The organism is Proteus myxofaciens ATCC 19692 (genome assembly GCF_001654855.1).
Taxonomy (GTDB): Bacteria; Pseudomonadota; Gammaproteobacteria; order Enterobacterales; family Enterobacteriaceae; genus Proteus; species Proteus myxofaciens.
The window spans coordinates 1-48,328 of record NZ_LXEN01000098.1; the positions used below are offsets into that span (position 1 = coordinate 1).

The 48,328-nt window shown below is 37.1% G+C and carries 40 protein-coding genes and 1 pseudogene; 22 read left to right on the top strand and 19 right to left on the bottom strand.

Features of this window, described 5'->3' with window-relative positions:
* Nucleotides 1-208: 208 nt before the first annotated feature.
* Nucleotides 209-397: pseudogene (locus M983_RS18070) on the bottom strand (GntR family transcriptional regulator); the annotation flags it as partial.
* Nucleotides 398-560: 163 nt separating this feature from the next.
* Here M983_RS18070 and M983_RS10455 point away from each other — a divergent pair.
* Entirely contained in the window at nt 561-1,040 is a 480-nt protein-coding gene (locus M983_RS10455) for an acyl-CoA carboxylase biotin carboxyl carrier protein subunit (protein WP_066750118.1), read from the top strand.
* Nucleotides 1,041-1,117: 77 nt separating this feature from the next.
* On the opposite strand, the gene M983_RS10460 is transcribed toward M983_RS10455, so the two are convergent.
* Nucleotides 1,118-1,558, bottom strand: coding sequence for a PACE efflux transporter (locus tag M983_RS10460; protein ID WP_066750120.1), 441 nt, complete (start codon nt 1,556-1,558; stop codon nt 1,118-1,120).
* A gap of 109 nt (nt 1,559-1,667) precedes the next feature.
* Between M983_RS10460 and M983_RS10465 the strand changes: the two genes are divergently transcribed.
* Nucleotides 1,668-2,570, top strand: coding sequence for a LysR family transcriptional regulator (locus M983_RS10465; protein WP_066750122.1), 903 nt, complete (start codon nt 1,668-1,670; stop codon nt 2,568-2,570).
* Here M983_RS10465 and narL read toward each other — a convergent pair.
* Both narL and narX read right to left on the bottom strand, forming a co-directional pair.
* Complete coding sequence (gene narL, locus M983_RS10470) at nt 2,567-3,220, bottom strand: two-component system response regulator NarL (protein WP_425415195.1); 654 nt, start codon at nt 3,218-3,220, stop codon at nt 2,567-2,569. The genes M983_RS10465 and narL overlap by 4 nt on opposite strands.
* A 1-nt stretch (nt 3,221) precedes the next feature.
* Nucleotides 3,222-5,051, bottom strand: coding sequence for a nitrate/nitrite two-component system sensor histidine kinase NarX (gene narX, locus M983_RS10475; protein ID WP_066750126.1), 1,830 nt, complete (start codon nt 5,049-5,051; stop codon nt 3,222-3,224).
* A 296-nt stretch (nt 5,052-5,347) separates the two neighbouring features.
* Between narX and M983_RS10480 the strand changes: the two genes are divergently transcribed.
* From M983_RS10480 to M983_RS10510, 7 genes are all read left to right on the top strand, one after another.
* Complete coding sequence (locus M983_RS10480; RefSeq protein WP_066750128.1) at nt 5,348-6,742, top strand: NarK family nitrate/nitrite MFS transporter; 1,395 nt, start codon at nt 5,348-5,350, stop codon at nt 6,740-6,742.
* A gap of 58 nt (nt 6,743-6,800) precedes the next feature.
* Nucleotides 6,801-10,562 carry a nitrate reductase subunit alpha gene (locus M983_RS10485; protein ID WP_066750129.1) on the top strand — a complete coding sequence of 1,254 codons (3,762 nt, stop codon included), beginning with the start codon at nt 6,801-6,803 and terminating at the stop codon, nt 10,560-10,562.
* On the top strand, nt 10,562-12,115 hold the full coding sequence (narH, locus tag M983_RS10490) for a nitrate reductase subunit beta (RefSeq protein WP_066750131.1): 1,554 nt from the start codon (nt 10,562-10,564) through the stop codon (nt 12,113-12,115). The genes M983_RS10485 and narH overlap by 1 nt, the downstream gene beginning before the upstream one ends.
* Nucleotides 12,115-12,840 carry a nitrate reductase molybdenum cofactor assembly chaperone gene (narJ, locus tag M983_RS10495; RefSeq protein ID WP_066750134.1) on the top strand — a complete coding sequence of 242 codons (726 nt, stop codon included), beginning with the start codon at nt 12,115-12,117 and terminating at the stop codon, nt 12,838-12,840. The genes narH and narJ overlap by 1 nt, the downstream gene beginning before the upstream one ends.
* Nucleotides 12,837-13,514, top strand: a complete 678-nt coding sequence (narI, locus tag M983_RS10500) for a respiratory nitrate reductase subunit gamma (RefSeq protein ID WP_066750136.1) — start codon at nt 12,837-12,839, stop codon at nt 13,512-13,514. Before narJ ends, narI begins: the two co-directional genes overlap by 4 nt.
* Before the next feature lie 104 nt (nt 13,515-13,618).
* Nucleotides 13,619-14,725, top strand: coding sequence for a hypothetical protein (locus M983_RS10505; protein WP_066750138.1), 1,107 nt, complete (start codon nt 13,619-13,621; stop codon nt 14,723-14,725).
* Entirely contained in the window at nt 14,722-15,303 is a 582-nt protein-coding gene (locus tag M983_RS10510; protein ID WP_167348682.1) for a tetratricopeptide repeat protein, read from the top strand. The genes M983_RS10505 and M983_RS10510 overlap by 4 nt, the downstream gene beginning before the upstream one ends.
* An 80-nt stretch (nt 15,304-15,383) precedes the next feature.
* Here the strand turns inward: M983_RS10510 and eptB are convergent, their stop codons facing one another.
* A complete protein-coding gene (eptB, locus tag M983_RS10515; protein WP_066750142.1) occupies nt 15,384-17,078 on the bottom strand; it encodes a kdo(2)-lipid A phosphoethanolamine 7''-transferase in 1,695 nt (564 codons plus the stop codon).
* A 391-nt stretch (nt 17,079-17,469) separates the two neighbouring features.
* Between eptB and fdhF the strand changes: the two genes are divergently transcribed.
* The 4 genes from fdhF to M983_RS10540 all read left to right on the top strand — a co-directional run bounded on the left by fdhF (nt 17,470) and on the right by M983_RS10540 (nt 23,747).
* Complete coding sequence (gene fdhF, locus M983_RS10525; protein WP_083954587.1) at nt 17,470-19,614, top strand: formate dehydrogenase subunit alpha; 2,145 nt, start codon at nt 17,470-17,472, stop codon at nt 19,612-19,614.
* Nucleotides 19,615-19,913: 299 nt separating this feature from the next.
* A complete protein-coding gene (locus tag M983_RS10530) occupies nt 19,914-21,488 on the top strand; it encodes a PTS transporter subunit EIIC (RefSeq protein WP_066750147.1) in 1,575 nt (524 codons plus the stop codon).
* Nucleotides 21,489-21,502: 14 nt separating this feature from the next.
* Nucleotides 21,503-22,864, top strand: a complete 1,362-nt coding sequence (locus tag M983_RS10535; protein WP_066750149.1) for a 6-phospho-alpha-glucosidase — start codon at nt 21,503-21,505, stop codon at nt 22,862-22,864.
* A gap of 106 nt (nt 22,865-22,970) precedes the next feature.
* Nucleotides 22,971-23,747: a MurR/RpiR family transcriptional regulator gene (locus M983_RS10540; RefSeq protein ID WP_066750150.1), complete on the top strand. Its 777-nt coding sequence runs from the start codon at nt 22,971-22,973 to the stop codon at nt 23,745-23,747.
* Nucleotides 23,748-23,764: 17 nt separating this feature from the next.
* Here the strand turns inward: M983_RS10540 and M983_RS10545 are convergent, their stop codons facing one another.
* Both M983_RS10545 and M983_RS10550 read right to left on the bottom strand, forming a co-directional pair.
* Nucleotides 23,765-24,655, bottom strand: coding sequence for a 2OG-Fe dioxygenase family protein (locus tag M983_RS10545; protein WP_066750151.1), 891 nt, complete (start codon nt 24,653-24,655; stop codon nt 23,765-23,767).
* 172 nt (nt 24,656-24,827) lie between these two features.
* Nucleotides 24,828-26,441 (bottom strand): sigma 54-interacting transcriptional regulator, encoded by a 1,614-nt coding sequence (locus M983_RS10550; protein WP_066750152.1) that lies wholly within the window; start codon nt 26,439-26,441, stop codon nt 24,828-24,830.
* 389 nt (nt 26,442-26,830) lie between these two features.
* Between M983_RS10550 and hydN the strand changes: the two genes are divergently transcribed.
* From hydN to sugE, 4 genes are all read left to right on the top strand, one after another.
* The gene (gene hydN / locus M983_RS10555) at nt 26,831-27,388 is read left to right on the top strand and encodes an electron transport protein HydN (protein WP_066750154.1); all 558 of its coding nucleotides are present in this window, start codon (nt 26,831-26,833) and stop codon (nt 27,386-27,388) included.
* A 68-nt stretch (nt 27,389-27,456) separates the two neighbouring features.
* Nucleotides 27,457-27,798 carry a hydrogenase maturation nickel metallochaperone HypA gene (gene hypA, locus M983_RS10560; RefSeq protein ID WP_066750156.1) on the top strand — a complete coding sequence of 114 codons (342 nt, stop codon included), beginning with the start codon at nt 27,457-27,459 and terminating at the stop codon, nt 27,796-27,798.
* Between the two features lie 8 nt (nt 27,799-27,806).
* Nucleotides 27,807-28,094: a hydrogenase maturation factor HybG gene (hybG, locus tag M983_RS10565; RefSeq protein ID WP_066750158.1), complete on the top strand. Its 288-nt coding sequence runs from the start codon at nt 27,807-27,809 to the stop codon at nt 28,092-28,094.
* Nucleotides 28,095-28,223: 129 nt separating this feature from the next.
* Nucleotides 28,224-28,538 carry a quaternary ammonium compound efflux SMR transporter SugE gene (gene sugE, locus M983_RS10570; protein ID WP_066750160.1) on the top strand — a complete coding sequence of 105 codons (315 nt, stop codon included), beginning with the start codon at nt 28,224-28,226 and terminating at the stop codon, nt 28,536-28,538.
* A gap of 38 nt (nt 28,539-28,576) precedes the next feature.
* Here sugE and M983_RS10575 read toward each other — a convergent pair whose 3' ends face one another.
* The 6 genes from M983_RS10575 to frdA form a co-directional block, all read right to left on the bottom strand.
* Entirely contained in the window at nt 28,577-29,542 is a 966-nt protein-coding gene (locus M983_RS10575) for a nucleotidyl transferase AbiEii/AbiGii toxin family protein (RefSeq protein WP_066750162.1), read from the bottom strand.
* Entirely contained in the window at nt 29,539-29,949 is a 411-nt protein-coding gene (locus M983_RS10580; RefSeq protein ID WP_066750164.1) for a DUF6088 family protein, read from the bottom strand. The genes M983_RS10575 and M983_RS10580 overlap by 4 nt, the downstream gene beginning before the upstream one ends.
* Before the next feature lie 288 nt (nt 29,950-30,237).
* Nucleotides 30,238-30,597, bottom strand: a complete 360-nt coding sequence (gene frdD, locus M983_RS10585) for a fumarate reductase subunit FrdD (RefSeq protein WP_066750166.1) — start codon at nt 30,595-30,597, stop codon at nt 30,238-30,240.
* Nucleotides 30,598-30,611: 14 nt separating this feature from the next.
* The gene (gene frdC / locus M983_RS10590) at nt 30,612-31,004 is read right to left on the bottom strand and encodes a fumarate reductase subunit FrdC (RefSeq protein ID WP_066750168.1); all 393 of its coding nucleotides are present in this window, start codon (nt 31,002-31,004) and stop codon (nt 30,612-30,614) included.
* Between the two features lie 14 nt (nt 31,005-31,018).
* Complete coding sequence (locus M983_RS10595; RefSeq protein ID WP_066750170.1) at nt 31,019-31,756, bottom strand: succinate dehydrogenase/fumarate reductase iron-sulfur subunit; 738 nt, start codon at nt 31,754-31,756, stop codon at nt 31,019-31,021.
* A complete protein-coding gene (gene frdA / locus M983_RS10600) occupies nt 31,749-33,545 on the bottom strand; it encodes a fumarate reductase (quinol) flavoprotein subunit (protein WP_066750172.1) in 1,797 nt (598 codons plus the stop codon). Before frdA ends, M983_RS10595 begins: the two co-directional genes overlap by 8 nt.
* Before the next feature lie 910 nt (nt 33,546-34,455).
* On the opposite strand from frdA, the gene epmA reads away from it, so the two are divergent.
* Nucleotides 34,456-35,433: an elongation factor P--(R)-beta-lysine ligase gene (gene epmA, locus M983_RS10605; protein WP_066750173.1), complete on the top strand. Its 978-nt coding sequence runs from the start codon at nt 34,456-34,458 to the stop codon at nt 35,431-35,433.
* A 147-nt stretch (nt 35,434-35,580) separates the two neighbouring features.
* Here the strand turns inward: epmA and glpQ are convergent, their stop codons facing one another.
* Together glpQ and glpT are read right to left on the bottom strand one after the other, a co-directional pair.
* Nucleotides 35,581-36,654, bottom strand: a complete 1,074-nt coding sequence (gene glpQ, locus M983_RS10610) for a glycerophosphodiester phosphodiesterase (protein WP_066750174.1) — start codon at nt 36,652-36,654, stop codon at nt 35,581-35,583.
* 133 nt (nt 36,655-36,787) lie between these two features.
* A complete protein-coding gene (gene glpT / locus M983_RS10615) occupies nt 36,788-38,140 on the bottom strand; it encodes a glycerol-3-phosphate transporter (protein ID WP_066750175.1) in 1,353 nt (450 codons plus the stop codon).
* Between the two features lie 378 nt (nt 38,141-38,518).
* On the opposite strand from glpT, the gene glpA reads away from it, so the two are divergent.
* Genes glpA through glpC form a run of 3 tightly spaced genes read left to right on the top strand, consistent with a single transcriptional unit; the run spans nt 38,519 to nt 42,664 of the window.
* Nucleotides 38,519-40,177, top strand: a complete 1,659-nt coding sequence (gene glpA / locus M983_RS10620) for an anaerobic glycerol-3-phosphate dehydrogenase subunit A (protein ID WP_066750177.1) — start codon at nt 38,519-38,521, stop codon at nt 40,175-40,177.
* Nucleotides 40,167-41,474: a glycerol-3-phosphate dehydrogenase subunit GlpB gene (glpB, locus tag M983_RS10625; protein ID WP_066750180.1), complete on the top strand. Its 1,308-nt coding sequence runs from the start codon at nt 40,167-40,169 to the stop codon at nt 41,472-41,474. The genes glpA and glpB overlap by 11 nt, the downstream gene beginning before the upstream one ends.
* Nucleotides 41,471-42,664 (top strand): anaerobic glycerol-3-phosphate dehydrogenase subunit GlpC, encoded by a 1,194-nt coding sequence (gene glpC, locus M983_RS10630; protein ID WP_066750182.1) that lies wholly within the window; start codon nt 41,471-41,473, stop codon nt 42,662-42,664. The genes glpB and glpC overlap by 4 nt, the downstream gene beginning before the upstream one ends.
* A gap of 152 nt (nt 42,665-42,816) precedes the next feature.
* Here glpC and M983_RS10635 read toward each other — a convergent pair whose 3' ends face one another.
* Nucleotides 42,817-43,920 carry a glycerol dehydrogenase gene (locus M983_RS10635; protein WP_066750184.1) on the bottom strand — a complete coding sequence of 368 codons (1,104 nt, stop codon included), beginning with the start codon at nt 43,918-43,920 and terminating at the stop codon, nt 42,817-42,819.
* A 215-nt stretch (nt 43,921-44,135) separates the two neighbouring features.
* Nucleotides 44,136-44,807 carry a 7-cyano-7-deazaguanine/7-aminomethyl-7-deazaguanine transporter gene (locus M983_RS10640; protein ID WP_066750186.1) on the bottom strand — a complete coding sequence of 224 codons (672 nt, stop codon included), beginning with the start codon at nt 44,805-44,807 and terminating at the stop codon, nt 44,136-44,138.
* Nucleotides 44,808-45,024: 217 nt separating this feature from the next.
* On the opposite strand from M983_RS10640, the gene tusA reads away from it, so the two are divergent.
* Nucleotides 45,025-45,279 (top strand): sulfurtransferase TusA, encoded by a 255-nt coding sequence (gene tusA, locus M983_RS10645; RefSeq protein ID WP_066750188.1) that lies wholly within the window; start codon nt 45,025-45,027, stop codon nt 45,277-45,279.
* A gap of 189 nt (nt 45,280-45,468) precedes the next feature.
* On the opposite strand, the gene M983_RS10650 is transcribed toward tusA, so the two are convergent.
* Nucleotides 45,469-47,844, bottom strand: a complete 2,376-nt coding sequence (locus tag M983_RS10650) for a zinc/cadmium/mercury/lead-transporting ATPase (RefSeq protein ID WP_066750190.1) — start codon at nt 47,842-47,844, stop codon at nt 45,469-45,471.
* 181 nt (nt 47,845-48,025) lie between these two features.
* Nucleotides 48,026-48,328, bottom strand: a 303-nt coding sequence (locus M983_RS10655; protein WP_245684040.1) for a lysoplasmalogenase family protein, incomplete at its 5' end; no start/stop codon positions are given.

The following is a 48,328-nucleotide window of genomic DNA, read 5'->3' on the forward strand; positions in this document are numbered from 1 at the left end:
ATGGGTTGGCTTTTTTGCGTTTATAGCTTCTAAAAATTAAGCTAACAAAAATTATGGCGAGTAAAAGCGGCTAAAACAGTACGTTCTGATACATCTAAGTAGCCTTCCATCACAATTACTACTTCTTCTACTTTTTCTTCTATAAGCAACTGCACTATTTGTTCATTTTTTTCAATATAAGGTGCATGTAGAAGTTGTGGATCGTTCGAGTCAAAAGTCCCTCTTGTGTAAGAAGATGAAATACTTCTCTTAATGTATCGCGAGAGATAGCTAATGAATCGCTTAATGCTGTTTCAGAAAGTTTTTCACCAGGAGATAATTCTCCAATAGTAATTTTTTGTCGAATAATATCTGAAATTTTTTGAGAAAGAATTTGTGGTGATGGTTTTACCTGCATTATCTTTCACTACAGGATTAATATAAAATTCTATTCTATCTAAATGTCAATAAAATGTTAAATTCGCGAGCTTGTTTGCACTTTTGATACCTCATATTTAAATCTATTGGCTTATTTATCCATCTATTATTAATGGTTCAACAATCTATTATAGATTGAAGGGGTGGCTAGTGTATTACCTTTTCATCAAGAAATGATGAAAGATGCTGATTTTACAGAAAATTTTAAAGTACATACTCGTTGGATAGAAACTGATTTTAACGCAATAAATAGTGATTTGCCTCGTAGTAAATCATCAAAAAATGAAGATTTAGTTCGTACTTTTATTGAAATTGACGGTCGTCGTCATGAACTCGCATTACCAGCCCACTTACTCTCACTTTCGGCAGTAATCCCAAGTGCTATTAATGCAAATAATGAACTAGAAGAAAACTTAAAAGCGGTTACAGCACCAATCTCAGAGGTATTACATAGCTGGGTATTATCTGACGGCGATAACGTTAGTGAAGGCGATGTGATAGCTATAATGGAAGCAATAAAAATGGAAGTTCAGGTTATTGCTTCTCGTTATGGAGTGTTACAGCAAAAAGCTAAAACAGGTGAATATTTTTCAGCAGAATCGGTCTTAGCTGAAATTAATTAGCTGAAGCCAAAATATCTATTGTTCTATTTATAAATAAAAAGCGGTCTATATAAGATCGCTTTTTATTTTTTGACATATTAAGCGCTAGGCGAGCCTTCAGGTAAAGCGGACTTCGGTAAACCAAACACTTTGTCAAATACCCAGTTATATACAAAAGTATAACAAGGAATAATGATAATTAAGGCAAAATCCATCACCAATGCCTGCCATAACGAAACATTTAACCACCATGCAATCAATGGAATAAGAAACAATACAAGCGTCAGCTGAAACCCAATAGCATGAATTAATCGGCGTCTAAAAGTGCGTACTCTTGAAGTTTGGCGACTTTCCCAAAACTCAAATAAACAGTTATAAATAAAATTCCAGCTAACGGCGATCGTTGTAATCATTAATGCTAAAGGACCCGTTACTGTGGTTGAATTATTTGAGAGTAACGCTAATCCCACTGAAGAAATAATCCAACCAATTATTTCATAAGCCGTCACATAGACTATCTTGCGTTTAATACCTTGCATCTATTTCTCTTTTCTGTGGATAAGAATGATTAAGCATCGTAAGATAAATCAATCAAAATGACAGAGAAAGTCAGCTAGTATCAATTTAACTGAAATATCAGGAGTGAATATGCAGTTTTCAAGCGAACATATTGCGTTATTTTTAGCAGTGATGGATAAAGGCTCTTTCTCTGCTGCAGCTCGTTCACTAAATAGAGTGCCATCAGCCGTGAGTATGGCGATTGGAAATATGGAAGCAGAATTAGGCTATGCTCTTTTTGAGCGTTCATCTCGAGAGCCTAAGCCGACTGAAAAAGCGAAAGCACTTGAACCTCATGCAAGAATGATTGCTGAACAATTAAAGCTTTTACAGGTTCATGCGCAAGAATTATCGATGGATCTAGAAAGTATATTAAATATTGGTGTGGCTGCTGATATTAATCCTGATTATTTATTACCTGCGTTATCTGAGCTTACTCAGCGTTATCCTTTGTTGAATGTGAACATTATAACGGCAGCACAAGACGATATTATCGAAATGCTACATTCTCATAAAATTCAGCTTAGCCTTGTCTATGGTGGGTTATATGTTAATGGCGATGAGCAATTTCAGTATTTAGGCTCAGAATCGTTAGTGGCAACGATTTCAGCAAGCCATATTGCATTAGCGCATCCAGCGGGTGTATTTATTGAAGATTTAGTGAATATTCGTCAAATAATGATTGCTAGCCCAACAAAAAAATTACGAGACGTGCGTTCTTTAGTTGCAACAAATTATTGGCAAACCGATAGTTTTCAAATGGCATTAGGCATGGTTGAAGCAGGCATGGGATGGGGAAATCTACCTTATTCATTGATTTATAATCAGCTTCAAAAAGGCAAATTAAAACGACTTGAATTTAAAAATACGAAAAATGAATTGCGTTTACCGATACATGCTATGTGGTTAAAAGAGGAATCATTACAAAAAGGGGCAAAAGAATTAGTTGAGCTGATGAATATTCATCAGCCCATTGTACCTAATTTTGACTAATCAACGCGTTGTTGATGTACCCAAACTGCCACTTCCACACGTGATTTTAGCTTCATTTTTTTCAGTAAATGTTTTACATGAACTTTAACTGTGCTTTCTGTGATATCAAGCTTACGCGCGATCATTTTATTCGATAACCCTTGAGCTATCAGTTTTAAGATATCGCGTTCACGAGGTGTAAGTTGTTCAATATCTCGATCATTATCAGATCTATCTTCACGTAATGATTCAGCCAAAATAGGTGTTAAGGTTGGGCTTACCACCATTTTACCTGCTGCTGCTTGTTTTAGTGCTGCAAGTAAATCTTCTGGCTCCATATCTTTTAAAAGGTAACCATCTGCACCACGTTTTAATGCTGTGACTAAATCATCGCTATAGTTTGATACACTAAACACGACGATCCTTCCTGATAAGGATTTTAAACGTAATTGATCGAGTGTCTCAAAACCATTCATTCCTGGCATATTGAGATCAAGTAAAATTAAATCAGGATCGAGTTCTTCCGCTAATTTTATCCCTTCAATTCCGTCACCCGCTTCACCGACAACGGTTAATGTAGTATCTAAGCTAAGAAGTTGCTTTACACCATTGCGCAACATTGGGTGATCATCAATTAATAAAATTGTCGCTTTTTCCGCGATTGATCCCATATTATTCATTACGACTTACTCCATTTTCGACAGGATCTTTATGTGTAGTAATTAATGGAAATTTAACAATAACTTGTGTTCCGCCCTGTTCACGAACACTAATAGTATAAGAGCCATTAAGGCTATTTGCGCGTTCACGCATAATAATTAATCCATAATGATTTAATTTTTCGGGATTAGGGCCAATTCCTTCGCCATTATCACTAATTTTTAATTCAATCTTACCATCATCAAGCGCTAAAAAGACTTCAGCCCAGTTCGCATTTGCATGTTGTAAAATATTATTAAGCGCTTCACGAACAATTTGTACAACATGAATACTTTGATGTGAGTTAACGCATTTTGCTGGTAGCTGATAATCAAAATTAATCGTAAAGCCTAAACGTTGATTAAATTCAGATAAAGTACTTTCTAATGCAGCCAATAATCCAGGTTCCGTAAGTTTTAAACGAAACGTCGTTAATAATTCTCTTAATTGGCGATAGGCGACATTAAGTTCTTGCCGCATCTCTTTTAATAATTTTTGGCAGTTATCAGGCAATGTTTCAGATTGAATCTGTAAATAACTGACTTGCATTTTTAAACATGAAAGTGATTGTGCAATAGAATCATGAAGCTCACGAGCAATCGCAGAACGCTCATCCATAAGTAATAGCTGTTGTTGTTGTTCGTTTTGTTGTTCCATTGCTAACATTGCTGAAATTTGTTTTGTTAATAATAACATAAGGTTATTTTGTTCGTCAGTGAGTGTAACACCATCAGGCAGTTGCATTACAAATAGCCCATAACGATGAAGATTATCACTGAGTTCCCAATGTAATAACGTATTACTTAAAGAAGGCTTTATAAATAAATGATCATCACAGCGCTCACATTGCTTATCAGGACAATAGTTAGGACGTGATTGTGGATCTAAACTTATCTCATTAAATAGAGTGTGGTGGTTATCTTCATATAGACGTATTTGTAAATAAGCACTAGGAATAATGTGTTGAAGTTCTAATAAAATTTGTCTTAAGCGTGAGCAAAGCGGTGCTTGTGAATGCAACTGTTGACTTGAATGGTAAAGATAAGAAAGTACTTGGTTTTTTTGTTGCAAATCCTGTGTTTTTTCAACAACTCTTTTTTCTAATTCACTATAAAGGGTTGAAAGTTCTTCAGACATAGTATTGAAAGCAATGCCTAATGTAGAGATTTCGTCGTGATGGATATGATGTTCAAAGCGTGTTGAAAAATTACCATGACCAATCGAATTAGCCATTTTCATCAATTGTTGCCAAGGATGCAATAAGCGCCTGCGAAAATGCCAAACAGATCCAAAAAGTAATAAAAAGGTGAGTGCGGTAAATGTAAATTGAGTATAAGCAACAAGGCGTATTTTTTGTTCAGTGAGTTGATCAATACCTAGTACTAATTCATCAAGTTGAGAAACAAAATTAACAACTTCCTGCTGTGCATCCTGAGATGATTTAGCCTTAATTAATGTCGGTTTTAATATTTGTTGCCAGTATTTATTGAGTTTTTCATATTGATTTTTGAGTGAAGGCGTACTGATTACCTGAAGTAATTCATCACTTTTTAAATCATTTTCTAACTCATTAATATATTTTAAGCTATACTCATCGTTAGGAAAGGATGCCAATAAGCGATAACTCTGCATTCGCAAGGAACCAGACTTATTTATTGCATGTGCATTACCTTGAACACTTAAGATAATATGATTAGAAATAGCCATGCCAACCACGCCTAATAGCGTAAAAAGCAACATTAGAATGGCGATTTGGTTGATTATAGAAAAACGGTAGTTCCAACGAACTTGATTAGTTGTCATGACTTTTTTCTCAGTATTACTTTACACTATCTTGCCTTAAAAACACCCTCAATGTCATATACTACTAAAGTATTACTCCTAAATATCTATCATTAATTATTTCATCTATAAACTATAAGGTTATTTGATTAATTCTTTGATTTATAATCATTAAGTAATAGTACTACTCTTAATACTTAAGTATAAACCCAAGCTTTAGTTCAAAAATCAAACAAATGTTTGCTTGATTCAGATCATGACGAGTAAATAAATCTAATCGTAAAAAGGTGTCAATTTAACCGTTAACCGAGGTTGTTATGGCACTCACTCAACACCAAGAAAAAACCAAAAAAGGTGTTATCGAAGATTGGCATCCTGAAGATAAAGCTTTTTGGGAAAAAACAGGGCAAAAAGTCGCATCACGTAATTTATGGATTTCTATTCCTTGTTTACTTTTATCTTTTTGCGTTTGGATGCTTTTTAGCGCAGTTGCTGTCAATTTGAATAAAGTTGGCTTTAACTTTACCACAGATCAACTCTTTATGTTGACCGCGCTACCTTCTGTTTCTGGCGCGATTTTACGTGTTCCTTATTCATTTGTTATCCCTATTTTCGGCGGTCGTCGTTGGACTGCAATCAGCACAATCTTTCTTATCATTCCTTGCTTATGGCTAGGATTTGCGGTGCAAGATACTACAACGACTTATTCCACTTTCATTATTATTTCACTTCTGTGTGGTTTTGCTGGTGCAAACTTTGCATCTAGTATGGCTAATATTAGCTTTTTCTTTCCTAAAGCTCGTCAAGGTGGTGCGCTAGGCCTTAATGGTGGATTGGGTAACTTGGGTGTCAGTGTGATGCAATTAATTGCCCCCTTTGTTATCGGTATTGGTGTCTTCACTATGTTTAGTGGCCCTGGTGTTGAGCAAGCTGATGGCTCTCACTTATGGCTAGAAAATGCGGCTTGGATTTGGGTACCCTTTTTAATTATTTTCACTTTTGCTGCTTGGTTTGGTATGAATGACTTAGCTGCAAATAAAGCTTCTTTACGCCAGCAACTTCCCGTTCTTAAACGTGGTCACCTTTGGTTACTTAGTATTCTTTACCTGTGTTCTTTTGGTTCATTTATCGGCTTCTCTGCTGGTTTTGCCATGCTTTCTAAAACACAGTTTCCAGATATTGTTATTTTGCACTATGCCTTCTTTGGTCCTTTCTTAGGTGCCTTAGCGCGTCCTGTTGGTGGTGCATTATCCGATAAATTCGGTGGTATTCGCGTCACGCTGATTAACTTCATCATTATGGCTATTTTCTCTGCACTTTTATTCTTAACTTTGCCAGAACAGGGTGCTGGTGGCTCATTTATTGCTTTTTACGGCGTATTTATGGTGCTGTTTTTAACTGCCGGTTTAGGAAGTGGTTCAACATTCCAAATGATTGCGGTGGTCTTTAGAAAAGTCACTATTGATCGTATGAAAGCACAAGGTGCAAGTAATGAAGATGCTCAAAAAGAAGCGGTAACAGAAAGCGCCGCTGCCCTTGGCTTTATCTCTGCTATTGGTGCTATTGGTGGATTTTTTATCCCAAAAGCCTTTGGTACATCACTCGCGATGACTGGGTCACCTGCAGGAGCAATGAAAATCTTTGTTCTCTTTTATGTCGCCTGCGTTCTGATCACTTGGTTGGTCTATGGACGTAAACAAAACAAACAATAATGACAAATTATATTTTTATGCAATGTGAGAGCGCTACTGCGCGTTGGGAGATCATCTAATGAGTAAATTTCTCGATAGATTCCGCTATTTTAAACAACTTGGTGATACCTTTTCAAAAGATCATGGCCAAGAACTCAATGTTAATCGTGATTGGGAAGACGGTTATCGTAGCCGTTGGCAACATGACAAAATTGTTCGCTCTACTCATGGTGTTAACTGTACTGGCTCATGTAGCTGGAAAATCTATGTCAAAAATGGCTTAGTGACTTGGGAAACCCAGCAAACGGATTATCCTCGTACTCGCCCTGATTTACCCGATCATGAACCTCGTGGGTGCCCTCGTGGTGCAAGTTATTCGTGGTATTTATACAGCGCTAATCGTGTCAAATATCCTATGGTACGTAAGCGTTTAATCAAATTATGGCGTGAAGCAAAAGCAGAATATAGCGATCCTGTTGATGCATGGGCTTCGATTATTCGTTCACCCGAAAAAACAAAAAGTTATAAGCAAGCTCGTGGTCGTGGCGGTTTTGTTCGTTCATCATGGTCTGAAGTTAATGAATTAATTGCAGCCGCGAATATTGTTACAGCTAAAGAATTTGGTCCTGATCGTATTATTGGCTTTTCACCAATCCCTGCCATGTCAATGGTGTCATATGCTGCGGGAGCTCGTTACTTATCGCTGATTGGTGGCGCATGCTTAAGTTTCTACGATTGGTATTGCGATTTACCACCAGCATCACCAATGACATGGGGTGAGCAAACAGACGTTCCTGAATCTGCTGACTGGTATAACTCGTCTTACCTTATTGCCTGGGGTTCTAACGTTCCTCAAACACGTACACCTGATGCACATTTCTTCACAGAAGTTCGCTATAAAGGCACAAAAACCGTCGCAGTTACGCCTGACTACGCTGAAATTGCAAAATTATGTGACCAATGGTTAAACCCTAAACAAGGTACTGATAGCGCAATGGCGATGGCGATGGGACACGTTATTCTTAACGAGTTCCACGTAAAACGCCAAGCTGAATATTTCAGTAACTATGTGCGTACTTACACCGATATGCCTATGTTGGTCATGTTAGATAAGCATGATTCAGGTAATTTAGTCGCAGGTCGTATGTTACGTGCTTCTGATCTGGTTAATAATCTTGAACAAGAGAAAAACCCAGAATGGAAAACTATTGCAATTGGTGAACAAACCCAGCAATTAGTTGCTCCTCAAGGCTCAATGGGCTTTAGATGGGAAGGTGCGGCTAAATGGAATCTTGAGCCAAAAGATGGCAAAAGCGGTGAAAATGTCACATTACAGCTTGGTTTATTAGACAACCATGATGATGTTGTTGATGTCGCATTTCCTTATTTCGGTGGTATTAAAAGCGAATACTTTGAAGGTGTTGCGCTAAATGATGTCCTTGTACATAAACTCCCTGTTAAGCGCATTACGCTAGCGAATGGCGAAGAGAAATATGTCACAACTGTTTATGATTTATTGTTAGCAAACTATGGTGTTGATCGCAGTTTAAATGATGAAAATTGCGCATCAAACTATGATGAGATTAAAGCGTATTCACCGGCTTGGGCTGAAAAAGTCACTGGTGTAAATCGCCAAGATATTATCCGTATTGCTCGTGAGTTTGCCGATAATGCAGAAAAAACTCATGGTCGTTCTATGGTTATCGTGGGTGCAGGTATTAACCACTGGTATCACATGGATATGACTTATCGTGGCATTATCAATATGCTGATTTTCTGTGGTTGTGTTGGTCAAAGTGGTGGTGGTTGGGCACACTATGTTGGACAAGAAAAGCTACGTCCACAAACTGGTTGGTTACCATTAGCCTTTGGGCTTGACTGGCAACGTCCTCCTCGCCATATGAATAGCACCTCATTTTTCTATAATCACTCAAGTCAGTGGCGCTATGAAACTGTTTCGCCTACAGAATTATTATCACCTTTAGCGGATAAATCTCGCTTTACGGGGAGTTTGGTTGATATGAATGTGCGTTCAGAGCGCATGGGGTGGTTGCCTTCTGCTCCACAACTTAATCTCAATCCACTTTCTATCGCGAAAAAAGCACAAAAAGCGGGTGTTACACCTGCTGATTATACCGTAAACGCATTGAAATCCGGTGAAATCCGTTTTGCATCAGAACAACCTGATGATCCACAAAACTTCCCTCGTAATTTATTCATTTGGCGTTCTAACTTATTAGGTTCAGCAGGTAAAGGTCATGAATATTTACTGAAGTACTTGCTGGGTACAGAAAATGGGTTACAAGGTAAAGATTTAGGCGAACAAGGCCAAGTAAAACCACAAGAAGTAGAATGGCAAGATAAAGGTGGTGAGGGCAAGGTTGATTTAGTGGTGACATTAGATTTTCGTATGTCTAGCACTTGTTTATTCTCTGATATTGTTTTACCTACTGCGACTTGGTATGAAAAAGATGATATGAATACATCGGATATGCATCCATTTATTCATCCATTAACGGCTGCTGTTGACCCTGCTTGGGAATCAAAAACAGACTGGGAAATTTACAAAGGTATAGCAAAAAACTTCTCTAAACTTTGTGTTGGTCATCTAGGTGTTGAAACAGATTTAGTGACGTTACCTATTCAACATGATTCAGCTGCTGAAATGGCGCAGCCTTTTGATGTGAAAGATTGGAAAAAAGGTGAATGTGATCTTATTCCTGGTAAAACAGCACCACATCTTGTACCTGTAGAGCGTGATTACCCAAATACTTATGCCCGTTTCACTTCATTAGGACCTTTGTTAGATAAGTTAGGCAATGGTGGTAAAGGTATTAGCTGGAATACACAAGACGAAGTCGATTTCTTAAAAAAACTCAATCGTGTTCGCCATGATGGTGTTGCTAAAGACCGTCCTGTTATAGAAACCGCTATAGATGCTGCTGAAGTTATTCTTTCTTTAGCACCAGAAACGAATGGGCAAGTTGCAGTAAAAGCGTGGGATGCATTAAGTAAAGTTACAGGCCGTGATCATACCCATTTAGCAACTGCGAAAGAAGATGAAAAAATACGTTTTCGCGATATCGTTGCACAACCCCGTAAAATTATCTCAAGCCCAACATGGTCAGGGTTAGAAGATGAACATGTCTCTTATAACGCGTGTTATACCAACGTTCATGAAATGATCCCATGGCGTACATTAAGTGGTCGCCAACAGCTATATCAAGATCATGAGTGGATGCGTGCTTATGGCGAAAGTTTAGTCGTTTATCGCCCACCTATTGATACACGAGCTATTGATTCAGTAAAAGGCAAAAAACCGAATGGTTTCCCTGAAAAAGCCCTGAACTTCCTGACACCTCATCAAAAATGGGGAATTCACTCAACTTATAGCGATAACTTATTAATGCTAACACTTGGTCGTGGTGGTCCAGTGGTATGGCTAAGTGAAGATGATGCTAAAGAAATGGGTATTCAAGATAACGATTGGGTTGAAGCTTATAACAGCAATGGCGCATTAACAGCGAGAGCAATTGTGAGTCAGCGTATTCCTGACGGTATGATTTATATGTATCACGCTCAAGAGCGACAAATAAATCTACCCGGCTCAGAAATAACGGGGATGCGAGGTGGTATTCATAACTCCGTCACACGTGTTTGCCCTAAACCAACCCATATGATTGGCGGATATGCGCAACTATCCTATAGCTTTAACTACTATGGCACTGTGGGTTCTAATCGTGATGAGTTCGTTGTGGTACGTAAAATGAAACAGATTGATTGGCTTGATGGTGAAGGTGATGCATATCAACAGACCCTGAATGGACAGGAGAAGGCATAATGAAAATTCGTTCACAAGTCGGCATGGTATTAAATCTCGACAAATGTATCGGTTGCCATACCTGTTCTGTCACCTGTAAAAATGTATGGACTAGCCGCGAAGGTGTTGAATACGCTTGGTTTAATAATGTTGAAACTAAACCAGGAACAGGTTATCCCCAAAATTGGGAAGACCAAGAAAAATGGAAAGGTGGCTGGATAAAGAATATCAAAGGTAAATTAGTCCCAAGAATGGGTAACCGTGTTGGACTATTATCTAAGATTTTTGCTAATCCAGATGTACCTGCACTAGACGATTATTATGAGCCATTTGATTATGACTATGAGCATTTAAAAAATGCACCAGAAGGCTCATTACCGACAGCTCGCCCTCGTTCTTTAATCACAGGGCAACGCATGACTAAAATCGAAAGAGGCCCTAATTGGGAAGACGATTTAGGTGGTGAATTTAGCAAACGTGCTGCTGATAAAAACTTTGCCAATATGCAAAAAGAAATGTATGGACAGTTTGAAAATACATTCATGATGTATTTGCCTCGTTTATGTGAGCATTGTTTAAATCCTGCATGTGTTGCGACATGCCCTAGTGGTGCCATTTATAAACGTGCTGAAGACGGTATTGTGCTTATCGATCAGGATAAATGTCGTGGTTGGCGCATGTGTTTAACGGGTTGTCCATATAAAAAAATCTACTTTAATTGGAAAAGTGGCAAATCAGAAAAATGTATTTTCTGCTATCCACGTATTGAAGCAGGTCAACCGACGCTGTGCTCAGAAACTTGTGTAGGTCGTATTCGTTACTTAGGTGTGATGCTGTATGACGCAGATAAAATCTCACAAGCAGCCAGTGCTGATAACGAAAAAGATTTATATCAAAGTCAGTTAGATATCTTTCTTGATCCCTTTGATCCAGAAGTTATTGCTGCCGCTGAAGAGCAAGGTATTCCATTAAGTGTTATTGATGCTGCTCAGCGCTCACCTGTCTATAAAATGGCGGTTGATTGGAAACTTGCATTACCACTGCACCCTGAATATCGCACCTTACCTATGGTGTGGTATGTGCCACCATTGTCACCTATTCAGTCAGCAGCAGATGCGGGAGTATTACCACATACAGGCGTATTACCTGATGTAGAAAGCCTACGTATTCCTGTTCAGTATTTAGCCAATCTATTGACCGCAGGGGATACTGCTCCAGTACTATTAGCATTAAAACGTATGTTAGCAATGCGTCATTACAAACGTGCTGAAACAGTAGAAGGCAAAGTTGATCTTAGTGCATTAGAGCAAGTTGGACTAACAGAAGCTCAAGCACAAGAGATGTATCGTTATCTTGCTATCGCCAACTATGAAGATCGCTTTGTAATTCCATCAAGTCATCGCGAGTTAGCGAGAGAAGCATTCCCAGAACGTAATGGCTGTGGATTTAGTTTTGGTGATGGTTGCCATGGTAGTGATAGTAAATTTAATCTATTTAACAGCCATCGTATTGATGCGATTGATATCACTGCGAAAACACCTCAAGATCAACGTCGCTCAGAGGAGAAAATATAATGATTTCTCTTAAAGTGATTTCTCATCTCTTAGATTATCCCACAGAAGAGTTGTGGGCACATCGTGATGAAATCATTGATGCATTACAGGAAGCGGATGAGCTTCCTGTTACTCAAGTTGCTAAATTAATGGCTTTTACGCGTTCATTAATGCAATCAACATTATTGGATGCGCAATCTCATTATAGCGAGCTGTTTGATAGAGGAAGAGCGAGATCACTTCTGTTATTTGAGCATGTTCATGGTGAATCGCGAGATAGAGGTCAGGCTATGGTCGATCTCTTAAATCAATATCAGCAAGCGGGGATCACCTTAAGTAGCCGTGAATTACCAGATTACTTACCCACTTATCTTGAATATTTAACTTTGTTATCACCAAAAGAGAGCATTGAAGGATTAAATAATATTGCCCCTATTTTGGCTTTATTAAGTGAGCGTTTAAAACAAAGAGGAAGTGATTATCATGCTCTTTTTGATGTTCTCCTTTGCTTATCTGAAAGTGGGCTAGAAGCATCTCAATTGGCAACACAAGTCGAAAATGAACCACGAGATGATACACCAGCTGCATTAGATGCAGTATGGGAAGAAGAGCAAGTCACATTTTTGGGTGAAGGTGCTCAGTGTGGGAGTAGTGATGTCGGCCAACATCAGCGTCGTTTTGCTCAAGAAACGGCTACACAATACCTTAACTTTGGGTCTTCATCAGAAATGGGAGCACAAAAATGAATTATATTAATATATTACTTTTTGATATTTACCCCTATATCGCTGGTGCTGTATTTCTTATTGGTAGCTGGCTACGTTATGACTATGGTCAATACACATGGCGAGCAGGCTCTAGCCAAATGCTAGACAAAAAAAATATGCGATTGGCATCTAACCTTTTCCATATCGGCATTATCGGTATTTTTATTGGTCACTTTTTAGGAATGCTGACACCGCATTGGATGTATGAGTCATTTCTACCCATTGAATATAAACAGTTAATGGCGATGATTGGTGGTGGTAGTTGTGGTGTGTTAATGCTTATTGGTGGCGTTATGCTACTCAAACGTCGTTTAACCAATCCACGGGTGAGAGCAACGTCTTCTTTCGGCGATATTATGATTTTAACGTTACTTGTTATTCAAGTGGCGTTAGGTCTGCTGACTATTCCATTCTCGCTAGGTCATATGGATGGCAGTGAAATGATGAAGCTGGTGGCATGGGCACAATCTATTGTCACATTCCATGGTGGTGCTTCAGCTCATTTAGAAGGTGTAGCCTTAGTATTTAAACTTCATATTTTCTTAGGGATGACGCTTTTCTTATTGTTCCCATTCTGCCGATTAGTGCATATTTGGAGTGTACCGATTGAGTATTTAACTCGTCGTTACCAAATTGTTCGTAATCGACACTAATAGGATTATTTTTTCCCAGAGTTGATTTGAGACTTTTTAACTGCGCTTATCTCACCCCCGCCCGCGGGGGTTTTTTTATATCTTGTTACAAGGAACGTTATGCTATGAGTGATAATGTAGGAAAGAATTTTGGTCTTATAGAGCGAAATGAAATAAAAGGGAAAAACTATACAATTAGAGAAACAATTACTATAAAGATAGTACCATCACATACTATATATACAGATATAAATAACCAATCAACAAAATCAAAGTTTGGGCATGCTTGGATTGAGTTTAAAGGAGAATCCATTGGTTGGGGAATGGGAGAGTCTAAAATAGAAGGTGGTTTAGATAATTTAACCTTTCATGATTCTGAGGGATATGATCCCAACAAAGTGACAAGCGTTACATTACCCTTATATACCAATGAAATTATTGGGAGAATTAATAATGCAATACCAAAAATGAAGTCGGGTGACTATACGCATTTTGAGAGTAGCTATAATCTATTTAATAATAATTGTATTGATTTTGTGAACTATATATTAGCGCTAACTGAGAATGGAGAACACAATCCAGATTATATTTTGCAATTAATTGGCGATACTCCTGATGAAATTATTGAAAAAATGGAAGAGTATGTTGATGAACAGAAAGAAACTGAAACACCGTTAGTGATTGCATTGACTGGTGATGGTATTTTGACATTACCTGATGATGATAATATTCATTTCGATCATAATAATGATGGAGTAAAAGAGTCAACGGGTTGGATAGATAGTAATAGTGCATTTCTTGTATTTGATAAAAATAGAAATGGTATTATAGATAATGGCAATGAAATGTTTGGTAATAATACCACTGATATATTAGGAGACTATGCAAAACACGGATTTGATGCATTATATCAGTATGATAATAATCAAGATAATATAATTGATAATAATGATTTAATCTGGGTTTCTTTAAATCTATGGATAGATAAAAATATTGATGGAATAACAGATGTTGGTGAGATGATTAATATAGAATATTCAGGTATAGAATCAATAAATTTAAATTACAAAAAAAACGGTAGTATAGATGAAAATGGTAATAAAAATTTATTAACAAGCTCAGTTATATGGAAAAATGGATCTCATACTGAGATTTCAGATATTGTATTTAATACTCATACTTCTTTTTCCCAACAAAATAATGCTTTATTTAATAATGGTGACTTATGGTGATAAAATATAAATTTATTCGAATTTTGTTACTTATCATTCCATTTATTTTAAGTAGTAAAATAATGGCTGATATTCTTGTTCCTGATAAAGTTTATTCTCATACTCCCGATTTTCTAGCATCGTCCAGCATAAAAATGCCAAATACAAAAGATGAATTTTATAATTTAATAAAACTTGCTGATAATGGTAATAGTGAGGCGAATTGGATGGTTTCAGTTATTTATCAGCAAAGTGGAAATAGTGCAGAAGCTGAAAAATATTATCAACGCTCTATTGATAGACAAGATGATTATATGGGGCCATCAGCAGTAAATTTGGGTTATATGTATGATAAAAATAATAATATTAAAAAGGCAATGGCATTATTTCATCAAGCAGGTGATGCAGGTTATTATGGCGGTTATCAAGCAGTAGGTACGGAGTATTTTTTAGGGCGTGATGTACCGTTAGATTTTGAAAAAGCGAAATTTTATTATAAGAAGGCAGCCGAATTAGGGTGCTATGAATGTCAATATTATATTGATAACTGGGATGGGGTTGTAAAGCTAAAAATGAAAGATTTAAAAAGAAAAAAATAAAACGATATATAGACTTATGATATAAAAACCCCATGCTTGATATTGAGCATGGGGTTTTGTCTATTTGCTATTGCAAAAATTTAATTTTGAGTTGATGGTGATTCACCAAAACAAAGATTATTTTTGTTATTAATACCGCCATCGGGCGATGTATAACCTAAACATCCTAATAAAGAATCAAAGATATTATGGTGATAGAAAACTCGGCCACTTTCTTCATTATGTTTTAGATTATCAAATAAGGCTTTATTATCGGGTTCTGCTAAATAACTATCAGACATCCATACAACAAAAGGGACTTTAAATTGTTCTGGTGGTGCGATTTCTTTTGGAGTGCCATGTAAGCCACCTTTTTCTGAAATAGATTCACCATGATCTGAGGTATAAAAAACAATCGCTTTTTTATCACGTAATGTATCGATAACACCATCAATAAAGTAATCGGTATAAAGAATAGAATTATCGTAAGCATTAATCAGTTGTTGTTTTGTGCAATCATCATCCACATTTAAACATTCAGGTTGATATTTTCTAAATGATTGAGGATAGCGTTGCGAATACATAAAGTGCGAGCCTTTAGTATGCAAAATCACTAAATGATTTCCTTTAGGATGATGTGCAACAGAATTTTTTACCTCAGAGATAAGCAACGTATCATCTAATTCTTTACCGAAATTACTGCTCTTGGCCGTCATCATTTCTTTCATTGCATAGTTATCTAAATCTAGCTGATTATAAAACCAGAGTTCACTTTGCATTGAAAAAAGCTCAGATGACATACCTAAATGATTAAGTATTGAGAAGATATTGTTTTCTTTTAGTGTTCTTTGCGCATTCTTTTCTGTTCCATTTTCACGTACAAACATACATTTCAATGAAAGTTTAGTGGCGGTATCACAAGAAATACCTTTAAACGCAACCAGATTTTTTTCTTGAGATAATAACGGGTTAGTTTGTCTTTCATAACCAAATAAGCCCATATGATCCCATCTTGCCGTTTCGCCAATTATAAACACGACATAAGTATCATCATTTGCTTTTGATGGTTGATAAGTAAAGTGTTCTGCGGGATCAAATAATAATGGGCTATTAAACTTATCATCATATTGTGTTATGCCATATTGAAAGAGCGGAATAATCCAATTGGTTGGTAAATAAGCGTAACTTAAGCCCCCACTATAACTTGGTAAATCAAGATTATTATGGATCTCATAGGCTTTTTGTTTTGAATCTAACGTTTTTAAGTAAGCAAAAACGGCGAGTGCGATGATGAACATTTTAGCTGTATTTTTCAGCCATATTTTTCTTTTTTGTTTTAACGTTAAATTTTTCTCTGGTTGTTTACATAACCAAATCAGAGTGAGTGGTAAAACAGATAAACCCACAATCCACAAGATAACATTAGAACTAATCAATTCTTGTGATAAATCGAGATCCGTTGTTGTGAGTGTTGAGATTATTATGCCGTAACCAATGACAACATCAAAAAATGAGATGTAATAGCTCGCGCAAACGCTAACGATAAGAATAAACGAGGCGATTATTTTAAAAAATAAAGTACCGAAAAAAGAGAGTAATCGTAATAGAAAAAAGGTAAAGGCAATATTTACTACGATCTCACCCAAGACATATAAAGTATCAAGGAGGATGCTTTGTGTATGCTGTGTACCATAACGACTAATATATACAGATAAGTTTAGAAAAAAACCGATATATACCGCTAAAAATAGAGCAACGTTTTCCTTTGTAAATCTTAAAAACTTTAATTTTTGCATATGAAATTGTTATCAATATTTATGGTGTAGAGGACTTTATGACCCCAAAGAAACTATCAGGTTCAGTATTATGTTCTTTTTTTTATTGATATATTTATAAAAATAAATTTAATTTCTAGTTTATAAAAAATTATTATTTATCAATAGATGAAATTACTTATTTCAATATTAATTATTTTATTTATCGTCATCAATATCGTCATTAGTGTCGAAAATATATTTTATATCTTTTTTTTATATTATTTATTTTCTCTTTTAGTTTTATTTCCTTTATTTTTCATCAGATTATATTTTCTTAAAAATAAAATCTTATTTGGCACATTCTCTGCATATAGATACAAGAGAAGGTCAGGTGTAAGCCTGAAAGTTGATGAATACAGGAGCAATGTTGATGAAAAAAGTCATCACGGTCTGTCCGTATTGCGCCTCAGGATGCAAAATCTATCTGAAGGTGGAAAACGGTAAAATTATTGGCGCTGAAGGTGCTAATGGTTTAACAAACCAAGGTGAGTTGTGTCTTAAAGGCTATTATGGATGGGATTTTATTCATGATACTAAGATACTGACTCCACGTCTTAAAACACCGATGATCCGTCGTGAAAGAGGCGGAAAATTAGAGTCTGTCTCTTGGGAAGAAGCGATAGAGTTTGCAACGAGTAAACTACTCGCGATTAAAGAAAAATATGGCCCTAAATCAATCATGACAACAGGCTCATCGCGAGGACCGGGTAACGAAGCTAACTTTGTTATGCAGAAATTCGCTCGTGCTGTCATTGGTAATAATAATATAGATTGCTGTGCTCGTGTCTGACACGGCCCTTCGGTTGCAGGTCTGCAGCGTTCGGTCGGTAATGGTGCTATGAGCAACTCAATCGTTGAGATTGAGGATACCCAATGTATATTTGTCTTCGGCTATAATGCCGCAGACTCGCATCCTATTGTTGCTCGCCGTATTGTAAAGGCAAAAGAAAAGGGTGCTAAAATAATTGTTTGTGATCCACGTTATATCGAAACTGCCCGTTTAGCAGATTTGCATTTGGGCTTAAAAAATGGATCTAACATTGCATTATTAAATGCGCTTGCTCATGTGATAATCAAAGAAAAATTATACGATCAATCTTTTATTGAAAATCACACTGAACAATTCGAGGAGTATTGCCAATTAGTCGAAAGCTATACACCAGAATCTGTTGAAGAAATTACAGGGTTAAGTGCACAAATTATCCGTGAAGCAGCGCGTATGTATGCGAAAGCTAAAACGGCAACAATCCTATGGGGTATGGGTGTTACTCAATTCTATCAAGGTGTTGAAACTGTTCGTTCTTTGACAAGTCTTGCCTTATTAACCGGGAATTTTGGTAAAAAATACGTTGGTGTTGGGCCTGTTCGTGGTCAAAATAATGTTCAAGGTGCCTGTGATATGGGCGCGTTGCCTAATACGTTACCAGGCTATCAGTATGTGGATGATGCTAAAGCACGCGAAAAATTTGCTAAAGCATGGGGCATTGAATCTATGCCTGATGAAGTGGGTTACGCATTAAGTGAAGTCCCTCATAATATCGACCATGGTTTATTAAAAGCCCACTATATTATGGGTGAAGATCCACTACAAACTGAGCCGGATCTTGCCACAATTCGTAGAACATTTGAAAAACTCGACTTATTGATAGTACAAGATATCTTTATGACTAAAACTGCATCTATTGCAGATGTTGTTTTACCTGCGACTTCTTGGGGTGAGCATGAAGGTGTCTATACATCAGCCGATAGAGGATTCCAACGTTTCTATAAAGCGGTTGAGCCTGTCGGTGATGTTAAAACTGATTGGCAAATTATCAGTTTAATGGCAACCGCAATGGGCTATCCAATGCACTATAACAATACCAAAGAAATTTGGGATGAGTTACGTGAATTATGTCCAATTTACTATGGTGCAACCTACGAAAAAATGGCGGATTTAGCTTATATTCAATGGCCTTGTCCAACAGAAGATAGCCCAGGAACACAATATCTTTATGATGGTGGGCATTTTGATACGCCTAATGGTAAAGGGCAGTTCTTTACCTGTGATTGGGCGCCTCCTATTGATAAGCTATCTGATGAATTTCCAATGGTATTGGCTACAGTGCGTGAAGTTGGGCACTATTCTTGTCGTTCAATGACAGGTAACTGTAAAGCATTAGCGGCATTAGCAGATGAACCGGGTTATGTGCAACTTAATACTCAAGATGCGAAACAGTTAGGTATAAAAGATCAAGAACTGGTGTGGATACGTTCTCGTCAAGGTAAAGTCATTACGCGTGCAGGTGTGAGTGATCGTCCTAATAAAGGTGCTGTCTATATGACATATCAATGGTGGATTGGTGCTTGTAATGAATTGGTTGCTGAAAACTTAAGCCCAATTACCAAAACGCCTGAGTATAAATATTGTGCTGTTTGTGTTGAATCAATTAAAGCTCAAGCTCAAGCTGAACACTATGTGAAAACTGAATATAGCAATATTAAACGACGTTTAAGAGAAGCTGCTGAAGGTTAATTACAGTACTCATATTTTATCATAATAAATAGAGCTGGGTTTATTGATGAATATATCAGTAATCTCAGCTTTTTTATTTTCACTTATTTCTTATTTTCTCAGTTTATTTTCTATTCCATTCATTATCCCTTCTCTATATTGATGAAATATCAAGCTTGCGTTGGCTCACAGGAAAAAAAGTAACATGTTACTTTTGTGGTAATTCGTTTCTAAATCAAGCGGATAAATTGCTTTTTAGTTAAAGGCAGCGCAGGATGCTGTCATGGAAATGAGTGTAAGAAAACAACAACGAGATAAATATGAAAAAACTCATTAATGCCCTACAAGCGTTTGGAAAATCCTTATATGGTCCTGTGCTGATACTGCCGATAGTTGGTTTGTATATCGCACTAGGTAACGTATTTGGGAATGGCAATCTTGCGGAATATGTTCCGTTTTTACAACACCCGATAATTCAAAGCATTGGACAATTACTGGCAAAATCATCTGTTGCAATTTTAGTGAATTTAGCACTGATTTTTGCAGTAGGTATTCCAATTGGTTTGGCGAAAAAAGACAAAGGTTATGCAGGACTCATTGGCCTTGTGACCTTTGTTATTTTTATCAATGCGATGAATATTACGCTAACACTACAGGGAAAACTGGTTAGTGCTGATGAAATGAGAGCCGCAGGCCAAGGTATGGTACTTGGTGTGCAAGTGCTGGAAATGGGTGTTTTTGCCGGTATTTTGACAGGTGCAATATCAGGATGGTTGTATAACCGCCATTCAAGCCGTCAATTTAATGGTGTAATGGCAATTTATTCTGGTCATTGTTTTGTCGCTATTATTACTATTCCATTTACTATTGCCCTTGGTGTTTTGATGTGTGAAATCTGGCCTTTTGCTCAAGCCGGTATCACCAAAATGGCGCTTATTATTCATGATTCAGGTGCATTTGGTGCACTTATTTATGGCTTTTTAGAACGAATACTCATCCCTACTGGATTACACCATTTAGTCTATACCCCATTTTTATACACAGAATTAGGTGGTGTTGCTGATGTCTGTGGCACGACTTATCAAGGTGCTAGAAATATCTATTTTGCTGAAATGGCATGTCCTGAAGTAAAACAGCTTAGTCATACTGTTATTTGGGATGCACGAGGTATTGCCAAAATGTTTGGTTTAACTGCGGCAGCAGCAGCCATGATCACTGTAGCGAAAAAAGAGAAAAAGCAGATGGCGAAAGCAATTTTAATACCTGCTGCGGTGACTTCTTTTTTATTAGGTGTTACCGAACCTCTAGAATTTTCATTTCTCTTTGTTGCACCAATCTTATTTGTGGTTCATGCCGTATTAACCGGAATTGGCATGATGCTGTTTTATCTTTTAGGTGTTCATGCCATAGGCGCTAATGGTGTTATTGATTTTATTTTATATAACTTGCCATTAGGAACTGAAAAATCGAATTGGCCAATGTATATCGTGGTGGGTTTGATTATGTCAGTCCTTTATTTTGTCATTTTCCGCACTCTGATTTTAAAACTCGATTTGAAAACACCAGGTCGTGAAGATGACGACGAAGAAACGCGCTTATATAGCAAAAATGATTTCCAACAGAAGACGACTCAACAAACAAATACAGTAACAGAACACACAATAAATGCATTAGGTGAAGAGATTATCGAAGGATTAGGTGGTCGTGAAAATATTGAAACGGTAGACAATTGTTATACCCGTTTACGAGTAATAGTTAAAAATGTTGATGAAATTCATGAAGATAAGCTGAAGGAAACCGGAGCTAAAGGTGTTGTTCGCCATGGTAATAATGTTCAGGTTGTTTATGGATTACATGTCAAAAAAATGCGTGAAGCGGTCGAAGCCGCACTTTGATAGGAGAAAGAGATATGAATAAGTCACCCTTTATCTTAAGTATTGCAGGCGGCGGAAGTACTTATACCCCAGGTATTGTTAAAAGCTTAATGGTTCGATTAGCAGACTTCCCACTAAGTGAAATCCGTCTTTATGATATTGATAAAGAGCGCCAAGAAACGATTGCACCTGTAGTTGAAAAAGTCATTAGAGATCATAGCGAGACAATTAAATTTACAGTAACAATAGATGCACAAACTGCTTTTGAAGGTGCACATTTTGTATTTGCTCAAATGCGAGTAGGCCAGTATAAAATGCGCGAGCAAGATGAAAAGATCCCATTACGTCATGGTGTTGTAGGACAAGAAACGTGTGGTCCTGGTGGATTGGCTTATGGTCTACGTACTATTTTACCTATGGTTGAGTTAATCGATCTTGTTGAAAAGTATGCTTCTCCTAAAGCATGGATAGTGAACTATTCTAATCCAGCTGCGATAGTGGCTGAAGGTGTACGCCGTTTACGTCCTCATGCACGTGTATTAAATATCTGTGATATGCCAGTTGCGGCTATGCGTAATATGGCAGCAATCTTAAATGCCGATCGTCATGATCTTGATGTTGATTACTTTGGATTAAACCACTTTGGTTGGTTTACGTCTGTTCGTGTTAAAGGTGAAGAAAAACTTCCTCAATTACGTGAACATATCGCAAAATTTGGGCTTTTAACGGAAGATGCTGCACAGACTGATCCTCAGCATTCAGATCCATCATGGGTGAAAACATGGCGTCATATCCAGCCTTTAATGGATGCTTTCCCTGAATACATCCCAAATCCATATTTACAATACTATTTAATGCCAAATTATATCGTAGAGCATCAAGATCCGAATTATACACGCGCTAATGAAGTGATGGATGGCCGTGAAAAACGTTTATTTGAAGCTGCTCGTGAATATAAAGAAACAGGTATTTTGCCTGATGCGTTTCACGTTGGCGTGCATGGTGCATTTATTGTTGATGTAGCGTGCTCTTTAGCATTCAATTTACGTCAACGTCACTTAGTCATTGTTGAAAATAAAGGTGCTATTGCCGGCTTACCTTATGATGCTATGGTAGAGGTACCCGCATACATTACAGAACATGGTCCTGAACCTATACGTGTTGGTGATATTCCTCGTTTCTATCGTACTTTATTAGAGCAACAACTTGCCTCAGAACAATTGCTGGTGGAAGCAACACTTGAAGGTAACTATGAAAAAGCACTAGAGGCTTTTACATTAAATAAAACAGTGCCAAGTGTTATTCATGCTAAAAAAATCCTCGATGATATGATTGAAGCAAATCGCGAATATTGGCCACAATTACATAAAGCGTATATCAAAGGTAAACGCGTGTAATATCAATACTTGCTGTTAATGGGTAATCTAATAAAATGCTGTTCTATCATCAGAACAGCATTTTCCTTTTATGTAATAAGGATGATGCATCAATGAGGTAATAGATATGGCAGCCCGATTATCACCTTTACTATCAAGAGCCACAGGATTAACTCGCGCAGAATATCGTATTCTCTCTTATCTTATTGATAATCCTAGTCAAATAGGTAATGTTACTATTCGACAATTAGCGATAATAAACTTTGTTTCTACAACAACGGTTATGCGCCTTTGCCAAAAGTTAGGATTTTCTGGATACAGTGAATTAATTTACTACTGTAAACAACTTTTATCATCTTTTGAACAATCACACTCACTTACTTTTGAAGAAAACCAAACTACAGAGCCTTTGTTTGAACTCTTTTTAGAAAATTATTTAAAGACATTTGCGCTTATTCCTGAAGTCCGTAAAAATGAATTTACTTCTTTAATTAATGGAAAGAACTCATTTTTTATTTATGGTGCTGGTTTATCTCATATATTTTCAGAATACATCAGTAAACGCTTACAACTTATTGGTAAAGATGCCTTTTTATCCGGATTAAGTGATAGTAAGAATATCTTTATTAATAATGCCTCTCGCTACTCTGTCTTTATTGCTATTTCTCGTAGTGGAGAAACAGAGCAAGTTGTAGAAAAGGCCAAGATTGCGAAAAGTATAGGAATGAAAATCGTAGTATTTACTCGCGCTAATGCAAATTCATTAGCAGAGCTTGCCGATATTCATTTCCCTATTTATGACGATGCTGTTAATTATCAAAGTGATACGATAGAGAGCTCGTCTTTTGAATCAAATCTAATTTTAATTATTGATTTGTTACTCAGCCGAGCCCGTCGTTTTTAAATATTACTTTTTCATTATCATATTAATTCTGTCTCTGATAATTGAACAGTTAATGGTAAATCAGGGTGTAAATTAGTCGAATCAAACTGATAAGAAGGGTGTGATTCCACTCTTGGATGACGAGATAGCATAATAATAAAATCTTGATAAGCTGATTTTTTATTATCATCAGTAAAAATAGGTGTACCACTATGATTTAATTCATTATCAGCGACTAAAAGAATATCGAGATATTGCGCATTGTTATGCTCATAAAGAATATTTGATGGGTTAACATCTTGCCAAGGAGTCCCTATTGGCTCTTCAGTAGTATGAACACGTATTGCACCTGAGTTATTTTTAACATTATTCTTATTCGCCATAATAATCATCGTATGATCAACACCGTCTTGATGAACACCTTCAATAGACAGTTCACTTAAAGAATCAGGTTGTGCAATTAATCTTAAGTGGAATACCGTTGAAAGCAGTTTTGATGATTTTGCATTACTTGTATGACGAGGCGTGAAGTGATTATCTTGAATTAATAACATCTTTAATTTCAATAAAGCCTGATAAGCAGTATTAAATTGCCAACGATCATCAATCGCCCTAAAGTGTCGCTTAGCACCACTATCTTCTCTAATAAAACCATCTTCTTTTGTTAATACAAAAGGTTGATATTCTAAACGAGAAATATTTTTTTCTTCATTATCAAAAAGATAACGACCTGTACGTGAATGGCGAAATGAAAGAGTAGGGTCTTGGGCTAAATAATCACCGTATTCAGATAGTTCATTAATATCTTTATCTTGAGCACCTAATCCTTTTATTAATTCAATAACTGTATTTTGAGAAATGAAAACATATTTATTTTTTTTATATTCTTCTTTTATTTTTTGGATTTTATCTATAAGTAGGGTATTCATATATAATATACTCCATTGATAATTTATTATATTAATAATATTTACTTGATAATATAAAATTATTATTAATTATTAAATTATATATAGAGATAATGAAACTTCAAATTAATAAAAAAAGAGTGTAATAAATTAATTACACTCTTTTTACATTTAGGTGTTAATCATTTTTCAATTAAAGGATTTCAGGAATAGAAATACCTAAGCGTTGCATTCGAGACAATAATGTTGTTCTTTTCAATCCTAATTTTAATGCGGCTCCTCTCGCTCCTGCGACAACACCATTTGTTTCTCTTAATGCTTGAATGATACGATCCCTTTCTGCTTCATCATTTTCTGGTGCATGAGTTTGCATTCGTCTTTCAAGCGAAGAAGGCTCAGAAAACACCTGCTTTAAACGAGATGGCTTATTTATATGTAATTCTTTTAATTGTAGGTTTAATGTAGAGCCTCTTGTTAAAATAACAGCTCTTTCGATAATATTCTCTAGTTCACGAACATTACCAGGCCACGGATAATGTGTTAATTGCTCTAATGCTTGTGCTGGAATACAGTCAATTTGTCTATCCATACGACGTGCTATTTTCTGCGTAAAATATTTTGCTAATAACGCAATATCTTCAGGGCGTTCTCTTAATGGCGGAATAATAATAGGAAAAACATTAAGTCTATAGTAAAGATCTTCTCTAAATTCGCCTTCATCGGTTAATTCATGTAAATCTTTATTTGTTGCTGCAATAAGCCTGACATCCACGGGAATAACTTTATTACCACCTAGTCTTTCTATTTCCCTTTCTTGCAATACGCGTAATAGTTTAGGTTGTAATTCAATTGGCATATCACCAATTTCATCAAGAAATAGAGTGCTTTTATCTGCCATTTCAAATCGGCCAATATGAGCGCTTGTTGCACCTGTAAACGCCCCTTTATCATGACCAAAAAGATCACTTTCTAATAAGCCTGAAGGTACAGCAGCGCAATTCATCTTTATCATCGTTTTGTTTTTACGCTGACTTAGGCGATGAATGGCACGAGCAATAAGCTCTTTACCTGTTCCTGTTTCACCTAAAATAAGTACAGTGCTATCGCTTCGCGCAACAAGTTCAATTTGTTCCAATACATTGTGCATAGCTGCACTTTGATAAATTATTTCACTAAAACAGGCATTTTTATCTATTTGTTCGTTAAGCCAAATATTCTCATTTTTCAGGCTATCTTTTAAATGTGTGATTTCTTCATAAGCAGCTGCATTTTCAATGGCGATACCAATACGTGCAGCGATTTGTTGCAGCAAATGACACGTATCTTCTGTAAAAATAGCACTGTCTTCATGTGCCAAAATTAATAAACCAAGTGGTTTTCGATTAAATGCAAGTGGCAACAATAGTGCCGTTTGCATATTTTGTTTCACAAGGCGTTTTATCAACACATCATCTTGATCTTCTTTGTTTATATCAATCAAGACCGGATTATTTTGGTTAATAATTTCTTCAGCTTTGTTATTTGCGCTATTAAATTTGCGTTGCTGACGAATGACTGATTTTCCCGTTTGATAACGGCTAGAATAGAGTATCGCTTCATTACTGTTCTGTGATGGTGTACGGCATAGCATGAGACTAATATGATTAAGTCCAAGAAAACGATGTATTTCTTTAGAAACTTCACAAATGAGACCATCCATATCTAAATGAGCTAATACCGAATTGGTAATATCAACCAATATACGATATTGGTTTCGCTCATTACGAAGGCTCTCTATAGTTTCAGCATTGTTACTGCTTAATTTCATGACACCACCGATTGCCCTAAAAAATTAGCTATATTGTAATAGGTTTATTTTAAAATTATATCAATGACTGAATCATTATTGATCCAGACGGCTATTTTTTTATAAATGATAAAGCTTGAAAATATAAAACTATCAAATCGTTATGTGTTTAATTATATAACTAAATATTTAATCGTCAAAAATGTCGAATAAATTGACGAAGTGACTTTTTCTAATTAATAATCATTTTTATTTAAGAATTATTTAATTGAAAAATAAAGAATAGTTCCCTGAAAAATATATTGGCATGAACAATGCTAGCTTTAATCTATTGATATTCTAATTGTACATGTTAATTAGAATTATGCGTTGCGTTTATCGCCATATATAACAAATAGCAGGAGAATATGATGAACCGTTTCATCATTGCAGACCCTAAAAAATGCATTGGTTGCCATACTTGTGAAGTGGCTTGTGTTGTTTCCCATCAACAAGCAGAGCAGGATAACTTAGCGATTGAGCAAATTAATGAGCAAAATTTTCAGCCACGTATCCATGTCATTAAAGGCTTTACCATTAGTACCGCAGTAGTTTGTCACCAATGTGAAGATGCTCCTTGTGCCAATGTATGTCCTAATGGTGCCATAATTCATAATAAAGATTATTACTATGTTGATCAGGAAAAATGTATTGGTTGCAAAACCTGTGTAATTGCATGTCCTTATGGCACGATGGAAGTGGTTTCTCGACCTGTTATGCGTAAATTAACAGCCTTAAATACTATTGAAGCTTTTAAAGCGGAAGCGAATAAGTGTGATTTATGCCATCACAGAGAAGAAGGACCTGCTTGTATTGAAGTCTGCCCAACACAAGCGCTTGTCTGTATTGATAGAGACGCGCTTGATGAAATGGTAAAAGAACGTCGTCGTCGAGCTGCATTTGAAAGTGGTGCTGATTTGTTGTTCTAAGATAACGATTAAGCAATTCTCTACTGCTACTATAGTGACTATGGTTGCAGCTTAGATAGGATAGCGAAATGCATGAAATTACGCTTTGTCAAAGCGCATTTGAGATTATCGATTCACAGGCAAAATTAAATCATGCGCAAAAAGTAAAAAGCGTATGGATGGAAATTAGTGCGCTATCTTGCGTTGAAATTAGCGCACTTGAATTTTGTTTTGAAATTGTTTGTCGAGACACTCTAGCTCAAGGGTGCCAGCTCAATATTGATGTGATCCCAGCAAAAGCATGGTGTTGGGATTGTCATGAAGTTGTGACTGTCGCTAAGTTTGATGCTGGCTGCCCTTTATGCGGCAGTCAAAATTTACGTGTTGAGAACGACGATGCAATGCGTATCAAGCAAATAGAAATTGAATAGGGGTTATTATGTGTCTTGGTATTCCAGGTCAAGTTGTTGAAGTAGGAAAATCTGTCACTGATAATGCCATTGTTGATGTTTGTGGTGTAAAAAGAGAAGTGAATATTGCGCTTGTGTGTGAAGGAAACACAGAGTCGATGATAGGCAAATGGGTATTAGTGCATGTTGGTTTTGCTATGAGTATTGTTGATGAAGACGAAGCAAAAGCAACACTCGATGCGTTGCTTGCTATGGGCGAAGTCGAAGAGGATGTAAATGCGTTTCTTTATGGCGAACAAGCTCGTGCCCAAATTTGAATGATTTTTCATCTATTGCATGATAGATAGCTTTTTTCTATACTTTACTTTCAATTCTTTGAAGCTGGGACGACCCAGCTTTCTGCTTTTATTCCGGGGACGACCCCAATGATTTAATAGGGGAACGTTATGCCTTGGATTATTCTTTTTATTGCTGGTTTATTGGAAATCGTTTGGGCTGTAGGACTTAAATATACCCATGGTTTTACACGTCTAACACCAAGCATTATCACTGTGAGTGCAATGATTGTGAGTATGGGAATGCTTTCTTATGCAATGAAAGGATTACCCGCAGGTACCGCTTATGCTATTTGGACTGGGATTGGTGCTGTTGGTACCGCAATTTTTGGTATTTTAGTTTTTGGTGAATCCGCAAATATCTATCGTTTACTGAGTTTAGCCATGATTATTGTCGGTATTATTGGGCTTAAATTAGCGAGTTGATGGCATTAATTTTTTCATAAAAAAGTAATCCTCAAATATTAAATAATCTCGTGTTTATTCAAATTATTATCGATTAATCGCTGAGAGATTGTCTTAAATGAAGCAAAGCAAATATCGTATTGAGGTGTTTCTGGACTAAATACCATTGGAGTTACGAAGTCTGTAAATCGTTGGTGATATATAAGGTTGGATTCTAATTCTTGTAAACCTAGTTGTAATTCTTTAATCGGATTATTAACAAATTCTGCATGTTGATTACCAAAACGCTTTATATCTTCTTGTAGCACTTTTTGAAAAAGAGGAATAAAGGATTTAAAATCAAATTGTTGTTTCATATCAATACAATATATATCGTATATATGGCGTACCAAAGTAGGATCATCTTTACGTTTAGGATCTCGTTTAACTAGCATGGTACGCCGTAACATAGAAATAATTTTTTCTATCAATGTTGATTGTATAGAGGAACAAGCAAATTTATTGACCTCTTGAGGTTGCTGATAAAGTTGTGCAACTAATGATTGAATACTACGAAACTCCGCTTGAACTAAAAGTATAGTCTCTACCAGTTCTAATTTTATGATTGGACGTAAATAAGGAGCTTGGCTAAATTGTTGTGGGTATTTTAGTTCATATTCGATGTAGCGATATTCATCACGAACTATTTTTTCTTCAATAGAAAAATGGCTTGTTTGGCGAGTTAGAGACTCTTCTAATTTTTGTATTAGAGCTTTGCGTTTTGCTTTACGTTTCTCGCGACTATATGAGTTAAATCTATCTGTTGGAATAAGTTTTATATCAACATCTTCCGACATTCTAAATATCTTTATATTGGATTTAGTTAGTGCTGTTCCACCTGAAAATACCATTTGATGTGTGTCAAAACTCAGTTTTTCTAACTCTGCAAGTAAAGCTACTACCCAGTAATCCTTTTCAGGAATAGCTGGATTTCCTAGAGCTAAAGCATCGGAAACTTCTAGAAATTGATTTTTTAGTTTTTTCATTTGTAACTTAGTGGAGTGAGTAACCGATTACCAATAACTAATTTGCGATTAAATAGTTTTGTATCCCACGAATATCGCACTGATGAAGGAATTTGTGCACTATTACCAGAAAGACTTTGTAAAGATAGAGGATCTATTTCAAAGTTAACGCCTTTCATTTTTAAGATTTCACGTAAAATTGCGTCAGTACCTCCTGGATGGGTTGGCATTAACCGTTTTGTTAGGCTATTTTTTCGTGCTTTAGTATAAAGTCCGTATCCGATTTTCATCAATTCATCTTGCTTGATTAATTGATTAAGAGCGCGACCAATTTGATCATAGCTAGCAATATTTTCAAAATCTTTACGTTCAAAGACATAGCGCCTTGAACGCTTCAATTTTTGGCTTATTTGATGTACTGCAGTCATTATGCACCTCCTTTTGTGTATGAAAAGCATACAGCAAAGAAAGCGAAATGAGAAGAAATACGGCATTTATAAAATAAAAAATACGGCATAAATATGAAAATAATAACTGTAATTTATTGATAATAAATTATTATTATTATTTATTTAAATTATGAGCTTATTAATATAAGTATTATGACCTTTTTTACGAATGTCTTCTCGTTTTGCTATAAATAAAAAAGCCACCTAATTAAACCATCCTAAAAAGGAGGATAGCTCAATTAAGTGGCTTTTAATTTGATATATTAATTACAGTGTAACGACCGCAATGATAGCAACGATGCTAATAATAGCAGCAGCACCATAAAAGACCCATTTGCTTGCAGGTACGTGCACTTTAAAATCATGTAAAGTATGGTGAATACGGTGTAATGCACACCAAACTGGCAGAATTATCATTAACAGTAAGAACAGGCGACCAATAATGCTTTGGCTAAATGCCATAATACGTTCATAAGTAAATGCTTCTGGCGCAATACCCATAGGGATTAGGATACCGAGCAAGATGATAATTGCTGGAGAAATAATCGCACTCCACATACCACCTGCACCAAATAATCCCCAGAAAATAGGTTCATCAGAGCGTTTAGGAAGTTGATTCTGATTCATTATTCCCTCCTGGGTTAAATTAACGCCACTGCCAGAATAGCGACAGTAACCACGATAGTGACAGCCCAAAAACCACGGACGATAGGTTCTTGAGGCATTTTTTCATCTTTAACAACAATAACCACCGCTTTTGGTGCAAGTTTGAACCAAGTCGCAGTATGAAATAGTGTTGCGATAAGAGTTACGATGTTTATTAGCATTACAATTGGGTTGCTCAGGAATCCAACAAATCCCGCCCAACTTTCAGGTCCATTTTTCAGTGCAAATACACCAAACAATACAACCAGACTGAACCAAAGTTGTGGAATACAAGTTCCTTCACGGGTGATATAGAAACGATAGAATCCTAGTTTTGTCCACCAGTTCGGTTGCATGCCACGAACATAAGGCTTACGTTTTGTTGTCATGTCTTGTTTCCTCCTTAACGTGGCTTGAGCATTGCAATAACAAAATCTTGCGCGCTGGCTGCTTTACCTTGCTGAATAGCAGCAGCAGGATCCACATGTTTTGGACAGACTTCAGAACAGTAGCCAACAAAGGTACAAGACCAAACACCGTTCTCACCATTTAATTGAGGCATACGTTCTTTTGCCCCATGGTCGCGACTATCCGTATTATAGCGTTGAGCTAAAGTGATGGCAGCAGGACCGATGAACTCAGGATTTAAACCAAACTGAGGACATGCTGCATAGCAAAGACCACAGTTGATACAACCAGAGAACTGGTGGTATTTTGCCATTTGAGCCGGAGTTTGTTTATTTGGACCTTCTGAAGGCTTACGATCATTACCGATAATGTAAGGTTTAATCGCTTCTAAGCTTTCGATAAAATGAGTCATATCGACAACTAAGTCACGCTCAACAGGGAAGTTACCCAATGCCTCAACTCTTACACCATCTGGATATTCACGAATAAACGTTTTACAAGCCAATTTAGGTACTTTATTAACCATCATGCCGCAAGAGCCACAAATCGCCATACGGCAAGACCAGCGATAAGACAGGTCAGGCGCTAAATTGTCTTTAATATAACCCAATGCATCCAGTAATGAGGTTTGCTCATCATAAGGGACATCATATGCGACGAAATAAGGCGCTTCGTCTGTTTCGGGGTTATAGCGCATGACTTCTATTTTAATGTGCTTCATGTCATCAGCCATTCGCTTTCTCCTTATTCTGCTTGTCTTGTGCGGTCGCTTCACCACCGTAGACACGTTTAGCAGGAGCAGATTTCGTTATCTTCACATCACTATATTCTAAATGAGGGGCACCTTCTGGGTTATAGAACGCCAGAGTATGTTTCAGGAAGTTCACGTCATCACGCTCAGTACACCCTTCGTCAAGACGTTGGTGTGCACCACGAGATTCTTTACGATTGATTGCAGAATGAGCCATACATTCAGCAACATCAAGGCCAAAACCAAGTTCAATTTTGTAAAGTAAATCAGTATTAAAGACACTACTCGTATCTTTAACTTCAACATGTTTAAAGCGTTCTTTTAATTCAGCGAGTTTATCAACCGTTTTTTGCATTAATTCAGGTGTACGATAGATACCGCAACCTTCTTCCATTGATTCACCCATTTCATCACGGATTTTAGCCCAGTTTTCAGAGCCTTTTTGGTTCATCAATTTTTTAAGGTTATCTTCAATATCACGAGTACGAGCTTCAAGTGCGGATGCATTTGCAGGTGTTGCTTCTTGAGCACAACGAGCGGCTTCTTCACCTGCAAGACGGCCAAATACAACGAGCTCAGCTAATGAGTTAGAGCCTAAACGGTTAGCTCCATGCAAACCTACAGAAGAACATTCACCAACGGCGAATAAGCCTTTAATGCGAGTTTCTGTGCGTTGATCGGTTTCGATACCGCCCATTGTATAGTGAGCTGTAGGACGAACAGGAATAGGTTCATTAACTGGGTCAACACCGACGTAAGCTTTAGCAAGCTCACAAATAAACGGTAGGCGTTCATGGAGTTTTTTCGCACCAAGATGGCGTAAATCAAGGTAGACAACATCACCACGGTGAGTACTAATTGTGCGACCAGCTCGCCATTCATGCCAGAATGCTTGAGAAACTTTATCGCGAGGACCTAACTCCATATATTTATTTTCAGGTTTACCTAATGGGGTTTCTGGTCCTAATCCGTAATCTTGTAGGTAACGATAACCATCTTTATTAACTAAAATACCACCTTCACCACGGCAGCCTTCTGTCATCAAAATACCTGAGCCAGGTAAGCCTGTTGGATGATATTGTACAAATTCCATGTCGCGCAGAGGAACACCATGACGTAAGGCGATACCCATACCGTCACCGGTTACAATTCCACCATTTGTATTATAGCGATAAACACGTCCTGCACCGCCTGTTGCCATAATGACGGCATTAGCACGAATTTCAACCTTCGTACCTTCCATCATATTAATTGCAACAAGACCACGAGCACGGCCTTCATCGACGAGAATATCAAGAACAAAGTGTTCATCAAAACGTTGAATTTGAGGATATTTTAGGGAAGTTTGGAAGAGGGTGTGTAGCATGTGGAAGCCAGTTTTATCGGCTGCGAACCAAGTCCGCTCAATTTTCATTCCACCAAAACGTCGAACGTTGACTGACCCATCTTCTTTACGACTCCAAGGACAACCCCAGAGTTCCAGTTGAGTCATCTCTGTAGGACAATGCTCAACGAAGTAATCGACGACATCCTGTTCACACAACCAGTCACCGCCAGAAACGGTATCATTGAAGTGGAAGTCATAGGAGTCATGAGACTGAGTGACTGCTGCTGATCCGCCTTCTGCTGCCACTGTATGGCTACGCATTGGGTAAACTTTTGAGATCAGAGCAATTTTCAGTTGAGGATTCGCTTGCGCGGCAGCAATTGCTGCTCGTAAGCCTGCGCCCCCGGCTCCGATTATCGCGATATCGGCATTAAAGGTTTGCACTGCGCTTCTCCATTGTTCAAGTGAAAATTGGAATAATTGTCTAGAATTCTATTCGCTGACATTATTAATTTTTTTAGTACTATTTTTTTACGTTATCAATAGTAAATCTTTAACTCTTTTACAACTATGCTTGATAACATCTTTATTATCTTTGACTGTATTTTTAGTATAACGAAATGTACGTCACTGAAATTTGATATGAATGATGGTTTTGCCGTATTTCATAAAAAAAGTGTGATCTATACCAAGGTTTCTAGGTTTTAATAATAATAAAACCAGATATGTAATAACGTATATTTTTAAAAATAAAAATAGAGAGAGTATTGAAAGCTGCTTTTTAAAGTATAGATAGTTTTAATTATAAATGATAATGCTTTTTTGTTATTTATTGATTTTTATAGGTAAATATTTTTTTTACTTTTGTGAAGAATATAAATTGATAAAATAATGAATTAATAATGAAAATATTTTCTTTACTATTTTTCTAAAACAAATCGATTTGTCTTGTTGATTGTTAATAAAATATTAATAATATTTCTTAAGATATTATAATTGACATCAAGAAATATCATTTTAAATGAAAAGTTAAATTTAAATTTATTAAAAAATAATTTATAAATAAATAAACTGTTAGCAGTTTGTTATCAAGTTAAATGAGAAAGAGAATTATTTTTATTTAAGGTGTGTGAAGTAAATTTATCTTTCCCTATATTTTTTCTAAAAGCAAAATTAGATTATGAATACTGAAATTGGCTATTTTTACATATTAATTTATTTTGGTATTTCTTATTTTCTATCAAAAAAGAAACCATTATTTAAAGATGAAGGGTGGGATTTAAGGCAGAAATTTGTCTGTTGTAGCAGATGCGAGTAAACTGCACGCTTTGTTTTCTTTTGGAGTTTTTCGTTCATGAGTGAAATCGCGGATTGGCAGCCTAGCGCCTCAATCGCCAATTTACTGAAAAAGGCGAAGATAGTGAGTAATATCAGGCGCTTTTTTGCTGATCGTGGTGTGTTAGAAGTTGAAACACCTATGATGAGTCAGGCTACCGTTACCGATGTTCATCTTGTTCCATTTGAGACCCAGTTTGTTGGGCCTGGTGCTTCTCAGGGGTTAAAGCTTTATTTAATGACAAGCCCTGAATATCATATGAAGCGTCTTTTGGCTGCAAATAGCGGGCCTATCTATCAAATGGGACGTTGCTTTCGTAACGAGGAAGCCGGCCGATATCATAACCCTGAATTTACTATGCTGGAATGGTATCGTCCTTGTTTTGATATGTATCGGTTAATGAATGAAGTTGATGATTTGCTACAAGAAGTGTTAGATTGCGAAGCTTCTGAATCACTTTCTTATCAACAGGCTTTTTTGCGTTATTTAGATATAGATCCCCTATCTGCAGATAAAGAAAAATTACGTGAAGTAGCGGCAAAACTCGACGTATCAAATATTGCTGACACTGAAGAAGATAAAGATACGTTACTTCAGTTACTTTTTGTCACTGGTGTTGAACCTAATATAGGCTTAGAAAAGCCAACATTTATTTATCATTTTCCTGCTTCTCAAGCTTCACTGGCTGAAATCAGCTCTGAAGATCATCGAGTTGCAGAACGTTTTGAGGTGTATTTCAAAGGAGTTGAGTTAGCGAATGGTTTTCGTGAGCTAACAGATGCTAAAGAACAACGTCATCGTTTTGAGCGGGATAATCGCCAACGTGTAACTATGGGATTACCTGAACAACCGATAGATGAGCGTTTCTTAGCAGCACTTGAAGCAGGATTACCAGAATGCTCAGGTGTCGCTTTAGGTGTTGATCGTTTAGTTATGTTGGCTTTAGGCGTTGAACGATTAAGTGATGTGATTGCGTTTCCTGTCTATCGAGCATAATTAGCGTGCAAAAAGCGTATAAAATAGAAAAAGAGAGCATATGCTCTCTTTTTTTGACTCTTTTTAAAAGATAATTCATTTTATAAAAATAATTATCCTACCCTTTTATTCAAAGAGTAGGATAATCGATTAATACACAATAAAGATTTATTTAGCTGGTTTTTGTAAAAATTTAACCCCTAAATCAGGGAAGTCGGTGAAAACACCTTCAGCTCCAGCTTGGTTATAAATAATATCGAATAGTTGATCACCATCTTTAGTATATTTAGGAAGGCTATCAACACGAATAGTGTATGGATGAATTGACAATTTGTTTGCGTGCGCATCAGCTGCCATACCGGTTAATTTCACATTATCAGGTGTTGAGCTTTCTTCTACTAACATATGATAATCAGGTCCTATTGCATCAGCATAAGTAGCAATTTCTTTCATTGCACCAGGCTTAAACATCCATTCATAGCTGTAATTGGTCCATGAGCCATCAGGTTGTTTTTCATATGTTTCATTCCAATCTGTATAGGCGATTAATTGAACCAGTTTTAAATCCATACCCATTTTAGGCATTAATTCATTCTTAATGCGTTTTAAGTCGTTGGGATCAAAAGACTGTAAATAGACGTTATCGTCCTTTTTCGTATAACCATACTCTTTTAGAACTTCAAGAACTTTGGTTGTAATATCTTTGCCTTCTTGTTCATGGAACCATGGGGCTTTTATCTCAGGATAAATACCAATATCTTTTCCTGTAGATTTATTGAGTCCTTGGATAAATTCAATTTCGTCTTGAAATGTGTGTATACGAAAATCAGATTTTCCCATTGGAAAGCGATTTGGATAGCTTTGGACTTTTTTACCATCAACAATGTCGAAACCTTCTGTAAATTTCAGCCCCTTTATTTCATCAAGCGTAAAATCGATAGCATAATAACGACCATCTTTTCGCGCTCTATTAGGGTAACGTTCAGCAACATCCGTCACTCTATCAAGATAATGGTCATGTAAAACAACCAGTTCATTATCTTTTGTCATGACTAAATCTTGTTCTAAATAATCTGCGCCTTGGCCATAAGCTAATGCTTTAGCAGGAAGCGTGTGTTCTGGTAAATAACCACTTGCACCACGATGGGCAATAACAACTTTATCGCTAGTGGTTTGTGCAATAGCACTTAAAGATAGAGTTAAAAGAATGCTTGCAACTACGGGTTTTAACGAAGTACTCATAACGCTGCTCCATTTAATTCTACTGACAATAATGTCGTGTACAGTTGGCAATAAAAAAGCCATATCTGCTATCAGATATGGCTTAGTTTTCTAGAGATGAGATTTTATCTGTTTCATCAATAATAAATGGTGATTATTGATATTTCTGTGCCATTTCACGCTTATGCTTGGTTTCAGTCACCATTACAACAAGCAAGAGCACAACAGATAAAGCACTACCGCCGATCATAACCATGAAACCACCGTTCCAACCGAAGTAGTCAACGGTATAACCAACAACAGCACTTGCAGCAACAGAACCACCAAGGTAACCAAAGAGGCCGGTAAAGCCTGCCGCAGTACCTGCTGCTTTTTTCGGTGCAAGCTCAAGAGCATGCAGACCAATCAACATAACAGGACCATAAATTAAGAAACCGATAATCAGCATACATGCCATATCGATATTTGGATTACCTGCTGGATTTAGCCAGAATACGATAGTTGCGATAGTAACTAGTGTCATAAAGAACACACCTGTTGCACCACGGTTACCTCTGAATACTTTGTCTGACATCCAACCACATAATAATGTGCCTGGAATACCTGCATATTCATATAGGAAGTAAGCCCATGATGATTTATCCATCGCAAAGTGTTTTACTTCACGTAGATAAGTGGGTGACCAGTCGAGTACGCCATAACGCAATAGGTAAACGAACACGTTAGCAATCGCAATCATCCAAAGAAGTTTGTTAGGGAAAACATACTTCATAAAGATTTCTTTTGCAGTCAGCTCTTGTTCATCTGTTGCTTTATAATCTGGTGGATAATCGTTTTTATATTCTTCGATAGGAGGAAGACCACAAGATTGCGGTGTATCACGCATTAATGCGAATGCTATCAGTGCAACTAAAATTGCAGCGAAAGCAGGCATATAAAGTGCGGCTTTCCAATCGTTAAACCATGCCATCCCTAATAAGAACAGTAATGGCGGTAAACCACCACCGACGTTGTGAGCACAGTTCCAAATAGAAACAATACCACCACGTTCTTTTTGTGACCACCAGTGAACCATGGTACGACCACAAGGAGGCCAACCCATACCTTGGAACCAGCCACACAGGAATAACAGAACGAACATTACCATGATGCTAGATGTTGCCCATGGCACAAAGCCCATCACTAGCATAACGATAGAAGCGAGGATCAGACCTGCTGGTAAGAAATAGCGAGGATTCGCCCTATCAGAGAATGATCCCATGATAAATTTAGAAAAACCATAGGCAATTGAGATCCCTGATAATGCAAAGCCAAGTTCCCCTTTAGAGAACCCTTCTTCAACAAGGTAAGGCATTGCTAGTGCGAAATTCTTTCTTACTAAATAATAAGCAGCGTAACCAAAAAAGATCCCCATAAAGATCTGCCAACGTAAGCGGCGATAGACAGGATCTATCTGCTCTTTTGGCAAACGCGCTTTATGTGGCGCAGGTCTAAACAGACTTAACATATTAGCCTCCGATGGCTTTATTTTAATATGTCTATATTGAATAGTGATAAAACGAACAATAAAGTTATCTAAAATTTTCTTTATCGAACTTTATAGTAATCGTACTTAACTAAATTTACTGTGAACTAATACTCAGTTGCTGAATAATTTTTCAAGATGGGTGATTTTGAGTGATATGTTAATTTTTTGAAACGTTTTTTGTTAAATAATTTGTGACTTATATCACAGTAGTCATTTTTATTTTTCTTTTATGAGCGTATATGTTTCGTTATTGCTCATTATCAAACATTAACCACATTTTTTGTGTATCTTATATCCTATAGTTAATACTAAATAATAAATAAGCATTTGCTGAATGTAATGTGAGAGGGCATCGCTATGATGAGCGGTTCACCAGTGATAGAAACAGATGTCATTATTATAGGTGGTGGCGCCACAGGGGCGGGCATGGCAAGAGATTGTGCTCGTCGCGGATTACGCTGTATCCTATTAGAAAGACACGATATTGCAACCGGTGCAACCGGTAGAAATCATGGGTTGTTACACAGTGGTGCACGATATGCAGTGACAGATCCTGAATCAGCAAAAGAGTGTATTGAAGAAAATAAGATCTTAAAACGAGTTGCTCGTCACTGTATCGAAAGAACAGATGGTTTGTTTATTACCTTGCCAGATGATTCACTCGAATTTCAACAAACCTTTATTCAATCTTGCCAAATCGCCGGTATTGATGCACAAGCTATTTCACCTGAAGAAGCGCTACGTTTAGAGCCCGCCGTCAACCCTAATTTAATAGGTGCTGTCAGAGTACCTGATGGTACTGTTGATCCTTTTCGTTTGACTGCGGCTAATATGCTAGATGCCCGTGAACATGGTGCGCAAGTGCTTACATATCATGAAGTCATGGGGCTTATTCGCGAAGGGGATCGTGTTAAAGGTGTACGCGTTTATGATCATCATGCTCAAAAAATGTATGAAATACGCGCGCAAATTGTTGCAAATGCAGGGGGGATTTGGGGACAAAAAATTGCCGAATATGGCGACTTAAAAGTGCGTATGTTCCCAGCGAAAGGTGCTTTACTAATTTTAGGTCATCGTATAAATAATATGGTGATTAACCGTTGCCGTAAACCTGCTGATGCCGATATTCTTGTTCCTGGTGACACTATCTCATTAATAGGTACAACATCGACACGTGTTCCTTATGATGAAATCGACAATATGTATGTCACACCTGAAGAAGTCGATATTCTTATTCGAGAAGGCTCAATGTTAGCGCCTAAACTTGCGCAAACACGTATTTTACGCGCTTATGCAGGTGTTCGTCCTTTAGTCGCAAGTGATGACGATCCTTCTGGTCGTAATGTAAGCCGTGGTATTGTATTGCTCGATCATGCACAACGCGATGGATTAGAAGGATTTATTACGATCACAGGTGGTAAATTAATGACCTACCGCTTAATGGCGGAATGGGCTACTGATAAAATCTGCGAAAAACTCAATATTTCAGCAAAATGTACAACGGCTGAAGAAGCGCTTCCAGGCTCTCGCCAATCAGCAGAGCAAGCATTACGCAGTGTTGTGTCATTACCTGCGCCAATTCGTGGTTCTGCGGTATATCGTCATGGCGATTTAGCGAATAAATTACTCAGTAATGAGCGTATCGATAAAAGTCTTGTTTGTGAATGTGAAGCGGTTACCGCTGGTGAAGTTCGCTATGCCGTTAATTCTTTAACGGTTAATAACTTACTTGATTTACGTCGCCGTACTCGTGTAGGTATGGGAACTTGCCAAGGTGAGCTGTGTGCTTGTCGCGCTGCGGGTTTACTTAATCGCTTAGAAGTCACCACACCTCATGGCTCTGAACAACAACTCGCTCATTTTTTAAATGAACGTTGGAAAGGTATTCGTCCTATTGCATGGGGCAATGCATTACGTGAGAGCGAATTTACCAGTTGGGTTTATCAAGGTTTATGCGGTTTAGATGCTGATATGATTGAAAATACAGCTTCAGCGGAGGCAGATGATGAAATTTGATGTTGTCATTATAGGAAGTGGTCTTGCTGGATTAACCGCGGGAATTAGCCTTGCTGAAGCAGGAAAAACGTGTGCCATTATTAGTAATGGACAAAGTGCCTTACATTTTTCATCAGGCTCATTGGATTTATTAACACATTTACCTGATGGCACAACAGTAACACAACCTAAACAAGCGTTATCAGCACTTGCTAAATTAGCACCGAAACATCCTTATAGCCGTATTGGTGAATCAAACGTTTCTCTATTTATTGATAAAGCACAGGCGCTATTAGCGAGTACAAAAGGTCTTGCTTATAAAGGTAATGGCGATGAAAACCATTATCGAATTACACCTGTAGGTCGCTCTCGTATGAGTTGGTTAAGTCCTGAAAGAGTACCTACTCATGGTATTGGCAAGACATTACCTTGGAAAAAATTAGCGGTAGTTGGCATTGAAGGTTTTTTAGATTTTCAGCCTAACTTCGCTGCTGGCACGTTGAATGAACAAGGGCTTGATGCAACCGCGTATCATATCCATTTACCTTTATTAGATAGATTACGTGATAACCCAAGTGAATTTAGAGCGGTAAATATCGCCCGTTATTTAGATAAGCCAGAAAATACTCAAGCTTTAGCTGATGAACTGATTAAGCATATTGATAATGATGCCGAGGCCATTATTTTACCTGCTTGTATCGGTTTAGATGCTGAAGAACCTGTCACATTGCTACAAAAGCTTGTTGGTAAGCCTATTTGCTTATTGCCGACATTACCGCCTTCGCTATTAGGCATTCGTTTACATCAAGCATTAAAGCTCCGCTTCCAAAATGCAGGTGGTTTAATCATGCCGGGTGATCGTGCTGTAAATGTTGAACTTGTAGGTAATAAAGTCGTAGGAATTCATACTCGAAATCACACCGATATTCCAATTCGAAGTGATCATGTGATATTAGCAACGGGAAGTTTCTTTAATAATGGTTTAATTGCTGAATTTGACCGTATTTATGAGCCATTAATGGAATTAGATTTACTAGAAACGTTACCTCGTAATGAATGGACACAAGAAAATGTTTTTGAGAAACAGCCTTATATGCGATTTGGAGTTGATAGCGATAGTGATTTAAGACCAATGAAATATGGGCAAGCACTTGAAAATGTCTATGCAATAGGGGCTGTATTAGGTGGATTTGATCCTTTAAACGAAGGTTGTGGTGCGGGTGTTTCAATGATTAGTGCGCTGTATGCAGCTCAACACATTTTACAACATGATAAATCACAACAAACCACATCTGAATTTGTGGAGGCAGCACAATGAATTTATCGGATAGCAACTTTGAAAGTTGTATTAAATGCACAGTATGTACAACCTATTGCCCTGTTGCCAAAGTTAATCCGCTTTATCCTGGTCCTAAACAAGCAGGCCCTGATGGTGAACGCTTACGTTTAAAAGATCCGATGCTTTACGATGAAGCATTAAAATATTGTACTAACTGTAAACGTTGTGAAGTAGCATGCCCATCTGATGTGAAAATAGGGGATATCATTTCGCGAGCTAAGCTTAATTATAATCCTAAGACACCTAAATTACGTGATGCTATTTTAAGTCATACAGATTTAATGGGTACGCTATCTACACCAATGGCGCCGATTGTGAATACCATCACAGGGCTTAAACCCGTACGTAAAATTTTAGATAAAACACTCAAAATCGATCATCGCCGTGAATTACCAAAATATTCGTTTGGTACATTTAGAACATGGATGAAAAAACAAGCACAAGAACAAGCACGTTTTAAAGATCAAATTGCTTTTTTCCATGGGTGTTACGCCAACTATAATCACCCTCAATTAGGGAAAGATTTGGTGAAAGTGTTTAATCATATGAATATTGGCGTGCAATTATTAAAACGTGAAAAATGTTGTGGTGTGGCATTAATTGCGAATGGTTTTGTTAAACAAGCCAAGAAACAGGCAACCGTTAATCTTGAGTCACTCACAGAGAAAATTGTTGAGAATAATATCCCTGTTGTAGCGACATCATCGACATGTACTTTTACTATTCGTGATGAATATCCGCATATTCTTGATATTGATACTTCTAAAGTTCGTGAAAATATTGAGTTAGCAACCCGCTATATTTATCGTTTACTAGAAGAAGGGCGTGAGTTACCGTTAAAATACACACCACTAAAAGTGGCTTATCACACACCTTGTCATATGGAAAAAATGGGTTGGACTGCTTATTCCATAGATTTAATCAAACGTATTCCCGGTGTTGAAGTGATTGTTCTTGATTCTCAATGCTGTGGTATTGCAGGAACTTATGGTTTTAAATCTGAGAATTACGATGTCGCTCAAGGTATTGGTGCTGGGCTATTTCGCCAAATAGAAGAAAGTGGTTGTGATTTAGTGATTACAGATTGCGAAACCTGTAAATGGCAAATCGAGATGTCGACATCGAAAAAATGTGAGCATCCAATCAGTTTACTTGCAAGAGCATTATAAAAAGCGTTATAAAAAAGATAATTGATTATTTAGATAACAAGCAATAAAGGGAATAAAATCTTATTTTATTCCCTTTTTATATGAATTCTATAAACAAAAACAGGGAGATATCTCCCTGTTAATTAATTATCTTTTTTAAAAAGATTGAGTAATTAGTAAAGCCACTCTTTACCGAGTTGATCGGCTGTTAAGATAGCTGCAAAAACTCTATCTGAATCAACATGGAAAGGCATATTATAGATAGTTTCACCTTCAGCACAGCTTAGCTCTGCTACTTCCATGATTTTTTCTTTTAAATCATCGCCTTCTGCCGTAATGCCTAGCTCTTCTAATGTGATAGGAAGACCGACAGTTGCACAGAAGTCAAGACATGTTTCAATTTCTTCTTGAGGGCTATTTTCTAGAATAAGTTGAACAAGTGTACCAAAAGCGACCTTTTCACCATGATACATACCATGACATTCTTCTAATGCAGTAAAACCATTATGGATAGCGTGAGCAGCCGCTAGACCTGCACTTTCAAAACCAATACCGCTAAGATAAGTATTAGCCTCGATAATATTTTCAACAGCAGGAGTACAAACACCACGGCTTACTGCTAGTTTGGCTTTGTAACCATCTTCCAACAAGGTTTTAAAACATAGTTCAGCAAGAGCAAGCGCTGCAAGTGTTGTTTTACCGCCAGCCATTGTCTTTTTCTGTGCACTACTACAAGCTCTAGCTTCAAAATAAGTTGCTAATGCGTCACCCATACCTGAAACCAGTAAACGAGCAGGTGCTGATGCGATAATATTTGTATCCATCACAACAACATTAGGGTTAGAAGGGTAGAAAAGGTAGCTATCAAAAGCACCTAACTCAGTATAAATAACAGAAAGTGCGCTGGTTGGTGCATCTGTTGACGCAATAGTTGGTGAGATAATAACAGGTAAGTGACATTTATAAGCAACGGCTTTTGCAGTATCTAATGTTTTACCGCCACCAACACCGACAATAACAAGAGAGGCTTGAGATTTGGCAATCTCGATTAAGCGATTAATTTCTTTGTGTGTGCATTCGCCATTAAAAGTTTCAAAGTGTCCATTAACATCATACTGCGACATACTATCTTTTACTGTACTACCGACCAATTCCATTACAAATTTATCAGCGATAATCAGAGCTCTATCACCGAAAGGTTTTGCGTATTTACCAATATGATAAAGCGCATCAGGACCTTGGATATATTTTGATGGTGATTGAATTACTTTTAACATAAAAGACTCCTATTGTTTATTCATGAAACAAACGAAAATCTGTATGTAAGACATTAATGTGTCATTGATATCTTGGATTACTATTTACTATTTTAGCATATTTGATAGTGGAAATGTTGACTAAGAACTTGTGCAATATTAAAGAAAAGATAAATAAAAAAGTGACAGGAAAATAATATGATATCTCATTCCCAATAGCGGGAATGAGATAAAATTTAACGGATTTCAACGTAGGCTTGTTTTTTATCTTCTTGAGCAAAAAAATAACGCAAAATGAAGTTTAATAACACCCCATAAGCGGGTAAGAAGAAAAGCATACAAATCGTTAATTTAAACACATAGTCAACTAACGCAATTTCAACCCAATTTTCTGCCATAAATGGATCGGTGCTGTGATAAAACGCGATGAAGAAAAATGCGAGTGTATCGAGCAGGTTTCCAAAGAGCATTGCAGCACTTGGTGCTACCCACCATTTTTGTTGTTGTCTTAATCGATTAAAGACAGAAACATCCATGATTTGACCTAGCACATAAGCCATAAAACTAGCGGTTGCAATTCTTGCCACCATAATATTGAACTCAGCAAGTGAACCAAAACCTTGCCAACTACCTTGGAAGAATAGCGTTGATATTAGGTAAGAAATTGCGAGTGCCGGTATCATCACAGCAGTTATGATACGCCTTGCGAGAGGTGCACCATAAATACGAACAGTTAAATCTGTCGCTAAAAAGATAAACGGAAATGTAAATGCGCCCCAAGTGGTATGAAAACCGAAAATGGAGATAGGTAACTGCACAAGATAATTACTTGATGTAATTATTAAGATATGAAACAACGAAAGCCATAATAGCGCCACTGCTTTCTGGCGGGGTGTAAACGTAAACATAAATTGTACCTTTTTTAAAGATTGGGGTGAGGGAACCCAATAAAACACGTTATTCTCTCATTGAGAGGATGCGCATCATACGCCTGTTGCGCAACAAAAGCAAAGATCAGAAAATCTGTAATTGCAAAGTCATGTGATGTCAATAACAAACACGATATAATAGTGACATTAGTAACAACTTATATGTGAAAAATAGATAAACATAATGGTTAATAGAATGAATGCACAATTTGATGATGCAACCGAAACATTAGATACACTAGGCTTACGTTGTCCTGAGCCTGTCATGCTAGTGCGTAAAACAATAAGAAATATGCAAGCAGGTGAAACACTACTTATTATTGCAGACGATCCAGCAACTGTACGTGATATTCCAGGGTTTTGCCGTTTTATGGAGCATGATCTATTGGTACAAGAAACGCAATCTGCGCCTTATCACTATCTTATTCGTAAAAAAGAGAATGGTTTATAATTTCTCTATTATTCAACTTCAATATTCCTCACTGTTCTTTTTATTCCTTTATTATATATTTTTGTTGAAAAGTATTTTACTGGCAATAAATCAAAATCTTCATAATTAATTTATTGAAATTAAAACAATAAAAACCCCCAAGCTTTGTCTACATTTATGCTTGGGGATTTTCTTTAGTTAAAAAATAGATTAATGAGATGAAGATTTTAATTTTACGCTTAACAATCGCACTGCATTTGCTGTGACTAATGCGGTAGCGCCTGAATCAGCAAGTACAGCAACCCAAAGACCTGTTATACCTAATAAACTCGTCACAAGAAAAACGGCTTTTAAACCAAGCGCTATAGTAATATTTTCACGAATAATTTTACGTGTTGCGCGAGATAGCTGAATAATTTCAGGTAACCCAGTTAATCGGTTATGAGTTAATGCGGCATCTGCGGTTTCAAGTGCGACATCAGTACCACTGCCCATTGCAACACCAATTGTGGCGGCTTTCATTGCTGGTGCATCATTAATACCATCACCTACCATCATTGTATTATGTGTTTTACTGATTTCCATTACAGAGGTGACTTTATCTTCTGGTAATAGCCCTGCTCTAAAGTCCATACCTAATTGTTGCGCAATAGCCGCTGCAGCTCTTGGATTATCACCGGTTAGCATTACGGCGTTGATATTCATTGATTTCAATAATTTCATTGATTCAATGGCATCGCTACGTAATGTATCTTGCATAGCGATAACACCGATTAATTGACGGTCTCTCAATACCACAACAACAGTTTTACCTTCATTTTCAAGACGGGCTACTTGCTGTTGCCACTGTGATGAAAGGGCGATAACTTCAGTTAGTTGAGATGGTGCGCTAACTAGAATATGCTGCTGATTCAAATATCCCTCAATACCTTTACCTGCTAATGCTTTACGATCTTGAGCTTCTACAATAACTAGTCCATTTTCTTGTGCTTTATTAACAATTGCTTTTGCTAAAGGATGGTGAGATCCAACTTCAGCACTTGCTGCAACAGCCAGTACTTCTTTTTCATTAAATTCAGTTTCTGCGATGATATCAGTAACCTGCGGCTTACCTTCTGTTAAAGTCCCCGTTTTATCTAAAGCAACAGTATTGACGGTACCGAGTTGCTCTAAAGCGGCACCGCCTTTAATAAGAGCGCCCCGTTTTGTCGCAGCGGCTAAAGCAGAAGTAATTGCAGCAGGGGTTGAGATAACTAATGCACAAGGACAACCAATTAATAACAAAGTTAAACCGCGATAAATCCAAGTATCCCAAGATTGAGCAAAAAGAAGCGGTGGCACAATAATCACGAGTGCCGCAAATAGCATAATAAACGGCGTATAATAACGGCTAAAGCGGTCAATAAAACGTTCAATTGGTGCTCTGCGTTCTTCTGCTTCTTCTATTAGCTGTAAAATACGATCAATTGCATTTTGGCCTTGCTCAGAAACTACTTTCATCTGTACTGAGCGATCAACCGATAAACAACCCGCCGCCACTTTCTCGCCTTGTAAACGCTCTACAGGAACAGATTCCCCTGTCAATGCACTTTCGTCGAAACTGGCAAAATCATTGATAAGCTCAGCATCAGTTGGTAAACGTGCACCAGGTGCTATTTCTATAATATCACCAGGGCGTAATTGTGAAACTGAAACGGTTTGTTTTTGACCATTTCTGATAAGTGTCGCTTCTTCAGGTACCAACGCCATTAACGCGCTAACACCACGGCGAGCACGACCCGCAGCATAAGACTCTAGCATCTCACCAATCATAAACAGCAAGATAACCATGGCGGCTTCTTCTGTTGCATTAATAAATAATGCACCGATAGCGGCGACACTCATTAATGTTTCAATGGCAAATGGTGTACCACTACGAATAAGTTTGAGTGATTTTTTAACAATAGGAAATAGACCAATCAGTGTTGTTGCAATAAAAGCAACACGACCAGCTTGAGGGTCTATAAACTCAACACCCCAACTTATCGCCATCAAAATCGCTAAAATAAAGACTAGTGAACTCTCTTTTAGCCAATTTTGCTTTTCGGGTTTTTGCGCATCAGGTGATGATAGATCGAAAAGAGAATAGCCTGCGCTATTAATGGCGGTAATAACTTCAGCTCGTAAATCACTATCAGCATCTACAACGAGTTTCTCTGTGGCAAATAGGACTTTAGCTTGTTTTACGCCAGGTACTTTTAATGCTGCTGTTTCTACTTTTTTAGCACAGCTAGGGCAATCCATACCTTGTACTTTCCAACTAAAGCGCTGTTGAGCTAATTTTTCAGGTTCAGTATTAACAATTTCAATATTGCTATCACAACAATCATGTTCACCATGGTCGTGGTGATGACCTTCGTGATTATGAGAATGATGATGCTCGTCTTCAGATTCAGGGTCACCTTTATCTATTTTGGTTTGAGGATGATCATCATTAGTATGTGAGTGCATACTATTGGTATTTTTATTGTTAGAGACGCATTGAGAACTTGAGCAACAAGCCTCTGTATGTTTATGATTATCGTGTTGATGAGCGTGTTTAGTCATAACTAGCTCTCCTTATTCCACAAAGTAAACTCGATTGATTAAGAATTACTTTACAGCTTGGAGTAGAGTCCAGAGTCAAGGCAAACACCCTAAATTAATTGGCAGAAAGTGCTATTTTGCTATATATCCCGTTATTAGAAAGGCCTCTTGCTTTTAATGAGTAAAAACAAGAGGTGAAAAATTACAAGTAAAGCGCTCTAACAATAAAAAAGTGACCTAGGAAATAACAAGCACTAACAAGTCCCTTAGAGGCAGAAAAAGAAAAACGGAAACGGTTTATAAGCCATATACAGTAAGCAAGTACTAACAAAAATGCACCTACCATGATCGATAAGTTATGATCATTGCTTAAATAAAAGAATTTCTCACCGGCAATCCAAAACATAATAAAACCTGCCAATAAGGTTATTGAAGTAGGAATGGCTAATTTATCGAGCTTAGTCCATACAATCGCTAATACAACAATGGCTGCAATAATGACAAA

Excerpts from the sequence above, each read along its gene's own strand:
- M983_RS10460 (WP_066750120.1), bottom strand. The coding sequence starts at position 1,558 with ATGCAAGGTATTAAACGCAAGATAGTCTATGTGACGGCTTATGAAATA.
- M983_RS10465 (WP_066750122.1), top strand. The coding sequence starts at position 1,668 with ATGCAGTTTTCAAGCGAACATATTGCGTTATTTTTAGCAGTGATGGAT.
- narL (WP_425415195.1), bottom strand. The coding sequence starts at position 3,220 with ATGGGATCAATCGCGGAAAAAGCGACAATTTTATTAATTGATGATCAC.
- narX (WP_066750126.1), bottom strand. The coding sequence starts at position 5,051 with ATGACAACTAATCAAGTTCGTTGGAACTACCGTTTTTCTATAATCAAC.
- M983_RS10480 (WP_066750128.1), top strand. The coding sequence starts at position 5,348 with ATGGCACTCACTCAACACCAAGAAAAAACCAAAAAAGGTGTTATCGAA.
- M983_RS10485 (WP_066750129.1), top strand. The coding sequence starts at position 6,801 with ATGAGTAAATTTCTCGATAGATTCCGCTATTTTAAACAACTTGGTGAT.
- narH (WP_066750131.1), top strand. The coding sequence starts at position 10,562 with ATGAAAATTCGTTCACAAGTCGGCATGGTATTAAATCTCGACAAATGT.
- narJ (WP_066750134.1), top strand. The coding sequence starts at position 12,115 with ATGATTTCTCTTAAAGTGATTTCTCATCTCTTAGATTATCCCACAGAA.
- narI (WP_066750136.1), top strand. The coding sequence starts at position 12,837 with ATGAATTATATTAATATATTACTTTTTGATATTTACCCCTATATCGCT.
- M983_RS10505 (WP_066750138.1), top strand. The coding sequence starts at position 13,619 with ATGAGTGATAATGTAGGAAAGAATTTTGGTCTTATAGAGCGAAATGAA.
- eptB (WP_066750142.1), bottom strand. The coding sequence starts at position 17,078 with ATGCAAAAATTAAAGTTTTTAAGATTTACAAAGGAAAACGTTGCTCTA.
- M983_RS10530 (WP_066750147.1), top strand. The coding sequence starts at position 19,914 with ATGAAAAAACTCATTAATGCCCTACAAGCGTTTGGAAAATCCTTATAT.
- M983_RS10535 (WP_066750149.1), top strand. The coding sequence starts at position 21,503 with ATGAATAAGTCACCCTTTATCTTAAGTATTGCAGGCGGCGGAAGTACT.
- M983_RS10540 (WP_066750150.1), top strand. The coding sequence starts at position 22,971 with ATGGCAGCCCGATTATCACCTTTACTATCAAGAGCCACAGGATTAACT.
- M983_RS10545 (WP_066750151.1), bottom strand. The coding sequence starts at position 24,655 with ATGAATACCCTACTTATAGATAAAATCCAAAAAATAAAAGAAGAATAT.
- M983_RS10550 (WP_066750152.1), bottom strand. The coding sequence starts at position 26,441 with ATGAAATTAAGCAGTAACAATGCTGAAACTATAGAGAGCCTTCGTAAT.
- hydN (WP_066750154.1), top strand. The coding sequence starts at position 26,831 with ATGAACCGTTTCATCATTGCAGACCCTAAAAAATGCATTGGTTGCCAT.
- hypA (WP_066750156.1), top strand. The coding sequence starts at position 27,457 with ATGCATGAAATTACGCTTTGTCAAAGCGCATTTGAGATTATCGATTCA.
- hybG (WP_066750158.1), top strand. The coding sequence starts at position 27,807 with ATGTGTCTTGGTATTCCAGGTCAAGTTGTTGAAGTAGGAAAATCTGTC.
- sugE (WP_066750160.1), top strand. The coding sequence starts at position 28,224 with ATGCCTTGGATTATTCTTTTTATTGCTGGTTTATTGGAAATCGTTTGG.
- M983_RS10575 (WP_066750162.1), bottom strand. The coding sequence starts at position 29,542 with ATGAAAAAACTAAAAAATCAATTTCTAGAAGTTTCCGATGCTTTAGCT.
- M983_RS10580 (WP_066750164.1), bottom strand. The coding sequence starts at position 29,949 with ATGACTGCAGTACATCAAATAAGCCAAAAATTGAAGCGTTCAAGGCGC.
- frdD (WP_066750166.1), bottom strand. The coding sequence starts at position 30,597 with ATGAATCAGAATCAACTTCCTAAACGCTCTGATGAACCTATTTTCTGG.
- frdC (WP_066750168.1), bottom strand. The coding sequence starts at position 31,004 with ATGACAACAAAACGTAAGCCTTATGTTCGTGGCATGCAACCGAACTGG.
- M983_RS10595 (WP_066750170.1), bottom strand. The coding sequence starts at position 31,756 with ATGGCTGATGACATGAAGCACATTAAAATAGAAGTCATGCGCTATAAC.
- epmA (WP_066750173.1), top strand. The coding sequence starts at position 34,456 with ATGAGTGAAATCGCGGATTGGCAGCCTAGCGCCTCAATCGCCAATTTA.
- glpQ (WP_066750174.1), bottom strand. The coding sequence starts at position 36,654 with ATGAGTACTTCGTTAAAACCCGTAGTTGCAAGCATTCTTTTAACTCTA.
- glpT (WP_066750175.1), bottom strand. The coding sequence starts at position 38,140 with ATGTTAAGTCTGTTTAGACCTGCGCCACATAAAGCGCGTTTGCCAAAA.
- glpA (WP_066750177.1), top strand. The coding sequence starts at position 38,519 with ATGATGAGCGGTTCACCAGTGATAGAAACAGATGTCATTATTATAGGT.
- glpB (WP_066750180.1), top strand. The coding sequence starts at position 40,167 with ATGAAATTTGATGTTGTCATTATAGGAAGTGGTCTTGCTGGATTAACC.
- glpC (WP_066750182.1), top strand. The coding sequence starts at position 41,471 with ATGAATTTATCGGATAGCAACTTTGAAAGTTGTATTAAATGCACAGTA.
- M983_RS10635 (WP_066750184.1), bottom strand. The coding sequence starts at position 43,920 with ATGTTAAAAGTAATTCAATCACCATCAAAATATATCCAAGGTCCTGAT.
- M983_RS10640 (WP_066750186.1), bottom strand. The coding sequence starts at position 44,807 with ATGTTTACGTTTACACCCCGCCAGAAAGCAGTGGCGCTATTATGGCTT.
- tusA (WP_066750188.1), top strand. The coding sequence starts at position 45,025 with ATGAATGCACAATTTGATGATGCAACCGAAACATTAGATACACTAGGC.
- M983_RS10650 (WP_066750190.1), bottom strand. The coding sequence starts at position 47,844 with ATGACTAAACACGCTCATCAACACGATAATCATAAACATACAGAGGCT.